Annotated in this window: 45 protein-coding genes; 36 read left to right on the top strand and 9 right to left on the bottom strand. The window is 69.7% G+C overall.

Annotation, left to right across the window (positions count from 1 at the left end; genetic code table 11):
- Positions 1-260: 260 nt before the first annotated feature.
- The 3 genes from ACFULQ_RS29485 to clpX all read left to right on the top strand — a co-directional run bounded on the left by ACFULQ_RS29485 (position 261) and on the right by clpX (position 3,085).
- Positions 261-866, top strand: a complete 606-nt coding sequence (locus ACFULQ_RS29485; RefSeq protein ID WP_020136159.1) for an ATP-dependent Clp protease proteolytic subunit — start codon at positions 261-263, stop codon at positions 864-866.
- 91 nt (positions 867-957) lie between these two features.
- A complete protein-coding gene (locus ACFULQ_RS29480) occupies positions 958-1,638 on the top strand; it encodes an ATP-dependent Clp protease proteolytic subunit (protein ID WP_383549569.1) in 681 nt (226 codons plus the stop codon).
- A 160-nt stretch (positions 1,639-1,798) separates the two neighbouring features.
- Entirely contained in the window at positions 1,799-3,085 is a 1,287-nt protein-coding gene (gene clpX / locus ACFULQ_RS29475; protein WP_062027566.1) for an ATP-dependent Clp protease ATP-binding subunit ClpX, read from the top strand.
- A gap of 77 nt (positions 3,086-3,162) precedes the next feature.
- Here the strand turns inward: clpX and ACFULQ_RS29470 are convergent, their stop codons facing one another.
- Positions 3,163-4,209: a hypothetical protein gene (locus tag ACFULQ_RS29470; RefSeq protein WP_383549566.1), complete on the bottom strand. Its 1,047-nt coding sequence runs from the start codon at positions 4,207-4,209 to the stop codon at positions 3,163-3,165.
- Between the two features lie 136 nt (positions 4,210-4,345).
- Here ACFULQ_RS29470 and ACFULQ_RS29465 point away from each other — a divergent pair, with 136 nt between their 5' ends.
- From ACFULQ_RS29465 to ACFULQ_RS29410, 12 genes are all read left to right on the top strand, one after another.
- Positions 4,346-6,970 carry a valine--tRNA ligase gene (locus ACFULQ_RS29465; RefSeq protein ID WP_383549564.1) on the top strand — a complete coding sequence of 875 codons (2,625 nt, stop codon included), beginning with the start codon at positions 4,346-4,348 and terminating at the stop codon, positions 6,968-6,970.
- A gap of 106 nt (positions 6,971-7,076) precedes the next feature.
- Positions 7,077-8,561: a bifunctional folylpolyglutamate synthase/dihydrofolate synthase gene (locus ACFULQ_RS29460; protein ID WP_383549563.1), complete on the top strand. Its 1,485-nt coding sequence runs from the start codon at positions 7,077-7,079 to the stop codon at positions 8,559-8,561.
- Positions 8,562-8,569: 8 nt separating this feature from the next.
- A complete protein-coding gene (locus ACFULQ_RS29455) occupies positions 8,570-8,935 on the top strand; it encodes a DUF4233 domain-containing protein (protein ID WP_383549560.1) in 366 nt (121 codons plus the stop codon).
- Between the two features lie 64 nt (positions 8,936-8,999).
- The gene (gene ndk, locus ACFULQ_RS29450) at positions 9,000-9,413 is read left to right on the top strand and encodes a nucleoside-diphosphate kinase (RefSeq protein ID WP_383549557.1); all 414 of its coding nucleotides are present in this window, start codon (positions 9,000-9,002) and stop codon (positions 9,411-9,413) included.
- Positions 9,414-9,780: 367 nt separating this feature from the next.
- Entirely contained in the window at positions 9,781-10,800 is a 1,020-nt protein-coding gene (locus ACFULQ_RS29445) for a rod shape-determining protein (RefSeq protein WP_004931372.1), read from the top strand.
- Between the two features lie 115 nt (positions 10,801-10,915).
- Positions 10,916-11,863: a rod shape-determining protein MreC gene (gene mreC, locus ACFULQ_RS29440; RefSeq protein WP_383549554.1), complete on the top strand. Its 948-nt coding sequence runs from the start codon at positions 10,916-10,918 to the stop codon at positions 11,861-11,863.
- A 12-nt stretch (positions 11,864-11,875) separates the two neighbouring features.
- Entirely contained in the window at positions 11,876-12,553 is a 678-nt protein-coding gene (gene mreD / locus ACFULQ_RS29435; protein WP_330266940.1) for a rod shape-determining protein MreD, read from the top strand.
- An 80-nt stretch (positions 12,554-12,633) separates the two neighbouring features.
- Entirely contained in the window at positions 12,634-14,889 is a 2,256-nt protein-coding gene (mrdA, locus tag ACFULQ_RS29430) for a penicillin-binding protein 2 (RefSeq protein WP_383549551.1), read from the top strand.
- Positions 14,886-16,085 (top strand): rod shape-determining protein RodA, encoded by a 1,200-nt coding sequence (gene rodA, locus ACFULQ_RS29425; protein ID WP_330266942.1) that lies wholly within the window; start codon positions 14,886-14,888, stop codon positions 16,083-16,085. The genes mrdA and rodA overlap by 4 nt, the downstream gene beginning before the upstream one ends.
- Positions 16,086-16,149: 64 nt before the next feature.
- The gene (locus tag ACFULQ_RS29420; RefSeq protein WP_383549548.1) at positions 16,150-17,649 is read left to right on the top strand and encodes a CHAD domain-containing protein; all 1,500 of its coding nucleotides are present in this window, start codon (positions 16,150-16,152) and stop codon (positions 17,647-17,649) included.
- A gap of 77 nt (positions 17,650-17,726) precedes the next feature.
- On the top strand, positions 17,727-19,697 hold the full coding sequence (locus ACFULQ_RS29415) for a TIGR03960 family B12-binding radical SAM protein (protein WP_383549545.1): 1,971 nt from the start codon (positions 17,727-17,729) through the stop codon (positions 19,695-19,697).
- Between the two features lie 537 nt (positions 19,698-20,234).
- A complete protein-coding gene (locus ACFULQ_RS29410) occupies positions 20,235-20,723 on the top strand; it encodes a S1 RNA-binding domain-containing protein (RefSeq protein WP_383549542.1) in 489 nt (162 codons plus the stop codon).
- Between the two features lie 591 nt (positions 20,724-21,314).
- Here ACFULQ_RS29410 and ACFULQ_RS29405 read toward each other — a convergent pair.
- Positions 21,315-21,923 carry a superoxide dismutase gene (locus ACFULQ_RS29405; RefSeq protein WP_383549539.1) on the bottom strand — a complete coding sequence of 203 codons (609 nt, stop codon included), beginning with the start codon at positions 21,921-21,923 and terminating at the stop codon, positions 21,315-21,317.
- Positions 21,924-22,288: 365 nt separating this feature from the next.
- Between ACFULQ_RS29405 and ACFULQ_RS29400 the strand changes: the two genes are divergently transcribed.
- From ACFULQ_RS29400 to ACFULQ_RS29380, 5 genes are all read left to right on the top strand, one after another.
- Positions 22,289-23,422, top strand: coding sequence for a HoxN/HupN/NixA family nickel/cobalt transporter (locus ACFULQ_RS29400; RefSeq protein WP_383549536.1), 1,134 nt, complete (start codon positions 22,289-22,291; stop codon positions 23,420-23,422).
- A gap of 210 nt (positions 23,423-23,632) precedes the next feature.
- Complete coding sequence (locus ACFULQ_RS29395) at positions 23,633-23,962, top strand: hypothetical protein (RefSeq protein WP_383549533.1); 330 nt, start codon at positions 23,633-23,635, stop codon at positions 23,960-23,962.
- Positions 23,959-24,405 (top strand): MerR family transcriptional regulator, encoded by a 447-nt coding sequence (locus tag ACFULQ_RS29390; RefSeq protein ID WP_383549530.1) that lies wholly within the window; start codon positions 23,959-23,961, stop codon positions 24,403-24,405. The genes ACFULQ_RS29395 and ACFULQ_RS29390 overlap by 4 nt, the downstream gene beginning before the upstream one ends.
- A 303-nt stretch (positions 24,406-24,708) precedes the next feature.
- The gene (locus tag ACFULQ_RS29385) at positions 24,709-25,044 is read left to right on the top strand and encodes a YnfA family protein (RefSeq protein ID WP_383549526.1); all 336 of its coding nucleotides are present in this window, start codon (positions 24,709-24,711) and stop codon (positions 25,042-25,044) included.
- 499 nt (positions 25,045-25,543) lie between these two features.
- A complete protein-coding gene (locus ACFULQ_RS29380) occupies positions 25,544-25,957 on the top strand; it encodes a hypothetical protein (RefSeq protein ID WP_383549523.1) in 414 nt (137 codons plus the stop codon).
- Between the two features lie 140 nt (positions 25,958-26,097).
- Here ACFULQ_RS29380 and ACFULQ_RS29375 read toward each other — a convergent pair whose 3' ends face one another.
- The 7 genes from ACFULQ_RS29375 to ACFULQ_RS29345 form a co-directional block, all read right to left on the bottom strand.
- Positions 26,098-26,499 carry a hypothetical protein gene (locus ACFULQ_RS29375; RefSeq protein ID WP_383549520.1) on the bottom strand — a complete coding sequence of 134 codons (402 nt, stop codon included), beginning with the start codon at positions 26,497-26,499 and terminating at the stop codon, positions 26,098-26,100.
- A gap of 322 nt (positions 26,500-26,821) precedes the next feature.
- The gene (locus ACFULQ_RS29370) at positions 26,822-27,997 is read right to left on the bottom strand and encodes a zinc-dependent alcohol dehydrogenase (RefSeq protein WP_383549517.1); all 1,176 of its coding nucleotides are present in this window, start codon (positions 27,995-27,997) and stop codon (positions 26,822-26,824) included.
- Positions 27,994-28,932: an SRPBCC family protein gene (locus ACFULQ_RS29365; protein ID WP_383549514.1), complete on the bottom strand. Its 939-nt coding sequence runs from the start codon at positions 28,930-28,932 to the stop codon at positions 27,994-27,996. Before ACFULQ_RS29365 ends, ACFULQ_RS29370 begins: the two co-directional genes overlap by 4 nt.
- A gap of 190 nt (positions 28,933-29,122) precedes the next feature.
- Entirely contained in the window at positions 29,123-30,298 is a 1,176-nt protein-coding gene (locus tag ACFULQ_RS29360; RefSeq protein WP_383549511.1) for a glutathione-independent formaldehyde dehydrogenase, read from the bottom strand.
- A 237-nt stretch (positions 30,299-30,535) separates the two neighbouring features.
- Positions 30,536-31,696: a hypothetical protein gene (locus ACFULQ_RS29355; protein WP_383549508.1), complete on the bottom strand. Its 1,161-nt coding sequence runs from the start codon at positions 31,694-31,696 to the stop codon at positions 30,536-30,538.
- A gap of 130 nt (positions 31,697-31,826) precedes the next feature.
- Positions 31,827-32,525 (bottom strand): DUF899 domain-containing protein, encoded by a 699-nt coding sequence (locus ACFULQ_RS29350; RefSeq protein ID WP_383549505.1) that lies wholly within the window; start codon positions 32,523-32,525, stop codon positions 31,827-31,829.
- Between the two features lie 137 nt (positions 32,526-32,662).
- On the bottom strand, positions 32,663-33,247 hold the full coding sequence (locus tag ACFULQ_RS29345) for a TerD family protein (RefSeq protein WP_280851527.1): 585 nt from the start codon (positions 33,245-33,247) through the stop codon (positions 32,663-32,665).
- A gap of 37 nt (positions 33,248-33,284) precedes the next feature.
- On the opposite strand from ACFULQ_RS29345, the gene ACFULQ_RS29340 reads away from it, so the two are divergent.
- From ACFULQ_RS29340 to ACFULQ_RS29265, 16 genes are all read left to right on the top strand, one after another.
- On the top strand, positions 33,285-33,812 hold the full coding sequence (locus ACFULQ_RS29340; RefSeq protein ID WP_383549502.1) for a GNAT family N-acetyltransferase: 528 nt from the start codon (positions 33,285-33,287) through the stop codon (positions 33,810-33,812).
- Between the two features lie 15 nt (positions 33,813-33,827).
- Positions 33,828-34,841 carry a hypothetical protein gene (locus tag ACFULQ_RS29335; protein ID WP_383549499.1) on the top strand — a complete coding sequence of 338 codons (1,014 nt, stop codon included), beginning with the start codon at positions 33,828-33,830 and terminating at the stop codon, positions 34,839-34,841.
- Between the two features lie 48 nt (positions 34,842-34,889).
- Positions 34,890-35,654 (top strand): TIGR03936 family radical SAM-associated protein, encoded by a 765-nt coding sequence (locus ACFULQ_RS29330; protein ID WP_383549496.1) that lies wholly within the window; start codon positions 34,890-34,892, stop codon positions 35,652-35,654.
- Between the two features lie 263 nt (positions 35,655-35,917).
- A complete protein-coding gene (locus ACFULQ_RS29325) occupies positions 35,918-39,913 on the top strand; it encodes an Rne/Rng family ribonuclease (RefSeq protein ID WP_383549493.1) in 3,996 nt (1,331 codons plus the stop codon).
- A gap of 222 nt (positions 39,914-40,135) precedes the next feature.
- Positions 40,136-41,203 carry a glucose-1-phosphate thymidylyltransferase gene (locus ACFULQ_RS29320; RefSeq protein ID WP_383549491.1) on the top strand — a complete coding sequence of 356 codons (1,068 nt, stop codon included), beginning with the start codon at positions 40,136-40,138 and terminating at the stop codon, positions 41,201-41,203.
- A complete protein-coding gene (gene rfbB / locus ACFULQ_RS29315; protein WP_383549488.1) occupies positions 41,200-42,186 on the top strand; it encodes a dTDP-glucose 4,6-dehydratase in 987 nt (328 codons plus the stop codon). The genes ACFULQ_RS29320 and rfbB overlap by 4 nt, the downstream gene beginning before the upstream one ends.
- Positions 42,183-43,079, top strand: coding sequence for a dTDP-4-dehydrorhamnose reductase (gene rfbD, locus ACFULQ_RS29310; protein ID WP_383549486.1), 897 nt, complete (start codon positions 42,183-42,185; stop codon positions 43,077-43,079). The genes rfbB and rfbD overlap by 4 nt, the downstream gene beginning before the upstream one ends.
- The gene (locus ACFULQ_RS29305) at positions 43,076-45,073 is read left to right on the top strand and encodes a glycosyltransferase family 2 protein (protein ID WP_383549484.1); all 1,998 of its coding nucleotides are present in this window, start codon (positions 43,076-43,078) and stop codon (positions 45,071-45,073) included. The genes rfbD and ACFULQ_RS29305 overlap by 4 nt, the downstream gene beginning before the upstream one ends.
- Positions 45,074-45,081: 8 nt before the next feature.
- The gene (gene rfbC / locus ACFULQ_RS29300) at positions 45,082-45,675 is read left to right on the top strand and encodes a dTDP-4-dehydrorhamnose 3,5-epimerase (RefSeq protein ID WP_383549482.1); all 594 of its coding nucleotides are present in this window, start codon (positions 45,082-45,084) and stop codon (positions 45,673-45,675) included.
- Positions 45,676-45,881: 206 nt separating this feature from the next.
- Positions 45,882-46,202 carry a 50S ribosomal protein L21 gene (rplU, locus tag ACFULQ_RS29295; RefSeq protein ID WP_007381993.1) on the top strand — a complete coding sequence of 107 codons (321 nt, stop codon included), beginning with the start codon at positions 45,882-45,884 and terminating at the stop codon, positions 46,200-46,202.
- Between the two features lie 14 nt (positions 46,203-46,216).
- On the top strand, positions 46,217-46,471 hold the full coding sequence (gene rpmA, locus ACFULQ_RS29290) for a 50S ribosomal protein L27 (protein WP_004950923.1): 255 nt from the start codon (positions 46,217-46,219) through the stop codon (positions 46,469-46,471).
- A gap of 118 nt (positions 46,472-46,589) precedes the next feature.
- The gene (obgE, locus tag ACFULQ_RS29285) at positions 46,590-48,026 is read left to right on the top strand and encodes a GTPase ObgE (RefSeq protein WP_383549479.1); all 1,437 of its coding nucleotides are present in this window, start codon (positions 46,590-46,592) and stop codon (positions 48,024-48,026) included.
- 131 nt (positions 48,027-48,157) lie between these two features.
- Entirely contained in the window at positions 48,158-49,669 is a 1,512-nt protein-coding gene (locus ACFULQ_RS29280; protein WP_383549477.1) for an FG-GAP and VCBS repeat-containing protein, read from the top strand.
- 202 nt (positions 49,670-49,871) lie between these two features.
- Entirely contained in the window at positions 49,872-51,422 is a 1,551-nt protein-coding gene (locus ACFULQ_RS29275) for an alkaline phosphatase D family protein (RefSeq protein WP_383549474.1), read from the top strand.
- A gap of 321 nt (positions 51,423-51,743) precedes the next feature.
- Positions 51,744-53,243 (top strand): D-ribitol-5-phosphate cytidylyltransferase, encoded by a 1,500-nt coding sequence (locus ACFULQ_RS29270; RefSeq protein ID WP_383549471.1) that lies wholly within the window; start codon positions 51,744-51,746, stop codon positions 53,241-53,243.
- 111 nt (positions 53,244-53,354) lie between these two features.
- Positions 53,355-55,403 (top strand): hypothetical protein, encoded by a 2,049-nt coding sequence (locus tag ACFULQ_RS29265; protein WP_383549469.1) that lies wholly within the window; start codon positions 53,355-53,357, stop codon positions 55,401-55,403.
- Positions 55,404-55,440 lie beyond the last annotated feature (37 nt).

Raw genomic sequence — 55,440 nt, 5'->3', positions numbered from 1 at the left:
CTCGCACCCAGGGCCCGTCGGCCTACCTGAAGGGGCGCGGGGAACTGCGCGACCAGCCACGTACGAGCCGCAGCCGCCCAAGCACGGTCACCGTTACGGCGAATGGGCACCCGGCCCCCGCCGGAGGCTCTACGCCCCCGGCGAACAGCCCTCTATCCGGGATTCCCCGAAGGGACCAGCGCGTTAGGGTCCCTTGATAGGGAAACGTAAGACGGCCCGGCGCCGTCGTAAGACGAGCAGGTGGATACGTGACGAATCTGATGCCCTCCGCCGCCGGCGAGCCTTCCATCGGCGGTGGCCTCGGCGACCATGTCTACAACCGGCTGCTCAACGAGCGGATCATCTTCCTCGGCCAGCCGGTCGACGACGACATCGCGAACAAGATCACCGCACAGCTGCTGCTCCTTGCCGCTGACCCGGAAAAGGACATCTACCTCTACATCAACAGCCCCGGCGGATCGATCACCGCGGGCATGGCGATCTACGACACCATGCAGTACATCAAGAACGACGTGGTGACCATCGCCATGGGCCTCGCGGCCTCCATGGGCCAGTTCCTGCTCAGCGCCGGCACCCCCGGCAAGCGCTTCGCGCTGCCGAACGCCGAGATCCTGATCCACCAGCCGTCCGCCGGCCTCGCCGGTTCGGCCTCGGACATCAAGATCCACGCCGAGCGGCTGCTGCACACCAAGAAGCGCATGGCCGAGCTCACCTCGCAGCACACCGGCCAGACGATCGAGCAGATCACCCGCGACTCGGACCGTGACCGCTGGTTCGACGCCTTCGAGGCCAAGGAGTACGGCCTCATCGACGACGTGATCGCCACGGCCGCCGGCATGCCGGGCGGCGGCGGTACAGGGGCCTGAGCCCCATGCGGGACCACCTGAGCCCCGGCGCGGGGCCCGGACGCCCCCGCACAGCCCCCAGCCGACCGTCACAGCCCCTAGGAGACAGACAGTGAACGACTTCCCCGGCAGCGGCCTGTACGACCGCGCACGCGCCGAGAGCACGGTGCCCGTCGCCGAGTCCCGGTACGTCATCCCCCGCTTCGTCGAGCGCACCTCGCAGGGCATCCGCGAGTACGACCCGTACGCGAAGCTCTTCGAGGAGCGCGTGATCTTCCTCGGCGTGCAGATCGACGACGCCTCCGCCAACGACGTCATGGCACAGCTGCTGTGCCTGGAGTCGATGGACCCCGACCGGGACATCTCCGTCTACATCAACAGCCCCGGTGGCTCCTTCACCGCGCTGACCGCGATCTACGACACGATGCAGTTCGTGAAGCCGGACATCCAGACGGTCTGCATGGGTCAGGCGGCCTCCGCCGCCGCGATCCTGCTGGCCGCCGGTACGCCCGGCAAGCGCATGGCGCTGCCCAACGCGCGCGTGCTGATCCACCAGCCGTACAGCGAGACCGGCCGGGGTCAGGTCTCCGACCTGGAGATCGCCGCCAACGAGATCCTCCGGATGCGCGCGCAGCTGGAGGACCTGCTGGCCAAGCACTCCACGACGCCGATCGAGAAGATCCGTGAGGACATCGAGCGCGACAAGATCCTCACGGCCGAGGACGCCCTGGCGTACGGCCTGATCGACCAGATCATCTCCACCCGGAAGATGAACAACGCCGCTGTCCGCTAGGCGGACCCCGTAGGATATGCCGCCCCTTGGCACCGTGCACGTCAAAGTGAACCCTGCCAAGGGGGGCCCGAACGGGGGGCCCGGCAAGGTACCGTCGGACATAAGGCAGCACCAGGAGCCGCTGGACCTAGGCGTCTCCCAGGCGAAGGGGAAGCACACCGTGGCACGCATCGGTGACGGCGGCGATCTGCTCAAGTGCTCGTTCTGCGGCAAGAGCCAGAAGCAGGTCAAGAAGCTCATCGCAGGGCCTGGTGTGTACATCTGCGACGAGTGCATCGATCTCTGCAACGAGATCATCGAGGAGGAGCTCGCCGAGACGAGCGAGGTGCGCTGGGAGGAACTCCCCAAGCCCCGCGAGATCTACGAGTTCCTCGAGGGCTATGTGGTGGGCCAGGAGGCGGCCAAGAAGGCTCTCTCCGTGGCGGTGTACAACCACTACAAGCGCGTCCAGGCCGGCGAGAACGGCGGCGCGAGCGGCCGTGACGACGCGATCGAGCTCGCCAAGTCCAACATCCTCCTGCTGGGCCCCACGGGCTCCGGCAAGACCCTCCTCGCCCAGACCCTGGCCCGCATGCTGAACGTCCCGTTCGCGATCGCGGACGCCACCGCGCTCACCGAGGCGGGCTACGTCGGCGAGGACGTCGAGAACATCCTGCTCAAGCTGATCCAGGCGGCCGACTACGACGTCAAGAAGGCCGAGACCGGGATCATCTACATCGACGAGATCGACAAGGTCGCGCGGAAGAGTGAAAACCCCTCGATCACGCGTGACGTGAGTGGCGAGGGCGTGCAGCAGGCCCTGCTGAAGATCCTGGAGGGCACCACGGCCTCCGTACCGCCGCAGGGCGGACGCAAGCACCCGCACCAGGAGTTCATCCAGATCGACACGACGAACGTCCTGTTCATCGTGGGCGGTGCCTTCGCCGGCCTGGAGAAGCTCATCGAGTCCCGCGCGGGCGCCAAGGGCATCGGCTTCGGCGCCACGATCCGCTCCAAGCGCGAGCTGGAGGCCAAGGACCAGTTCGAGGACGTCATGCCCGAGGACCTGGTGAAGTTCGGCATGATCCCCGAGTTCATCGGCCGGCTCCCCGTCATCACGAGCGTCCACAACCTCGACCGCGAGGCCCTCCTCCAGATCCTCGTCGAGCCGCGCAACGCGCTGGTGAAGCAGTACCAGCGCCTCTTCGAACTCGACGGCGTGGAGCTGGACTTCGAGCGCGAGGCGCTGGAGGCCATCGCCGACCAGGCCATCCTGCGCCAGACCGGCGCGCGCGGCCTGCGCGCCATCATGGAGGAAGTCCTCCAGGGCGTCATGTACGAGATCCCGTCCCGCAAGGACGTGGCCCGCGTCGTCATCACCGCGGACGTCGTCCACTCCAACGTCAACCCGACCCTCATCCCGCGGGACGCCCGCGGCCGGGGTTCGGGCGAGCAGAAGACCGCCTAGTCGGCACGGACTTGCGAAGGGGCCTCGGTCAACCGACCGGGGCCCCTTCGGTGTTGCGTCCGTGTGCGTCCTTGGCGTCAGGCCTTGACGCGAACTTCCTTGCGGAGCTTGGCGGTCATGTCCGCCGCCTCGGCGAGGTCCGCCGACTTGCCGGCCATGGCGTCCGCCATGTCGACCGGGATGACCACGCCCAGGGTGCTGTGGTCGCCCCAGATGCACACCGGCATGCTGATCGAGCTCGGGCCGGAGCCGGAGTCGTCGCTGACCTTCGTCTCCTGGCACTTGAGGACCGCGCCGTCGAGACCGGCCGGCGTGTACGCCTTCGGGCTGCCGACGGCCTCGCCCTCGGAGCCTTCGTCGGCGCTCTTCTTCATCTCGGTGAACATCGCGTCGACCACCTTCTCGGGGTCGTCGATGTCGCCGTAGACGCCCATGAAGTTGACCATCTTCATATTGAGGTAGTCGGTCGCGCCGCCGGACTGGTAGGTGGCGCTGACGTCCTTGGCGTTCTTCACGCCGTGCTTCTCGGCGTCCTTGACGTCGTCCGCGCTGAAGCCGTCCCCGCCGGAGCTCGCGGCCTTCTTGTAGTCGGTGAGGACCGTGGCCGGCGTGGTGAGGGTGTGCGCCCCGTCGTCCGCGACGTCGGAGCCGCCGCTGCCGCTGCCCCCGATCACCAGGTACGCGCCGACCGCGATCGCGGCCACGACCGCCACCGCGCCGAGGATGATGCCGATCTTCTTGCCGTTGCCGCCGCCCGGCGCAGGGGGCTGCGGGACGCCGTAGGGGGCCTGGCCGTACGGCTGCTGCCCGTAGGGGGCCTGCTGTCCGTACGGGGCCTGCTGGCCGTAGGGAGCCTGGGGCTGGCCGTACGGCGGGGTCTGCGGCGGGACCCCGCCCTGCTGCGGGTAGCCGTAGCCCTGCTGGGGCGGCTGGCCGGGCTGCTGCGGGGGCTGTCCCGGCTGCTGCGGCGGCGGGGTCTGCTGGGGGTAGCCGTAGCCGGGCTGGGGCGCCTGCGGGGTCTGCGGCGGCTGGCCGTAGGGGCCCGGCTGGCCGTACGGCCCGGGCTGCTGCGGCTGCCCGGGCTGCTGGGGCTGCCCGTACGGGCCCGGCTGGTTGTGACTCATCTCTGGGTTCCCCTCCAGATGCTTATGTGTTCCTGACATCCTGGCCCAGGCCAAGGCGGCGCACGGCGTCGGGGGCCCCACCGTTACAGAACAAACGCGTTTCGGGACACGCCCGCGACACCCCTAAACTGACCCCGTGACCGAGAACGCTCAGCAGCAGCCCACAGCGCCCAGCACCGAACTGCCGACCCAGTACGCGCCGGCCGAGGTAGAGGGGGCGCTGTACGAGCGCTGGGTAGAGCGTGGTTACTTCGCCGCCGACGCGAAGAGCGACAAGCCGCCGTACACCATCGTCATCCCGCCGCCGAACGTCACCGGCTCGCTCCACCTGGGCCACGCCTTCCAGCACACCCTCATGGACGCCCTCACCCGCCGCAAGCGCATGCAGGGGTACGAGGCGCTGTGGCTGCCGGGCATGGACCACGCCGGTATCGCCACCCAGAACAAGGTCGAGCAGCAGCTCGCCGAGGAGGGCAAGTCCCGACACGACCTGGGGCGCGAGGAGTTCGTCTCGCGCGTCTGGCAGTGGAAGGAGGAGTACGGCGGCAAGATCCTCGGCCAGATGCGGCGGCTCGGCGACGGCGTCGACTGGGACCGCGAGCGGTTCACCATGGACGAGGGTCTGTCCAAGGCCGTCCAGACCATCTTCAAGCGCCTCTTCGACGACGAGCTGATCTACCGCGCCGAGCGGATCATCAACTGGTGTCCGCGCTGTCTGACCGCGATCTCCGACATCGAGGTCGAGTACCAGGAGGACGACGGCGAGCTCGTCTCCATCAAGTACGGCGAGGGCGACGAGACGTTGGTCGTCGCCACCACGCGCGCGGAGACCATGCTCGGCGACACCGCGGTCGCCGTCCACCCCGACGACGAGCGCTACCGGCACCTGGTCGGCAAGCGCATCAAGCTGCCCCTCACGGACCGCACGATCCCGGTCGTCGCCGACACCCACGTCGACCCCGAGTTCGGCACCGGTGCCGTCAAGGTCACCCCGGCCCACGACCCGAACGACTTCGCGATCGGCCAGCGCCACGGCCTGGAGTCGATCACCGTCATGGACGAGCGGGCCGTCATCACGGTCCACGGTCCCTTCGAGGGCCTCGACCGCTTCGAGGCGCGTTCGGCGATCGTCGCCGCGCTGCGCTCGCAGGGCCGGATCGTCGCCGAGAAGCGGCCCTACGTCCACTCCGTCGGCCACTGCTCGCGCTGCAAGACCACGATCGAGCCCCGCCTGTCCATGCAGTGGTGGGTCAAGGTCGGCCCGCTGGCCCAGGCCGCCGGTGACGCGGTCCGCGACGGCCGGGTCAGGATCCACCCCGAGGACATGTCGAAGCGCTACTTCGACTGGGTCGACAACATGCACGACTGGTGCATCTCACGGCAGTTGTGGTGGGGTCACCGCATCCCCGTCTGGTACGGCCCCGACGGCGAGGTCGTCTGCGTCGGCCCCGACGAGGAGCCGCCCGCGGGCGAGGGCTGGAAGCAGGACACCGACGTCCTCGACACCTGGTTCTCCTCCGGCCTGTGGCCCTTCTCCACGCTCGGCTGGCCCGAACAGACCGCGGACCTGCGGAAGTTCTACCCGACCGACGTCCTGCTGACCGGCCACGACATCATCTTCTTCTGGGTCGCCAGGATGATGATGTTCGGCCTCTACGCCATGGACGGCGAGGTCCCCTTCAAGACCATCGCGCTGACCGGCCTGGTCCGCGACGAGCGCGGCAAGAAGATGTCGAAGTCCTTCGGCAACGTGGTCGACCCGCTGGACTGGATGGACAAGTACGGCTCCGACGCCGTCCGTTTCACCCTGGCCCGCGGCGCCAACCCCGGCACCGACGTCCCGATCGGCGAGGACTGGGTCCAGGCGTCCCGGAACTTCGCCAACAAGATCTGGAACGCGACCCGCTTCGCCCTGATGAACGGCGCGACGGTCGAGGGCCCGCTGCCCGCGCCCGAGCAGATGTCGGCGACGGACCGCTGGATCCTGTCCCGTCTCAACAAGACGGTCGCCCAAGTGGACGCGTTCTACGAGGACTTCCAGTTCGCGAAGCTCTCCGACGCGCTCTTCCACTTCGCCTGGGACGAGGTCTTCGACTGGTACGTCGAGCTGTCGAAGACCACCTTCCAGGCGGGCGGCGAGGGCGCCGAAGTCTCCCAGCGCGTCCTGGGCGAGGTCTTCGACGTCACCCTGAAGCTGCTCCACCCGGTCGTCCCGTTCGTCACGGACACCCTGTGGACCACGCTCACGGGCGGCGAGTCGGTCGTCGTCGCCGACTGGCCGAAGGACAGTGGCTTCCGCGACGACGCGGCCGAGCGGGAGATCGAGACCCTCCAGTCCGTCATCACGGAGGTCCGCCGCTTCCGCGCCGACCAGGGCCTCCAGCCGGGCCAGCGCGTCCCGGCCCGCCTGACCCTGGACGGCACGGCCCTCGCCCCGCACGAGGCCGCCATCCGCCAGCTGCTCCGCCTCCAGCCCGAGGGCGACACCTTCGCGGCCACGGCCACCCTCCCGGTCGCCGGCGCCACGGTCGCGCTCGACCTCTCCGGCACGATCGACGTGGCCGCGGAGAGGAAGAGGCTGGCCAAGGATCTCGCCACGGCGGAGAAGGAGAAGGCCCAGGCGACGGCCAAGCTCGGCAACGAGGCGTTCCTCGCGAAGGCCCCGGACAACGTGGTGGACAAGATCCGCGGCCGCCTGGCCAAGGCGGAGGAGGACATCAAGAGGATCCAGGAGCAACTGGACAGGCTTCCGCAAGCCTGACCCACCCAGGGGCGCGGGGAACTGCGCGACCAGCCACAAACCTCCCCGCGCCCGCCAACCGGGACCAGCCACCCCCTTCCTCGCGCGCAGCCCTAAACTGGGCCCCGTGAGCGACACCGACCCCTTCGACGAGATCATCGCCAACGAGACCGACCGCGACCCCGACCTCGCGGTCATCGAGGCCGGCAGCCGCACCCTGCGCACCCAGGGCGCCCCGCCGGAGGCCGACGTGCCGGCCCGCCCCGAGGACCCCGAGGTCGACAAGGCCCTGCGCGAGGTCGAGGCGGATCTGGCCACCCGTTGGGGCGAGACCAAGCTGGAGCCGAGCGTCAGCCGCATCTCCGCCCTGATGGACGTCCTGGGCGAGCCGCAGCGGTCGTACCCCTCGATCCACATCACGGGGACGAACGGCAAGACCTCCACCGCCCGCATGATCGAGGCCCTCCTCGGCGCCTTCGAACTGCGCACGGGCCGCTACACCAGCCCCCACGTCCAGTCGATCACCGAGCGCATCAGCCTCGACGGCGCCCCGATCTCCGCCGAGCGGTTCATCGAGACGTACGCCGACATCAAGCCGTACGTCGAGATGGTCGACGCCCAGCAGGAGTACCGGCTGTCCTTCTTCGAGGTGCTGACCGGCATGGCGTACGCCGCCTTCGCGGACGCCCCCGTCGACGTGGCCGTCGTCGAGGTCGGCATGGGCGGCTCCTGGGACGCGACCAACGTCATCGACGGCGATGTCGCGGTCGTCACCCCCATCGACCTGGACCACACCGACCGACTGGGCGAGACGCCCGGCGAGATCGCGCTCGAGAAGGCCGGGATCGTCAAGCAGGGCGCGACCGTCATCCTGGCCCAGCAGCCGGTGGACGCGGCGCAGGTGCTGCTGAAGAAGGCCGTGGAGGTCGACGCGACCGTCGCGCGCGAGGGCCTGGAGTTCGGGGTCGTCTCCCGCCAGGTCGCCGTCGGCGGCCAGCTGCTGACCCTGCGCGGACTCGGCGGCGAGTACGAAGAGGTCTACCTCCCGCTGCACGGCCCCTACCAGGCGCACAACGCAGCCGTGGCGCTCGCCGCCGTGGAGGCGTTCTTCGGCGTCGGCGCCCAGCGCCCGGACCGGCTCGACATCGACACCGTCCGCAAGGCCTTCGCGGCCGTGTCCTCCCCGGGCCGCCTCGAAGTCGTACGGCGGTCCCCGACCGTCGTCCTGGACGCCGCCCACAACCCGGCGGGCGCCCGCGCCACCGCGGAGGCGGTCGGTGAGGCCTTCGACTTCAGCCGGCTGATCGGGGTGGTGGGCGCGAGCGGCGAGAAGGACGTGCGGGGGCTCCTGGAGGCCTTCGAGCCGATCTTCGCCGAGGTCGTGATCACCCAGAACACCAGCCACCGCGCGATGGACGCCGACGAGCTCGCCGCGATCGCCGTCGAGGTGTTCGGCGAGGAGCGGGTCCAGGTCGAGCCGCGACTGCCGGACGCCCTGGAGGAGGCGATCACGCTGGCCGAGGAGGACGGCGAGTTCGCGGGCGGGGGAGTGCTGGTCACCGGGTCGGTCATCACGGTCGGCGAGGCCCGGCTGCTGCTGGGAAGGGGCTGAGCCGCGCCATGCGTACGCTCTGTGCATCGACCCTGATCGGCGAGTTCTTCGTCGTCGGCTTCGCCGCGCTGGTCGCGATGAAGGACCCCGACCTGGCCGGCTCCACTCTGTGGACGGTCAGCGGGATCGCCATGTTCCTGTGCCTCGCGCTGTGCGGGATGGTGACCCGGCCCGGCGGCGTCGCCCTCGGCTGGGCACTCCAGATCGCCCTGATCGCCTCCGGCTTCGTCGTGCCGGCCATGTTCTTCATGGGCGCGATCTTCGCGGCCCTGTGGTGGGCCTCCGTGCACTACGGCCGGAAGATCGACGAGGCGAAGGCGAGATTCGCCGCGCAGGCCGCCCCGGCGGACCCCTCTACACCTGACGCTGTGTGACCAGTGCGGCGACACGCCCTGTAATCTCGTCCCACCGCACATGTCAGCAGTCAAGGAGCCCCTCGTGAGCCAGCGCACCCTCGTCCTCCTCAAGCCCGACGCCGTCCGTCGTGGCCTGACCGGCGAGATCATCAGCCGTATCGAGCGCAAGGCCGGCTGGGCGATCACCGCGCTGGAGCTGCGCAGCCTCGACCTGGACACGCTGGAGCAGCACTACGGCGAGCACAAGGGCAAGCCCTTCTACGAGCCGCTGGTGGAGTTCATGGCCTCCGGTCCGGTCGTCGCGCTGATCGTCGAGGGCGAGCGGGTCATCGAGGGCGTACGGCAGCTGGCGGGCCCGACCGACCCGATCGCCGCCGCGCCCGGCTCCATCCGGGGCGACTTCGGTGTGATCGTCCGCGAGAACCTGATCCACGCGAGTGACTCCGTCGAGTCGGCGGAGCGTGAGGTGAAGGTGTTCTTCCCGGATCGCGCGTAGCCGCCTGGGCGCCGTTGCGGGGTGCGGGTCCGTCGTGGTTGCTCGCGCAGTTCCCCGCGCCCCTTACGGAGTTTTCGTGGACGTTTCTGACGAGGCGTCAGCCTGCCCCCCTTCCTGACCTGGGACGGCCGAACCTTTTCGGTCGTCCCTCGGCATATGCGTGCCGATCGGGGGAACGTGTGGCCCTTATGGACCGTCTCCACAAGCGAGGCGGCTTTACATCTGCTGACAATGGCGAAGACCCTCGCGCAGTGTTCGTGCAGGCGCGTCTACGATGGAAGCCTTCACGTCACAGCACCCACTTCGCCGACCTGAAAAGCCCTCAAAAGCTCCCGGGAAGGCCAGACGAATCCTGATGGGGAACTCAATGTCGTTCATCGGCCGTGACATGGCTGTCGACCTCGGGACCGCCAACACGCTGGTGTACGTCAGGGGTCGCGGGATCGTACTCAACGAGCCGTCCGTCGTCGCGATCAACACGAACACCGGTGGAATCCTCGCAGTCGGTGCCGAGGCCAAGAAGATGATCGGGCGGACCCCCGGCAACATCGTTGCCGTGCGTCCGCTGAAGGACGGCGTGATCGCCGACTTCGAGATCACCGAGCGGATGCTCCGCTACTTCATCCTGAAGATCCACAAGCGGCGGTATCTCGCGAGGCCGCGCGTCGTCGTGTGTGTCCCCTCGGGCATCACCGGCGTCGAGCGCCGCGCCGTCATCGAGGCGTCGTCCCAGGCCGGCGCCCGCCAGGTGCACATCATCGAGGAGCCCATGGCGGCCGCCATCGGCTCCGGCCTGCCGGTCCACGAGGCCACGGGCAACATGGTGGTGGACATCGGCGGCGGCACCACGGAGGTCGCGGTCATCTCCCTCGGCGGCATCGTCACCGCCCAGTCCATCCGCGTCGCGGGCGACGAACTGGACAACGCGATCATCCAGCACATCAAGAAGGAGTACTCCCTCCTGCTGGGTGAGCGGACCGCCGAGCAGATCAAGATCACGATCGGTTCCGCGTACGACCTCGACGCCGACGAACACACCGAAATCCGTGGCCGGGACCTCGTCTCCGGGCTGCCCAAGACCGTCGTCATCTCGGCCGCCGAAGTCCGCAAGGCGATCGAGGAACCCGTCAACGCCATCGTGGACGCCGTCAAGACCACCCTCGACAAGTGCCCGCCGGAGCTCTCCGGCGACATCATGGACCGAGGAATCGTTCTGACCGGCGGCGGCGCCCTGCTCCGCGGCCTGGACGAGCGGCTGCGCCGGGAGACCGGCATGCCGATCCACATCGCCGAGGACCCGCTGGACAGCGTCGCGCTCGGCTCCGGCAAGTGCGTCGAGGAGTTCGAGGCACTCCAGCAGGTGCTGGACGCCCAGCCGCGCAGATGACGTAACTCTTCGATTCCGCCGTACGAGATGATCTCCTCTCGTGCGGCGGATCGTTGATATCGAGGCATAAGCTCCCACAAACGCAACTTCAATGAGAAGGGCACGGCCGCCGCACGTGAGGGACACACGAGAGAGCCGGCTGCTCCTGGTGCTGCTGATCGCCGTCGCGTTCGCGCTGATCACGGTCGACATCCGCGGCGGGGAGGACTCACCGGTCGACGGTGCCCGCCAGGCCGCGGCCGCCGTGTTCGGCCCGATCGAGGACGGCGTGTCGTCCGCGGTGAACCCGGTCGGCAACGCGGTGTCGGCCATCCGCGACTCCGGCGAGCGGCACGACCGGCTCGCGGAGCTGGAGAAGGAGAACGCCGCCCTCAAGGCGAAGCTCGGCAGCGACGACCGCAACACCAGCCGCCTCAAGCAGCTCGACAAGATGCTGAAGATCGCCGGCGAGGGCCAGTACGGCATCAAGGGGGCCCAGGTCATCGCCATAGGGGCGGCCCAGGGCTTCTCCTGGACCATCACCGTCGACGTCGGCGCGAATGACGGCATCCAGCGCGACATGACCGTCCTCAACGGCGACGGTCTGGTCGGCCGCGTCACCACGGTCGGCCCCAACACCGCCACCGTGCTGCTCGCCAACGACCCCGACTTCACCGTCGGCACCCGCATGGAGGCCAGCGACGAGCTCGGCTTCGCCTCCGGCCAGGGCGACCGCCCGCTGCGCGTCGAACTGCTCAACGGCAAGGCCGAGGTGAAGAAGGGCGACCGTCTGGTCACCTTCGGCTCGCAGGCCGACAAGCCCTTCGTGCCCGGCGTGCCGGTCGGCGTGGTCTCCCGCGTCGACCCCTCCGGCGGCGACCTCACCCGCACCCTCTACGTCACGCCGTACGTCAGCTTCACCAAGCTCGACATCGTCGGCATCGTCGTCGAGGCCCCGAAGAAGGACCCGCGCGACACGGTGCTGCCCGCCAAGCCGAAACCGACGCCCACGCCGACCGTGACGGTCACCGTCACCCCGTCCGCCAACGCGCCGCTCGACGGCGAGATCCAGCAAGAGCAGTAGGAGCTGTCCCTGATGCGCGTCAACCGGATCCTGCTCTCGTCGGCCCTGATCGTCGTCGCCCTGGTCCTCCAGGTGAGCGTCCTCGCCCGCCTCCACCTCCCGGGCGCCGTCCCCGACCTGCTGCTCCTGACCGTCCTCGGCCTCGCCCTCGTCTACGGCCATGTCGGCGGCGCCCTCGTCGGCTTCGGCGCAGGTCTCCTCGCCGACCTCGCCCCGCCCGCCGACCACGCGGCCGGCCGGTACGCCCTGGTCCTGTGCGTCATCGGCTACCTCGCCGGACTCGCCAAGCCGGAGAACGGCCGCCTCAAGTCGGCCACCGGCCCCATGGTCGTCGTGGTCGCCGCCGCCCTCGGCACCACCCTGCTGTACGCCGGGGTCGGCGCCCTCGTCGGCGACACCACCGCCCGCCATGTCGGCCTGCCCAGCCTGCTGTTCACCGCCGCCCTGTACGACCTGCTGCTCGCCCCGTTCGTCGTCCCCGGCATCATGGCCCTCGCCCGCCGCGCCGAGAACGACCCGCTGGCCGAGACCAGCTCCGCGGCCAAGTCGGCGGACATCTCCTCCGGCTGGCTCTCCTCCGGCACCGGCCTGAAGATCGGCGGCCAGCGCGGCGGCCTCGGCAGCCTCAAGACCAAGGCACGGACGCGGACGGCCCGGGTGGGCCGTATCAAGGGGGTCAAGCGGCTGTGACCCCACGGCGGTCGGCGGACCCCGTTCACAGGTTCGCCGTATATGACACATACACGCACTGAGAGGGGGCGGCAGCCGCAGTGACCAACATCCCCGAGACCGGACGGACCCCACGGGTCCAGATCCGCCTCGTCGTCATCCAGATCCTCGTGCTGTCCCTCCTCGGGACGCTCGGCGGGCGCCTGTGGTACCTCCAGATCCGCGAGGGCGACGAGTACGCCAAGGAGGCCTCCGGGAACCACGTCCAGCAGGTCGTCGAGCCCGCCGTGCGCGGCTCGATCCTGGACGCCCGCGGAGTGCCCCTCGCGGACAACGAGACCCGGCTCGTGGTCTCCGCCTCCCGCACCGACCTGCTGAAGATGAAGGACGACGGCAAGGCCGTCCTCACCAAGCTGGCCGGTGTCCTCGGGATGAAGCCCGCGGAGGTCATGCAGAAGGTCCGGCTGTGCGACGCGAAGACCCCCCAGCCCTGCTGGAACGGCTCGCCCTACCAGCCGATCCCCATCACCGACGAGGCCACCGCCAAGCAGGCCCTCCAGATCCGCGAGCGCGCCGAGGACTTCCCCGGCATCACCGCCGAGCCCGAGGCCGTCCGCCGCTACGGCGCCCCCGCCAAGTCCAACGCCGCCCAGGTCCTCGGCTACCTCTCCCCGGTCACCGACGAGGAGATCACCAAGGCCCAGGACACCGACTCGCCCTACCTGCGCTCCGACCAGGTCGGTCGCTCGGGTCTGGAGCGCGAGTACGACAAGGAACTGCGCGGCAAGGCCGGCGTCACCCGCTACGAGGTCGACAACCTCGGCCGCGTCATCGGCCAGGCCGAGGCCGACGAGGCCCAGCCCGGCGCCAACCTCGTCACCAGCATCGACGCCCGCGTGCAGCGGGTCGCCGAGTACGAGCTCAACGACGCGATGAAGGTCGCCCGCACGCAGTGGGACCGCAACACCAACGAGAAGTACAAGGCCGACTCCGGCGCGGTCGTGGTGATGGAGGCCAAGACCGGCCGGATCGTCGCCATGGCGTCCAACCCGACCTACGACCCCAACGCCTGGGTCGGCGGCATCTCCGCCAAGGACTACGCCAAGCTCACCGGCAAGAGCTCCAACTACCCGCTGCTCAACCGGGCCATCCAGGGCCTGTCCGCACCCGGCTCCACCTTCAAGGTGATCTCCACGGCCGCCGCGGTGGAGGCCGGCTACGACTTCGACGGCCGCTACCCCTGCACCAGCTCCTACTCGGTCGGCGGCCAGGTCTTCAAGAACTTCGAGTCGGAGAACTTCGGCCCCATCTCGCTCGGCCGGGCCCTGGAGGTCTCCTGCGACACCGTCTTCTACGGCCTCGCTCACCAGCAGTGGCAGAAGGACGGCGGCATCAACCCGAAGAAGGGCCAGCCCAAGGACTACTTCTTCAAGGCCGCCCACCAGTTCGGCCTCGGCAAGACCACCGGCATCGACCTGCCCAACGAGGTCTCCGGGCGCATCCCCGACCGCCAGTGGAAGCAGGACTACTGGGAGGCCAACAAGGACGCCTGGTGCAAGACCGGCAAGAAGGACGGCGACTACGTCCAGAAGATCGCCTACGAGAACTGCCTCGAGGGCAACAAGATGCGCGCCGGTGACGAGATCAACTACTCCATCGGCCAGGGCGACACCATGGTCACCCCGATCCAGATGGCCACGATCTACGCGGCGATCGCCAACGGCGGCACCCTGCACGACCCCACGGTCGGCAAGGCCATCGTCAGCGCCGACGGCAAGAGCGTGCAGGAGATCAAGCCCAAGTCGCACGGCAGGCTGCCGATAAGCCGGGCCACGCTCAAGAAGATGGACACCGCCCTCGCGGGCGTCGCCACCGAGGGCACCGCCGCCTGGCGCTTCGCCCAGGTCGGCTGGCCGCAGGACAAGATCCCGATGCACGCCAAGACCGGTACCGCGGAGGTCTACGGCAAGCAGACGACCTCCTGGTTCGCCACGTACACCAAGGACTACACGGTCGTCATGACGATCTCCCAGGGTGGTACGGGTTCCGGCGCCTCGGGTCCCGCCGTCCGCAACATCTACGACGCGCTGTACGGCGTCGCCGACGACGGCACCATCAACAAGAAGAACGCGCTGCTGCCGACCCCCGAGAAGGGCCTGCCGAAGATCCAGGCGGACGGGACCATCAAGTCCCCGAAGCTCGCCAAGGACCCGGCCAAGGACCAGCGGGCGAGCCAGGAGGGCGCGCCCGAGCCGGACGAGACACAGCAGGCGGCGACCGTGAACACGCCGACGCCCGGGAACCGTGACACCCGTCGTCGGCGCCGCAGCAGGGGGAGCCGGAGGATGCTCACATGACCGGCGCGAACAGCTTCCAGGTCTCCGGATACGGCCCCGAGCGCGCGGGCTGGACCCGGCTGCTGGCCCGTGACTCGCTGGCCCGCCGGCTCGACTGGCCGATACTGTTCTCGGCCCTCGCGCTGTCCATGATCGGCTCGCTCCTGGTCTTCTCGGCGACCCGCAACCGCACCGAGATCAACCAGGGCGACCCGTACTACTTCCTGATCCGGCACCTCATGAACACCGGCATCGGGTTCGCCCTGATGATCGGCACCGTGTGGGTCGGCCACCGCACCCTGCGCACCGCCGTCCCGCTGCTCTACGGCGCCTCGGTCTTCCTGATCCTGCTGGTGCTCACCCCGCTGGGCTCCACGGTCAACGGCGCCCACTCCTGGATCGTGCTCGGCGGCGGCTTCTCGCTCCAGCCCTCGGAGTTCGTGAAGATCACGATCATCCTGGGCATGGCGATGCTGCTCGCGGCCCGGGTCGACGCGGGTGACAAGCCCTACCCCGACCACCGCACGGTCCTCCAGGCGCTCGGCCTGGCCGCCGTACCGATGCTGATCGTGATGCTCATGCCCGACCTCGGGTCGGTCATGGTCATGGTCATCATCGTGCTCGGGGTGCTGCTCGCCTCCGGCGCCTCCAACCGCTGGGTCTTCGGGCTCCTCGGCGCGGGCACCCTCGGCGCGGTCGCGGTCTGGCAGCTCGGGATCCTCGACGAGTACCAGATCGCCCGCTTCGCCGCCTTCGCCAACCCGAGCCTGGACCCGGCCGGCGTCGGCTACAACACCAACCAGGCCCGGATCGCCATCGGCTCGGGCGGACTGACCGGCGCCGGCCTGTTCCACGGCTCGCAGACCACCGGCCAGTTCGTCCCCGAACAGCAGACCGACTTCGTCTTCACCGTCGCCGGCGAGGAACTGGGCTTCGTCGGCGCGGGCCTGATCATCGTCCTGCTCGGCATCGTGCTGTGGCGCGCCTGCCGGATCGCCCGCGAGACGACCGAGCTGTACGGCACCATCGTGGCCGCGGGGATCGTCGCCTGGTTCGCCTTCCAGTCCTTCGAGAACATCGGCATGACCCTCGGGATCATGCCGGTCACCGGACTGCCGCTGCCGTTCGTGTCGTACGGCGGATCGTCGATGTTCGCGGTGTGGGTGGCGGTCGGGCTGCTCCAGTCGATCAGGGTGCAGCGGCCGATGTCGGCGTAGTGCGGGTGCGCCGGGTGGCCGTGGCCCTCTGCCCTAACCGGCGGATGACCACTAGATTCGAATCATGGCGGACACAAAGCGGGAGATCGAACGCAAGTATGAGTCCGACGACAGCGGCCTGCCGGACCTGACCGGAGTCGCCGGGGTCGAGGCCGTCGTCGACAAGGGTGTCGCCCATCTGGACGCCACCTATTACGACACCGCCGACGAACGCCTCATCGCGTCCTCGATCACCCTGCGCCGCCGCACCGGTGGCTCGGACGCGGGCTGGCACCTGAAGCTCCCCGTCTCCGAGGACGTCCGCGACGAGATCCGGGCCCCGCTCTCCGACGACCTGCCCGACGAGCTCGCCGCACTGGTCCGCTCACGGGCCCGGGGCGTGGAGCTGCTGCCCGTGGTCCGGCTGCGCTCGGACCGCGATGTGCGCCATCTCCTCGACGCGGACGGACAGTTGCTCGCCGAGGTCAGCGTGGACGCCGTGCACGCCGAGCGGCTCAGCGGCGGCGTCGGCGACGCCCAGTGGACCGAGATCGAGGTGGAGCTCGCCGACGACGGCGACCCCGCCTTCCTCGACAAGGTGGAGAAACGGCTGCGCAAGGCGGGCGTACGGCCGTCCGGGTCCTCCTCGAAGCTGGCCAGGGCCCTCGCGGAGACGGCCCCGCGGAGGCAGGCCCCCGACGTGGGCGACCCCGTGACGGCAGGCGACCACGTCCTCGCCTACGTCCGCGCCCAACGGGACGCGGTCGTCGCGCTCGACCCCGCCGTCCGCCAGGACGCCGAGGACTCCGTGCACAGCATGCGGGTCGCCACCCGTCGGCTGCGCAGCACCTTCAAGTCGTACGGCAAGGTCCTGGACCGGGCCGTCACCGACCCGATCGGCGACGAGCTGAAGTGGCTCGCCGGGGAGCTGGGCGTGGACCGGGATCGCGAGGTGCTGGCCGAGCGGCTGTCCACGGCCCTCGGCGAGGTGCCCGGGGCGCTGGTCTCGGGGCCCGTGGCCGAGCGGCTGCGCGTCTGGGCGGGGGACAGTCCCGGCGGCGCGAGCGCGCGGCTGATCGGCGTCCTGGACTCGCACCGCTATCTCGCGCTGCTCGACGCCCTGGACGCGCTGATCGCGGACCCGCCGCTGCTGAAGGCGGCCGGGAAGAAGCCGCACAAGGTGATCGCCAAGGCCGTGACCAAGGACTTCAAGAAGGTCTCCGCGCTGGTCGGGCAGGCGCTGGAGCTGGAGCCCGGCACCGACCGCGATGTCGCGATCCACGAGGCCCGCAAGAAGACCAAGCGCACCCGCTACGCGGCCGAGGCGGCCCGCCCGGCTCTCGGGGATCCGGCCAAGTCCCTGGTCAAGTCCATGAAGTCGCTCCAGAACCTGCTCGGGGAGCACCAGGACAGCGTGATGGCCCGGGGGACCCTGCGCGAGCTGTCCGCGGTCGCCCACGCGGCGGGGGAGAGCGCCTTCACGTACGGGCTGCTGTACGGCCGTGAGGAGCAGCGCGCGGCGGCCGTGGAGGCGGAGCTGCCCGGGTTCTGGGACGGCGTGAAGGGCGCGGCGGACGGGCTCTGAGCCCTCGGGGCGTACGGGGGGTGGTCATCGCCGCGTTAGGCTGGGTGGTCACCCCTGTCAGTCCATGGAAGTGCGAGATGTCAGCCGAAACCGCCGCGTCGGTGTTCCCGCAGCTCGAAGCTCTGCTCCCGCATGTGCAGAAGCCGATCCAGTATGTCGGCGGAGAGCTCAACTCCACCGTCAAGCCGTGGGAGTCCTGCGACGTCCGCTGGGCGCTCATGTACCCGGACGCCTACGAGGTCGGGCTGCCCAATCAGGGCGTCATGATCCTCTACGAGGTCCTGAACGAGCAGGAGGGCGTCCTCGCCGAGCGCACGTACAGCGTGTGGCCGGACCTGGAGGCCCTGATGCGGGAGCACCGGGTCCCGCAGTTCACGGTGGACAGCCACCGCCCGGTGGGCGCCTTCGACGTGTTCGGTCTGTCCTTCTCCACGGAGCTGGGCTACACCAACATGCTCACCGCCCTGGACCTGGCGGGCATCCCGCTGGAGTCGAAGGACCGGGGCCTGGACGACCCGATCGTGCTGGCCGGCGGCCACGCGGCGTTCAACCCCGAGCCGATCGCGGACTTCATCGACGCGGCGATCATCGGCGACGGCGAGCAGGCCGTGCTCGACATGACGAAGATCATCCGTGACTGGAAGGCGGAGGGCCGGCCGGGCGGCCGCGAGGAGGTCCTGTTCCGGCTCGCCCGCACCGGTTCGGTGTACATCCCGGCGTTCTACGACGTGGAGTACCTGCCGGACGGCCGTATCGCCCGTGTGGTCCCCAATCGCAGCGGGGTGCCGTGGCGGGTGTCGAAGCACACCGTCATGGACCTGGACGAGTGGCCCTACCCGAAGCAGCCCCTGGTCCCGCTGGCCGAGACCGTCCATGAGCGCATGTCGGTGGAGATCTTCCGCGGCTGCACTCGCGGCTGCCGCTTCTGCCAGGCGGGCATGATCACCCGCCCGGTCCGTGAGCGTTCCATCACGGGCATCGGCGACATGGTGGAGAAGGGCCTGAAGGCGACGGGCTTCGAGGAGGTGGGCCTGCTCTCCCTGTCCTCGGCGGACCACTCGGAGATCGGCGACATCGCCAAGGGCCTGGCGGACCGGTACGAGGAGGACAAGATCGGTCTGTCCCTCCCGTCGACCCGCGTGGACGCCTTCAACGTGGACCTGGCGAACGAACTGACGAGGAACGGCCGCCGCTCGGGCCTGACCTTCGCCCCCGAGGGCGGCTCGGAGCGCATGCGCAAGGTCATCAACAAGATGGTCTCGGAGGACGACCTCATCCGCACGGTCTCCACGGCGTACGGCAACGGCTGGCGCCAGGTGAAGCTGTACTTCATGTGCGGCCTGCCGACGGAGACCGACGAGGACGTCCTCCAGATCGCCGACATGGCCACCAAGGTGATCGCCGAGGGCCGCAAGGTCTCCGGCCAGAACGACATCCGCTGCACGGTGTCGATCGGCGGCTTCGTCCCCAAGCCGCACACGCCGTTCCAGTGGGCCCCGCAGCTCTCCGCCGAGGAGACGGACGCGCGCCTGGAGAAGCTCCGCGACAAGATCCGCGGCGACAAGAAGTACGGCCGCTCGATCGGCTTCCGCTACCACGACGGCAAGCCGGGCATCGTGGAAGGCCTCCTCTCCCGGGGCGACCGCCGGGTCGGCGCGGTCATCCGGGCCGTCTACGAGGACGGCGGCCGCTTCGACGGCTGGCGCGAGCACTTCTCCTACGACCGCTGGATGGCCTGCGCCGACAAGACGCTGCCGGCCTTCGGCGTGGACGTCGACTGGTACACCACCCGCGAGAAGACCTACGAGGAGGTCCTCCCCTGGGACCACCTGGACTCCGGCCTCGACAAGGACTGGCTCTGGGAGGACTGGCAGGACGCCCTCGACGAGACGGAGGTCGAGGACTGCCGGTGGACGCCTTGCTTTGACTGTGGGGTGTGTCCGCAGATGGACACGGCTATACAAATCGGCCCGACCGGGAAGAAGCTGCTTCCTCTTACGGTCAAGAACGGTGGTCCGGCGCCGGCTTCGAGTGGTCACTCTCACTGAGGTGAGCGAGGCACTCGATCGGGTGATCGAGGCGCTGGCGGGCGCGCGCGAGGAGGACGTGGCTGGGCTGATGGCCGCTTTGAGTACTTCGCTCCCGCGTCCATTGGCGCCGTCGATCTCTTCCTGTACGCCTCTGCCCGTGTTGGGGAGCAGCGCAGTCATTGAGTCCGAGGTGGAGTGGGTTTAGCGGTCCCTCCGTGAGAGCCTTCGCGATATGGGGAATGCGTCGGCTGGAGGGGACGTGCGCAAGTTTCTGGCGGCGATCGGTGTCGGGGAAGTTTGCCGCGGGACGGTCGCTGCGGTTTCCCGGTCTGGGATATCGGTGCTTCTGGACGGCTTCGCCGACCGGCCGCTCGGGACGGTGGGGCCGTTGGACGGTTCCTGGCGCCGGCGCTTCGCCGACGTCGCTGTGGTCGGACAGAGGGTCGCCGGCGAGGTGATGGCGGTGGATGCGGACGAGGGCGGGGTTGGTCGATGGCGGCCGTTGAGAACCCGGAGCTCTGGACGTTCCTCAAAAGACTTCGTCCTGGTGAGTGCTTGACGGGCACGGTGGCGGCGATCGAGTCGTTCGGGGTTTTCGTGGCGCTGGATGAGGGCCCTGAGCACCCGGTATATCCGGGCGTCGGCTTCATCACGTATCCCGAGCTGTCCTGGCGTCATTTCGATGCGGCTTCCGACGTCGTCGAGGTCGGGCAGCGGGTGTCGTGCGAGTTCTTGCAGTTCGACATGTGGAACGGGGAAGCCCGGCTGTCCCTGCGAGCGATGGAGCCGGACCCCTTCCTGGTGTTCGTCGACGGCATTGTGGTGGGACAGAGGCTGAGTGGGCGGGTGACGAAACTGGTCCCATTCGGTGTCTTCGTGGAACTCGCCGACGGTATCGAGGGTCTGGTGCATCTGTCCGAGCTGAGCCCGGTGCCCGTGTCCGCGCCGGAGGATGTCGTGCAGGTCGGCGATGAGCTGACGGTCGTCGTCGTGGACATTGACCGAGAGCGGCGCCGGCTGTCGCTCTCCCGGCGGCAAGCTTGAGCGGTTGTGGTTCGTACGGTGCCCGCAGATGGACACGGCCGTACAAATCGGCCCGACGGGCAAGAAGTTGCTGCCGCTGACTGTCAAGAACGCGGGGCCTTCGCCGGCTTCGAGCGGTCACTCTCACTGAGGTGAGCGAGGCACTCGATCGGGTGGTTGAGGCGCTGGCGGGGGCGAGCGAGGACGAGGTGGCGGCTGCGCTGGCAGCGGTCGGCGCGTCGCATACTCGCCCCGCGGTCCCGGCGACGGCCCGCCGAACGCCATTGCCGAGCCTTGGAGGCGCCTCGCAGATCGTCTGCGAGGTGGTGTGGTCGGGACCCGAGCAGCGCTGCTGAGTTACCGCCTTCTCCGTTGATTCCAGCCCCGGCTGCGCCGCCGCGCGCCCACAGGTGGATGGGGCTGGGTGGCCATGAATCAATCACCACGCAGAGCGGGTCACGGGCAGGGCAATGCCTCCGGCGGGGGGTCGGCCGGCACGCTGATGAGGGCTGGGGCAGTCGATGGGTTGAGGGCGTCGGTGATCTTCGTCTTCCAACGCCCTCACCCCCGGCTCGGACTCTCTGGAACCTGATCAGGGCCCGATGGCGCCGGTCAGGCGCCGGTGGCCGCGGCGTAGCGGGCGGCGACGTCCTCCCAGTTGACCAGGTCCCAGAGCTTGGTGACGTAGTCGGGGCGGACGTTCTTGTACTGCAGGTAGTAGGCGTGCTCCCAGGCATCGAAGACGAGCAGGGGGGTGCTGCCCTGGCCGACGTTGCCGTGGTGGTCGTAGACCTGTTCCACGATCAGGCGCTTGCCCAGGGGCTCCCAGGCCAACACGCCCCAGCCTGAGCCCTGTACAGCAGTGGTGGCCACGGTGAGCTGCTTCTTGAACACCTCGAAGCCGCCCAGGTGCTCGTCGATCGCGGTGGCGAGTGCTCCGTCGGGGCGGTCGCCGCCGTTCGGGGAGAGGTTCTGCCAGAAGATCGAGTGCAGGACGTGCCCGGAGAGGTTGAAGGCGAAGGTCTTCTCCAGGCCCACGAGGCCGGTGGGCGTGATCTGGTCCTTGTCGCGGATCTCCGCGATCTGCTCCAGCGTGTCGTTGGCTGCCTTGACGTAAGCAGCGTGGTGCTTGGCGTGGTGCAGTTCCAGGATTTCCGGCGTGATGGCCGGGGCGAGCGCTGAGTAGTCGTAGGGCAGGTCGGGAAGCGCGTAGGTGCCCATCAGGCGCGTCTCCTTAGGTGGGTTGATCGTCCCGAGACAGCCTACGACGTTATTGCGAGATACTTGCAACAACGTAGCAATTGCATCAGCATGGGTCGCAGCGGGGTCGGTCCGACAGCTTGCGGTGGTGCGGCACCTGACGTGGTGCGGTCCTTTCCGAAGGTGATCGTCTTCTCAACCGGCGTCCGCCGGACTTGGCCGGCCCCGCGCACCTTCGTGTCGCCAATGCGCGAAATCCCCAGGGACAACCCCTGCGAGCAGCGAATCTGGGCCTCTCAAGCATTACTGCACCTTTGTTGCAGTTACGACCGAGGCGCGCCTAGGTTGGCTGGCGCCCGCGTGCCGCGCACGGAGAAAGAAGGACCATGACCACCGCGCCCCCGACCACGGACACCTCCCGGCCCCGCCGGCTGCGCATAGCCGCATCCATGAGCCGCGCTGAGTGGGGTCGTGCCGCGGGCATGGCGGCCTTCGTCATCGCGCTGCACGTCATCGGCTGGTTCACGCTGGTGGCGATCGTCGCCCCGGAGCACTACAGCCTGGGCACCAAGAGCTTCGGCATCGGTATCGGCGTGACCGCGTACACCCTGGGCATGCGGCACGCCTTCGACGCCGACCACATCGCCGCGATCGACAACACGACACGCAAGCTCATGGAGGACGGCCAGCGCCCGCTGTCGGTCGGCTTCTGGTTCTCCCTGGGCCACTCCAGCATCGTCTTCGGCCTGGCCCTCCTGCTCTCGCTGGGCATCAAGACCCTCGCCTCGCCGGTGAAGAACGACAACTCGGAACTGCACGACGTCACCGGCCTCATCGGCACCACCGTCTCCGGCACGTTCCTCTACGTCATCGCCATCATCAACATCGTCATCCTGGCCGGGATCTGGAAGGTCTTCCGGCAGATGCGCTCCGGCCACTTCGACGAGGCCGCCCTGGAGGAGCAGCTGAACAAGCGCGGCTTCATGAACCGCCTCCTCGGCCGCGTGATGAAGTCGATCACCAAGCCCTGGCAGATGTACCCGCTCGGACTCCTCTTCGGCCTCGGCTTCGACACCGCCACCGAGATCGCCCTGCTGGTACTCGCCGGATCCGGTGCCGCATCCGGCCTCCCCTGGTACGCGATCCTGTGCCTGCCGGTCCTCTTCGCCGCCGGAATGTCCCTGCTGGACACCATCGACGGCTCGTTCATGAACTTCGCGTACGGCTGGGCCTTCTCCAAGCCCGTCCGCAAGGTCTACTACAACCTCACCATCACCGGCCTGTCCGTCGCCGTCGCCCTCATCATCGGCACCGTCGAACTGCTCGGCCTGCTCGCCGACAAGCTCGACCTGCACGGCTTCTTCTGGGACTGGGTCTCCGGCCTCGACCTCAACGTGATCGGCTTCGTCATCGTCGGGCTGTTCTTCGCCACCTGGATCATCGCGTTGGCGGTCTGGAAATTCGGCCGCATCGAGGAAAAGTGGAGCGCGGACCTGCGTCCGGCCGAACAGGCGGACTGACACCGACACCGAACAGCCGACGGCAATGGCGGCACGCGGAGACCGACGACTTCAGATGCGGTCGCGGTGACGTTCGCGCTCGCCGCGGGCAAGGCAAGCACCGGCACCGCGCTGGACTGACCGTGCCGGCCGCTTGCAAACGGTACCCAGGTACAGGTTTACCGTCGGAGCTGTTCCCGCCACGGGGACGTGTCGACGGGAGTGATGGCGATGAGCGATCTGGCGTGGGTGCCGCAGTCCTGCACGCTGCCCACCGAGGAGCGGCCCCTGCGGGTCACGGAGTGGGACGCGTTGCTCTCGGAGCGACTGACCTCGTCATCGAGGCCCGAGCCGCTGCGGCTGCACCTGGAGCTGACCGGCGGGCCGGGCGTCGAGGAGCGGACGCGGGACCTGGTGGCGCGGGAGAGCGGCTGCTGCTCGTTCTTCACCTTCACCACCGTCCCCGGCGAGGAACGGATGGACCTGGATATCACCGTGGACGCGGCCCACGAGGCCGTCCTGGACGCGCTGGCCGCACGAATTGCGGAGATGCAGCCGTGAGCGCGGGTCTGCGCAGCGGGCAGGTCGCCGCTGCGGCGGGGGTGAACATCCAGACTCTGCGCTACTACGAGCGGCGCGGCCTGCTGGCCGACCCCGCGCGCAGCCCGGGCGGCCACCGACTGTACGGCGAGCACGCGGTGACCGCGCTGCGGGTGATCAAGGCAGCCCAGCGGCTCGGGTTCACCCTGGAGGAGGTCGCCGAGCTGCTGGAGACGGGCCGCCATCGTCACGGCCGCCCCGTGGCGGGGCTCCAGGAGCGCGCACAGGCGAAGCTCGCCGAGGTCGACGCGAAGATCGCCGACCTGACCACGATCCGCACCGCCCTGGTTTCGGCGGTCGAGGCGGGCTGCGACGACCTGACTCTCTGCGCGTCCAGCGCCTGCTGTCCCATCCCCTTCACCGACCTCGCCGAGGAGAACCGCCATGCCGGCCCCTGCTGCTAACCGCCGCCACCGCACCCCGAAGGTTCTCGGCGGGCTAGCGGCGCTGGCATGTGTGGCGTGCTGCGCGCTGCCCGTCCTGATCACGGCGGGCGTCCTGGGGGCAGGCGCCGGGGCGGTGGTGGGTCGACTGCCCTCCGTCGCCATCGTCCTCGCGGTGCTCGCCGCCGCAACCTGGTGGCTGGGCCGGCGCCGCCGAACCTGCTCCTGCACGCCGAAGGCCGCTGGTGAGGGCGGGTGCGGCTGCCAGGGCTCCGGGGATCTCCTGAAGATCACGAACAGGGGTCGTGGGTAGGGTCAGTCGGCATGAACATCGCTCGTTCCGTTGCCCTGTTCGTCGTCGCCGCCCTGTTCGAGATCGGCGGCGCCTGGCTGGTCTGGCAGGGCATCCGCGAGCACCGCGGCTGGCTATGGGTCGGAGCCGGTGTCGTGGCCCTGGGCGCCTACGGCTTCGTCGCCACCTTCCAGCCCGATGCCCACTTCGGGCGCATCCTCGCGGCCTACGGCGGGATCTTCGTGGCCGGGTCGATCGCCTGGGGCATGGTCGCCGACGGCTACCGGCCCGACCGGTGGGACGTCATCGGCGCCCTGGTGTGCCTCGCGGGCATGGCAGTGATCATGTACGCACCCCGCAGCCACTGACTGTCGTCCTTGGGCCGAGGAGGCGTCAGGCCACGCCAGATCGAGCGGGGAACCACGGTGAAACGTCCGCCCCCGGAAGGAATCGCACGAACGCCCGCCGCTTCTCAAGCCGATGGCTCATGGCATGTACCCTCAGATGGACACGGCCATACAAATCGGCCCGACCGGGAAGAAGTTGCTTCCGCTGACGGTCAAGAACGCTGGTCCGACGCCCGCTTCGAGTGGTCACTCTCACTGAGGTGAGCGAGGCACTCGATCGGGTGGTTGAGGCGCTGGCGGGGGCGAGCGAGGACGAGTTGCAGGCTGCGCTTGTTGCAGCTGGCGCTTCGACTCCTCGCCCCGCAGCGTTGTCGGCGTCCCGCCGGACGCCGCTGCCAGGTCCTGGAGGTCCGTCGCGGATCGCCTCCTCGGCGGAGTGGGTATGAGCCCCGGGGCCTCCTTTCGGTCATATCGTCTGCTGGGTGCATGATTCGCTAGGTCTGTAGCCACGATTACTGGCATGGCGACTTCGGGGGCGAGAAGCAGTCGGTTCGGTGGTTTGGGGCAGTGGTGGGGTGTCCTGGCCGGGGCGCTTCTCATCGCGGCATGGATCAACGCGGCAGCCGGCCCTGTGGTGATTATCGTCCTGTCGGTGCTGGTCCTGCTGTGGTCCTTCTTCCAAGCTCCGGTGACCTGCGGGGCGCCGGTTCGAGGACGGACCGACGGGTGCCGTAACAACGCGACCGGCATCCTCATGGGCTGCCACATTCATCAACACCGCTGGCAGAAGCTCAAGATGCTGATCTTTCGGCGCCGCGTGCGCGAGTTCTGCTCTGGGCTGTTCTCGGACGGCAAAGCTGCCCTCGTGACCCTGGCGGCGGTGGGCAGCTTTCTTCCCGGCCTGGTGGCGCTGATCCCGGGTGTTGCTGTCTGACGCGACTGCGGGCTTCCGGCATCAGGGGGCGGGTGCGGGCCCGGCAGCGTGGGTTAGAGCCCTGCCCCTCGTTGCGTTGGCGTTGAGACCACGCGCCCCGCCCTCGGCTCGGCGAAACGGTGCGCAACTTTCGGGCACCCTCAGAAGCCGCCGTTGGCCTGGAGGTCTTGCTTCACCTGTTTCCAGTACTGCGGACAGAAGACGTTCACGCCGGTTGTCAGTAGGTCGTTGGCGTCGGCCTCCAACATGCCCCAGTCCTGGCCTGCTGGGTACAGGTCGTCTCCGGTGAAACTGAACAGATACTCCACGTCGTGTCCCTGCGCCAGGCCGTGACACCACTTCGGTGGGAGGGCGGCGAGCTCTTGATCCGTCGGCCGACTCTCTGTGTAGGGCAGGCTACGAGCCACCCTGAGGTAGTCCTCCTTGCCGACGGTTGGCGTGCCCTTCGGATGTGCGGCTGGGTAGCGGGCTTCATCCCTGCTTCCACAGGCAGTGAGGCTGGCGAGTATGACGACAGCGAACAGTACGGTGATGCGCGGCACGGTCCCCCCTGTTGTTATCGGCGCTGAAGGAGATCATGTGCTCCGTGTAGCTCCGCCGTGTCACTGTGGCCGTGTTGTGATGTGTATTCGCCCGCAGATGGACACGCACATCCAGATCGGCCCGACGGGCAAGAAGCTGCTTCCGCTGACGGTGAAGAACGCCGGCCCGACGCCGGCGTCGAGTGGTCATTCGCACTGAGGAGGGGGCGAGCCCCTTTGGGCGGTGGGGGGAGTTCCAGCCCAGACTCGCCTTCTCCCGGGCAGCGGACGGCGCCCACTGGGCCACCGCAGAAGGAGCTGCGGTGGCCGTGGGTGGCGGGTTTCAGGGTTTGAGGACGACCTTTTCGCAGTGGTCCTGCTTGTTCTTGAAGAGGTCGTAGCCGGTGGGGGCCTCGGTCAGGGGGAGGCGGTGGGTGATGATCCTGGTGGGGTCCAGTTTGCCCTGCTCTATCAGGGTCAGTAGCGGCTTCATGTACTTCTGTACGTGGCACTGGCCCGTGCGCAGGGTCAGGGACCTGTTCATCCAGGCGCCCGCCGGGAACTTGTCGATCATGCCGCCGTAGACGCCGATGACCGAGACCACGCCGCCGCTGCGGCAGGACATGATGGCCTGGCGCAGGGCGTGCGGGCGGTCGGTCTCGGAGCGGACCGCCTGCTTGGCGCGGTCGTAGAGGTGGACGTGGGAGGCACCGTGGGTGGCCTCCATGCCGACCGCGTCGATGCACTTGTCGGGGCCCCGGCCGCCGGTGAGTTCGAGGAGGGCCGACCGTACGTCGGTGTCCTCGAAGTTGATGGTGGTGTAGCCCTGGGCCGCCGCCATGTCGAGCCGGTAGGGCTCCTTGTCGATCGCGATGACCTTCTCCGCGCCCAGGACCCGGGCGCTGTCCATGGCGAACTGGCCGACCGGACCGGCGCCCCAGACGGCGACGACGTCACCCTGCTCGATGTCGCACATGTCGGCGCCCATGAACCCGGTCGGCAGGATGTCGGACAGGAACAGCACCTGTTCGTCGGTGAGGTCCGACTCGATCTTGAGGGCGTTGGTGTCGGCGAGCACCACGCGGGCGTACTCGGCCTGGCCGCCGGCGAAGCCGCCGGTGAGGTGGGAGTAGCCGTAGATGCCGGCGGTGGGGTGGCCGAACATCTTCTCCGAGATGCCGGCGTTGGGGTTGGTGTTCTCGCAGCAGGAGTACAGCTCCGCGCGGCAGGACGCGCAGGCGCCGCACGCGATGGGGAAGGGGACGACGACCCGGTCGCCGACGCGCAGTGTGCCGTCGGTGACGCCGGGGCCGACCTCGATGACCTCTCCCATGAACTCGTGGCCCATGATGTCGCCCTTTTGCATGGTGGGGACGTAGCCGTCGAGCAGGTGGAGGTCGGAGCCGCAGATCGCCGTGGAGGTGATCTTGACGATGGCGTCGCGGTTGTTCAGGATCGACGGGTCCGGGACCTCCTGCACCTCGACCGAGTTGCGTCCCGTCCAGCAGTTCGCCTTCATGCCAGGGCCTCCTTCAGTTCGTCCTCGGTCAGCGGTCGGGCCGGGTGCTGCGGGAACTCGCCGCGGGCCCGCTTGCCGCCGGGTGCGCCCTCGGAGCGGATGACCTCGCCGGTCTCCGCGATCTGCTTGAACCGGCGCAGGTCGTCGTCGAGTTGCTGGTGCGGCTCCTCGCCGAAGTAGCGCGCCGCGGCCTTGCCGAGTGCTCCGCCGGGCAGGTCGTAGCGCAGGGTCACCCGGATCTCCGTGCCCCGGTCGCCGGGGGCGGGCGTGAAACGGACCTCGCCAGAGTTGTCGACGTCGGCGCCGTCCACCGACCGCCAGGCGATCAGCTGGCCGGGGATGTCCTGGGTGGTCTCGGCGTCCCACTCGACCGTCTTGCCGAACGGCGCACTGGCCCGCCAGTGACTGGTGCGCGGGCCGGTGACGCGCACCTCGTCCAGGTGCGCCATGAAGTCCGGCAGCCGCTCCAGGTCCTTCCAGAGGGCATGGACCTCCTCTGGAGTCCGGGTGACGGTGGTGGCCGCGGTCAGTTCCATGGGGGCGCTCCTACGGGTACGGGTCACGGCCGCGTAGACGTCCGTGGCGGTGATGGCGGTGACCGCGGCGGTCGCGGCCACGGTGCGGCCCAGGCCGCGACCGTCGTGGTTCTTCAGGGCCCGGGTCAGCAGCGTCAGGTCCATGAGGTCGCCACCGACGCGGGCCCAGAGCCAGGCGGGGTGCGGCCGTCCCAACAGCCCGGCCGCCGCCGTCAGTTCACGTACACCGACGGCTGTCGTGGCCGAGCGGTGCCGGAGGGCGTCGTCCACGCCCAGGGCCCGCGCGAAGCCGCCCGGGGCGGCGACCTGGGGCACGCCCAGGAGTGCGCTGGCCCAGCCGAGGCCGCGTACGAGCGGATCGTGCCGTAGGTGGGATGCGGAGCGGGTGTCCGTCGTCATGGGGCTCCCCACGGGGGTTGGAAGGAAGGGAAGTCGGGTTGTTCGGGTCAGAAGGGGACCGGAGTACGGCTGTGACGGGGCGTCAGGCGACGCCGGCCCGTCCAGCCCCGGCCGAAGCCGGAGCTGGACGTCGTGGTCCGTCGGCCGGTCCCGTCCGGGGGAAGCGGACCGGCCAACGGCTCCGGCCGCCCTACTTCTTGTGGCCGTTGCCCTGTCCGTCGGGGTGCAGGACCACCTTGGTCCAGCCCTCGTCGCGGGCGTCGAAGTGCTCGTAGGCGGTGGGGGCCTCGTCCAGGCTGAGTTCGTGGGAGACGATGAAGCTCGGCTTCGCCTTGCCGCCCGCGATCAGGTCCCGCAGTGCCCGGTTGTACCTCTTCACGGGCGCCTGCCCGGTGCCCATGCGCTGGCCCTTGAACCACATCAGTCCGAAGTCGATCGGGACCTTGCCCTGGGCCTCCAGCTCCCCCTGGGCCTCCTCGCCGCCGGGGTCCTGCGGCAGGAACACGCCGACCACGCCGATGTCGCCGGTGAACCTGACCGAGTCGATGAGGCCGTTGAGGGTGAGGCTGGCGTCCTCGTGTCCTTGGGCGTCGTGTGCCTGGTAGCCGACGCATTCACAGCCGTTGTCGGCGCCCAGACCGAGGGTGGCCTCCTTGACGACCTCCGCCGGGTCCTGCTCGGCGGTGTTGATGGGGATGGCCCCGATCTCCTCCGCCTTGCGCAGCCGGTCGGGCTGGTGGTCGGCCACCCAGACGCGGCCGGCGCCCTTGAGCAGGGCGGAGTAGGCCGCCATCTGTCCGACGGGACCGGCCCCGAAGATGATCGTCTGGTCGCCCGGCTTGACGTTGGCCATCTCGGTGGCGTGATAGCCGGTGGGGAAGATGTCGGCGAGCATCACGTAGTCGGTCTGCCGCTCGGCGGCGTCCTCGCCCAGGCGCAGCGCGTTGAAGTCGCCGTAGGGCACCCGCAGCAGTTCCGCCTGGCCGCCCTGGTAGGGGCCCATGTCGGCGAAGCCGTAGGCGGCTCCGGCGAGAGCCGGTTCCGGCTGCATGGTCAGACAGTAGTTCGTCAGACCCCGCTCGCACTGCTTGCAGAAGCCGCAGGCGATGTTGAAGGGCAGGACCACGTACTGACCGACCTGGACCTTGCGGACGGCCGAGCCGACCTCCACGACCTGGCCGAGGTTCTCGTGTCCGAAGGTGCGGCCGGTCTCGAACGAGGTGCGGCCCTCGTACATGTGCAGGTCCGAACCGCAGATGTTGGTGGTGGTGATCTTGACGATGATGTCGCAGGGATGCTCGATCTTCGGGTCCGGTACGTCCTTCACCGTGACCGTTCGCGGTCCTTCGTATACGGCTGCTTTCATGATGACTTCCCTCGGTGCCGCGGCATTTCGGCGGCACGGCGATAATGGGACGCACGAAAACGCCTGACTCTCGGAAGTGCTACGAGGGGGAGGTGGCTCCGGCACGTCTCTGCGAGCCGTTCACGCGGGTCAGGCGGAACGGTGGGGTTCGGGCCGCCGACCCGCTGGGCCGAGCTTCAGCGCTCCGACGACGTCTGGTGCGGGTCCCCGTCATCCCTCGACACGAAACAGCCTTTTTCACGATCGATCGGCTGATTTCTCCGGCTGCTCGTCCTCGGCCTGGAGCATGCGGCGACGTTCCTGTTCGCGCTTGGAGTAGGCGGCTGCCCGGATGGCCTCGTCGCTCTCCAGGCCTGATCCCAGCGCGCCGCCCACCGTGGCGACCGAGGCGGCGAACCAGGCCAGCGTCCAGTAGTCCGAGGCGTGCAGCGGACTCTGTGTCGTGGAGGCGAACACCCGGTCGGTGAGGACGAAAAGAGCCCAGACCAGGTTGATGACCATCAAGCCCGCGTAGCAGACGAGCACTCCGATGCCGACGGTCACGACGGTGGACGCGTTGTAGAGGGCCGCTCTCTTCCTCGCCTCCGGCGAGGCATCCGATGATCGGTGCCACAGGTGCGCGTCGACGATCAGCCATCCGATCATGAGGGCGATGGAGCCGACCGTCGCGATCACGAGGCGCGGTGTGCTCAGTGCCGTGGAAAGGCTCCACATGGTGGAGTTCACGATGGCGATCGCCGCGGTGGCGAGTGCGGCGGCCAGGGCCTTGGAGAGCCCCGGGACCAGGAGCCAAGGCCGGTTCGCGCGGACCATGCCGCCGAGCACCGTCAGATAACCCCGCAGGCCGCTGACGACGTAGCGGAGATCAGCGGTCTCCTCCTCGCCGATCGGGCCCCGGTGAACGGCGGCGAGGCGACCGGTGAAGCGTCCCAACGGCGTACTCCGGGGAGGCTGTTCGGACCCGGTGTCCCGTGCGCCCGTATCCGTGTCCCTACCCGTGATGCTGAGCACGACCTCTTCCACCGCCCGCAGGGCCCTCTGCCGAAAGCGCAGGCCGCCCAGTGAGGGAAGGGACAGCAGCGCCAAGCCGTGCTCCTGGCTCACGTCCATGACGAGCTTGCGCCCATGGGTGTGCAGGGGAAGATCGGTGAGGGCCACGACGATGTCCCAGTTCTCCGCACGCCCGCGGTCCAGGATCCGGCGCGTCAGCGTGGGCAGGTCCTCGGTCTTCGCGGTGAACGGCTCACTGAGCACCTCGACGTCGAACCGCTTCCCCTGGCCCGACTTCTCGGCGAGCCGATCGGGGAGCACTCGGGCCAGGCGCTGCGCGATCTCCGTCGGCGCGTCCGGATCCGCGAGGAGGGTCACGACCGTGACGTCCTGCGACGACTCCCGCATGACCGGACCCCTCTCGTCGGCTGTCCCGGGACCCCAGTGCCCAGGATGCCCACGAGGTAACGCAGCGCCGCCTGATGTGTTCGGAAGGAGGTGATCGCCGAGCCGACCGTGGTCCGCGGGGGCGGGCAGGTCAGACGGTGTCGTCGGCGGGTGGGCCGTACAGGGACGCGATGTGCTGGGAGGTCGGCCAGCGGCTGTAGGTGGGGGACTGCGGCCAGTTCTCGGGGCTGTCCTGCCATTCCTCCTGGCGGCCGTAGGGCAGGAGGTCGATCAGGCCGAAGGTGTGGCTGAGCTGTTCGGTGCCGCGGCCGTCGGTGTGCCAGGTGCGGTGGACGGTGTCGCCGTCGCGGAGGAAGACGTTGACCGCGAAGCCGCCGTCGGGCGGGGCACCGACGTCGCTGCCGAAGGAGCTGTTCGCGGTCGAGTACCAGGGCATCCGGTTGCCGACCCGGTGCCGGTAGGCGAGGGCCTCCTTGATCGGGCCCTGGGTGACGACGACGAACCGGGCGTCGTAGTGGTCGAGGAACTCCAGACGGGTGAACTGCGAGGTGAACCCCGTGCAGCCCGGGCACTGCCATTCCTTGCCGGCGAACCACATGTGGTGGTAGACGATCAGCTGCCGCTTGCCGTCGAAGACGTCCGCCAGCCGGACCGGGCCGTCCTCGCCCTCCAGGGTGTACTCCGGCATCTCCACCATCGGCAGGCGCCGGCGCTCGGCGGCGATGGCGTCCAGCTCGCGCGTCGCGGCCTTCTCCCGGGCCCGCAGGGCCTCAAGTCGGTTCTGCCACGTGGCGGTGTCGACGACGGGAGGCAGTGCGTATGCGGTCATGGGTCCCCTCACAGAGCCGTGCGCGGATGTGCCTTGTGCCAGGGCAGACCCCGTCCGGCCGCGGAACTCATCGGTGGACCGGTGCGGGTTGCCGAGGGCCACGGTCGGTCTGCCGTGGCCCTCCGGCTCATGACCTGCTACTTGCTCGCCGCGAAGCGCATCAGGGCCAGTTCGTCGCCCTGCTTGATCTTGCCTGTCACGTTGATCACTTCGAGCTTCCAGGTGGTGCCCACCCGGACCGCCTTGGCCACGGCGCAGCCGTTGTCCGTGGTGAGCATGCTGGGCCAGATGTCGGCGACCTGCTGGGAGCTGCCGCCGGTGGCGTCGTAGACCTTGAAACTGATGTTGCGGGCCTTCTGGAAGGAGCTGCCCTTCTTGTAGGCCGCGGCGACGAAGACGATCGATGTGATGTGCGGTGGGATCTTCGCGAACTCGACGGTGACGGTCTCGTCGTCGCCGTCCCCGTGGCCGGTCTGGTTGTCGCCGCTGTGCAGCAGGGAGCCGTTGCCGATCGGGTCGAGGGAGTCGAGGCCCGCGAGGCGTACCGGGTCGCCGTCGTGCATGGCGATGGCGATCAGGTCCAGGTCCGTGCCGGTCTTGCGGCGCAGCTTGCCTATCACTCCGCCGCTGGCGCCGGCCGTGGGGTCCCAGGAGACCCCTATGGACAGATGGGTCACGCCGTCCAGGTCGGCGGGGCCGTCTTCCTTCGTGAGCGTAATCATGGGGACATACTGCACGGGCCTTCTCCATCCTGAGGAGATGCCCCGACTCACCTCACCCGACGTTCGCTTCCACGCCTCCTTCCTGGCCGCGGTACGGGAGTTCACGGAGACCGACCTCGACGCGGCCGCGCTGCTGGGCGAGGACGTCGGCGTGTATGCGAGGACGTGGGAGGAGCCGGAGGGATTCGCGGCCCTCGTGGACATGCTGCTCGCCGAGACCGAACGGCCGCGCCGCCCGGACTGGGTGGAGATGACGAACCTCTGGTGGGCCGAGGACGACACCTTCCTCGGCAGACTCTCCATCCGGCACCGGCTCAGCCCGTACCTGCTGGAGTTCGGCGGCCACATCGGCTACGCGGTCCGCCCCGGCGCCCGACGCCGGGGACAGGCCACCGCCATGCTCGGCGCCGCCCTGCCCCTCTGCCGTCACCTGGGGATCGACCGTGCCCTGGTCACCTGTGACACCGACAACATCGCTTCTCGTAAGGTGATCGAGGCCAATGGCGGAGAATTCGAGGACCAGCGGGGCGGAAAGCTTCGGTACTGGATCCGTACGGGGAACTGAGGCGTCTACGTCGTTATGGACCTGGAGAAGCAGCCCGCGCCGCAGCGCCCCGCGCCCGAGGGATGTCTGACCGTCGCGATCCGCGTTCCGGTGCGGATCGTCGTGCTCGTGCTGGTAGTGCCCGTGCGCATGGTGTGGGACGCGCTCGTCGTGGTGGGGCGGTTCCTGCGGGACAGTGTGCTGCGGCCGCTGTGGCGGGCGCTGGTCGTGTGGCCGCTGACGGCCCTGTGGCGGTACGTCGTCGTCCCCCTCGCCAAGGCCGTCGGCTGGCTCGGCAAAGTACTGCTCGTCATCCCCCTGGTGTGGCTGTACCGCCATGTGCTGACACCGGTCGGGCACGGCATCGCCTGGGTCGCCCGCGTCGTCGTGGCCGGACTGGAGTGGGTGTACGCGCGTGTGCTCACCCCGGTCGGGCACGGGATCTTGTGGCTCCTCAAGGGCGTCGGAGCCGTGCTCGCCTGGATCTTCACGCCGATCGGGCGCGCCATCGCCTGGTGCGTCGGCGGGCTCGTGTGGCTCGCGGGCACGATCGCCAACGGCGTCGGCGTCGCCCTCTACTGGATCGCGCGGGTCCTGCTCGTCCTGCCCGCGATCGCCCTGTGGCGCTGGGTCCTCACGCCCGTCGGACGCGTCCTCGCCGTGATCGGGCGCGAGGTGTGGGACGCGCTCGGGCACGCCTGGCGGATCGCCGGGCACATCTCGCTCGCCGTCGGACGCTTCCTCGGCACCCTCTTCCGGTGGATCTTCGTCGAGCCGGTGCGCTGGGTGTACCGCACCGTGCTGACGCCGGTCGGGCACGTCGTCCGGGACGTGGTGCTGCGCCCGGTCGCCGAGGCCGCCCGCAGTGTGGGCCGTATCACCCGGGCCGCGCTCGCCTCCGCCCGCGAGAGCGTCCGGGAGGCCCGTGCCGACTTCCGGCGCATGCTCTTCGGCGAACCCCGTGCGAGGGAAGCGGTGGCCCGGCGGGAACCGACGGGCGCCGACACACGTACTCTTGGTAGCAGTACGACCGCACTCACGAAGGACTGAGCGACACTGGGCAAGCGACAGCCCGAAGGCCCGCCGCCCGCACCGGCGGTGCAGCGCATCCGACTGCGCTACACCAAGCGCGGCCGCCTCCGGTTCACCAGCCACCGTGACTTCCAGCGCGCCTTCGAGCGTGCGTTGCGCCGCGCCGAGGTGCCCATGGCGTACTCGGCGGGGTTCACGCCGCATCCGAAGGTGTCGTACGCCAATGCCGCACCCACCGGCACGGGCAGTGAGGCGGAGTACCTGGAGATCGCGCTCACCCAGGCGCGCGACCCGGAGAAGCTCCGGCTCCTCCTCGACGAGTCGCTGCCCACCGGGCTCGACGTCGTCGACGCGGTCGAGGCCAGGACCTCGGGGCTCGCCGACCGGCTCACGGCTTCCGTGTGGGAGCTCAGGCTGGACGGAGTGGAGCCGGCCGAGGCCGAGCGCGCGGTCGCCGCGTTCAATGCCGCCGAGGCGGTCGAGGTCCAGCGCACCACCAAGAACGGCCTTCGGACCTTCGACGCCCGCCCCGCGGTCGTACGACTGGAAACGCACAGTGAACCTGCTGATAGGCCGACGGACCAGCCCTGTGCGATACTGCGGCTGGTTGTTCGGCACGTGACGCCTGCCGTACGACCCGACGACGTCCTGTCCGGTCTCCGCGCCGTGGCCGACCTGGCGCCGCCGGTCCCCGCAGCGGTGACCAGGCTGGCGCAGGGGCTGCTCGATGAAGAGACCGGCACGGTGACCGACCCGCTCGCGCCCGACCGCGAGGCAGTCGAGGCCCACTCAACGGCCGAAGCGACCGCCATCGCGAAGGCGTCGGCGTAAGGAAGGTCCCGCGAAGGACCGACGTCGTAGCGCCGCCCTCGTACTCGGGAGCCACCTGGGTCGGGCAGCGCACCCACACAGAAGACTTTCGCCAGGCCGTAGCCAAGAGGGCGTACGGAACCGGCGAGACAGGACACAGAGAGCTCCCGTGCGGCGCCCGCGCCCCGGACGGCGGCACCGCGCATCGCGCGAGCCGCGGACGTCACCGGCATCCCCGCCGGACCAGGCGCGGCGCCCGGGAGCCTGACGGGAGACAAGCCCGCATGCTCGAGCCGACCGAACCCACAGAGTCCTCAACGGGCTCCGAATCGAACACCCCCAGCGACACCCTGCCGCCGCGTCGTCGGCGCCGTGCCGCGTCCCGGCCGGCGGGTCCGCCGACCGATGCCGCCTCGTCGGGCGAGGAGGTCGTCGCTCCGGCCATACCGGCCGCGGAGGCCGAGGACCTCGTCACGGACGAGGAGGAGAAGCTCGACGAGAACGTAGAGAACGTCGAGAGCGCGGAGACTGCCGCGAGCGCCGAGACCGAGGCGCCTGCCGCGCGTCCGCGTCGGCGTGCCACGCGTCGGGCCTCCGCGCCCGCCGGGGCGCCCGCGGCGGCCGAGGCCGCCGAGACCGTGGTGCCGGTGGCCGAGGCGCCCGCCGCGGCCGAGGCCGCTGATGAGACGCCCGCCGCGGAGACCGCTGCGCCCGCCGCCCGTACCCGGCGCCGGGCCACTCGGCGTGCCGCCGCGCCGGCCGGTGCCCCTGAGGCGGCCGAGGGTGCCGCGTGCGCCGAGCCGGTGACCGCCGAGCCGGCGCATGCCGAGACCGCCGCGCCTGCCGAGACCGCCGCGCCCGTCGAGGTTGTCGAGGCCGCCGCCGCCGACTCCGAGGACGCCGCCCCGCGCCGCCGTCGCCGTGCCACCCGCCGCGTGTCCGCACCGGCCGCCGAGGCCGCGGAGACCGCCGCGCCCGCCGACACTGCCGAAGCCGAGAGCGCTGCCACGGAGGCGCCCGTCACCGAGGCCCCCGTAGAGGACCCCGCCCCCCGCCGTGGGCGTCGTCGTACCGTTCGCCAGGCCGCCACCGGGTTCTCCGAGCCCGCGCGGCAGGCCGTCGGTGTCGAGGACGAGGAGAACGGTTCGCGCCGCCCCGCGCGGCCCGCGGTCGCCGTGTTCCAGGCGCCCGTCTTCACCGAGCCGCAGTTCCAGACCCCGCAGCGGGCCGCCGCCGAGGCTGCCGCCGTGGCGGAGGCCGGGCAGAGCGAGCAGGCCGAGACCGCCCCGTCGGCCGCGTCGGTCCCGTCCGCCGAGCCCGTCGAGGAGATCGCCGAGGAGCAGACCGGGTCGCGGCGCCGCCGCCGGCGCCGGGGTGCCGCCGACGAGCCCGAGGTGCGGGAGACCGCCGCCGAGGTCGTCGTAGAGGAAGAAGAGACGGACGACGGCGCCGAGGACTCGCTCGACGAGGACGAGGCCGAGGAGACCGGGTCGCGGCGTCGCCGGCGGCGCGGTGGCCGTCGCCGTCGCCGGGGCGAGTCGGCCGACGCGTCCGGGGACGAGGAGTCGGACGACTCCGACGAAGCCGCCGCCGAGCAGTCCGGCCAGGACGACGACGCCGACCAAGACGACGAGGACGACGAGGACGCCCGTTCCGAGGAGTCGGGTGGCTCCAGCTCCAGCAGCCGTCGCCGCCGTCGCCGTCGGCGTCGGGCCGGGGACTCCGCCACCGACACCGAGCCCGGTGACGGCGACCCCGAGCGGACCGTCGTCAAGGTGCGCGAGCCCCGCCCCAAGTCCGAGCCGTCCGACGAGGTGCAGTCCATCAAGGGCTCGACCCGTCTGGAGGCCAAGAAGCAGCGTCGCCGGGAAGGCCGTGAGCAGGGCCGCCGGCGGGTGCCGATCATCACCGAGGCCGAGTTCCTCGCCCGCCGTGAGGCCGTCGAGCGCGTGATGGTCGTCCGCCAGCACGGCGAGCGCACCCAGATCGGCGTGCTGGAGGACGGCGTGCTCGTCGAGCACTACGTCAACAAGGAGCAGGCCACCTCCTACGTCGGCAACGTCTACCTGGGCAAGGTCCAGAACGTCCTGCCGTCCATGGAGGCCGCCTTCATCGACATCGGCAAGGGCCGCAACGCGGTGCTCTACGCCGGTGAGGTCAACTTCGAGGCGCTCGGCATGGCCAACGGGCCGCGCCGCATCGAGTCCGCGCTGAAGTCCGGCCAGTCCGTGCTCGTCCAGGTGACGAAGGACCCGATCGGGCACAAGGGCGCGCGTCTGACCAGCCAGGTCTCCCTGCCGGGCCGCTACCTCGTGTACGTCCCCGAGGGCTCCATGACCGGCATCAGCCGCAAGCTGCCCGACACCGAGCGGGCACGGCTGAAGACCATCCTCAAGAAGATCGTCCCCGAGGACGCGGGCGTCATCGTCCGTACGGCCGCGGAAGGCGCCTCCGAGGACGAGCTGCGCCGCGATGTCGAGCGCCTCCAGGCGCAGTGGGAGGACATCCAGAAGAAGGCCAGGAGCGGCAACGCCCCGACGCTGCTCTACGGCGAGCCGGACATGACCGTCCGGGTCGTCCGCGACATCTTCAACGAGGACTTCTCCAAGGTCGTCGTCAGCGGCCAGGAGGCCTGGGAGACCGTCCACGGATACGTCTCCCACGTGGCCCCCGACCTCGCCGAGCGGCTCCAGAAGTGGACCTCCGAGGTCGACGTCTTCGCCACGTACCGGATCGACGAGCAGCTCGCCAAGGCGCTGGACCGCAAGGTCTGGCTGCCCAGCGGCGGTTCGCTGGTGATCGACCGGACCGAGGCGATGGTCGTCGTCGACGTCAACACCGGCAAGTTCACCGGCCAGGGCGGCAACCTGGAGGAGACGGTCACCAGGAACAACCTGGAGGCGGCCGAGGAGATCGTGCGCCAGCTCAGGCTGCGCGACCTCGGCGGCATCATCGTGATCGACTTCATCGACATGGTCCTGGAGTCCAACCGGGACCTGGTGCTGCGCCGCCTGCTGGAGTGCCTGGGCCGGGACCGGACCAAGCACCAGGTCGCCGAGGTCACCTCGCTGGGCCTGGTCCAGATGACCCGCAAGCGGGTCGGCCAGGGCCTGCTGGAGTCCTTCTCCGAGACCTGCGTGCACTGCAACGGCCGCGGTGTCATCGTGCACATGGAGCAGCCGAGCTCCGCCGGTGGCGGCGGCAAGCGCAAGAAGCGCGGGCGCGGCGGCGACGGGCACGAGCACATCCACGAGGCCGCGGTCGCCGTGGAGGCTCCCGAGGCGCCGGAGGAGGTCGAGACCGAGGCCGAGCTCGCCGCCGAGGTGGCCGAGCCGGTCTCCCTGGCCCCGACGCCCGCGGCGAAGCCGCTATGGGACACAGTCGCGCCCGACGAGGAGCTGTACAGCAGCGTCGCCGAGGCGGAGGCGGCCGCCACGCGCGGGCGTGGCCGTCGCCGGGCGAGCCGCAGGGCGTCGGCTCCGGCCGGTGCGCCGCGGGGCGGCGGGACGCGGAGGTCGGGCGGCTACGAGGAGCCGGCCGCCGAGGAGACCCCGGTTGCCGAGAGCGCCGAGGTGCCGACCGCTCAGAGCGTGTCCGCGGAGGTCGAGGCCGAGCGTCCCGTGCAGCCGGAGACGGCCGCCGAGGCGCAGGCCGAGCCGGTCGCGGCGGAGGACCCGGTGGTCGAGGCCGCGTCGGCCGCGTCCGCCCCCGCCTCCACCGACGAGGCCGCTCCCAAGGGCCGTACGCGTCGCCGTGCCACCCGCAGGGCGTCGGCTCCGGCCGGTTCCCCGACGGGTGCCGAGGCGGCCGTGGTGACGGTCGCCGAGACCGCGCCGGTGGCCGAGCCGCAGGCGGATCAGGCCCCGGTGGTGTCGGCCGAGGCCGATGCCGAGACCGAGGCCGAGACCGCGCCGGTGGCCGAGAGTGCCGCCCCGGCCCGTCCGCGGCGCCGGGCCGTCCGCAAGGCCACCGCGCCCACCGCGTCCGAGGAGGCGGCCGTCGTGGTCGTGCCGTCCGCGGAGGCCCCGGCCGAGCCGGCGGAGCCCGTCGTGGCGGAGGAGGCCGCCGAGGAGGCCGCTCCGGCCAAGAAGACGGCTCGCAAGACGGCCAAGAAGGCCACGGCGAAGAAGGCCGCGACCAAGAAGACGGCTGCCAAGAAGACGGCCGCGAAGAAGACCGCCGCCAAGAAGACGACCGCGAAGAAGGCGGCGTCGAAGAAGACGGTGGCGGCCGAGCAGCCCTCGCAGCCGTCCGTCTCCTCCCAGACCGACGAGGCCTGACGGACGGTCACCGTATGATTTCGGCCAACTGAAGATCGTCTGGAGATCGAATTCCGCCCCCGGTTCGCCGGGGGCGGATTTCGTGATTCTGTGGCTATTGCGTCCGACAGACAGTTGTCAACCGGTGATCGCTCATGTGAATGGCCGGTGAATCCCCGGCCTGTCCCCAGGGTTATGATGTGAGCCGAGATTGACGCTTAATTTAGACAAATAGGGATTTTCGTGAAGGCTCTCGTGCTCTCCGGGGGAGCGGGCACCCGCCTCCGCCCGATCACCCACACCTCGGCCAAGCAGTTGGTGCCGGTCGCCAACAAGCCAGTCCTGTTCTACGGCCTGGAGGCCATCGCCGAGGCCGGGATCAGCGAGGTCGGGATCGTCGTCGGCGACACCGCGGACGAGATCCGCGAGGCGGTGGGCGACGGCTCCCAGTTCGGGATCAAGGTCACCTACATTCCGCAGGACGCGCCGCTGGGCCTCGCCCACGCCGTGCTCATCGCGCAGGAGTTCCTCGGTGACGAGGACTTCGTCATGTACCTCGGCGACAACTTCATCGTCGGTGGCATCACCGGTCTGGTGGACGAGTTCCGCGCCGAGCGCCCCGAGGCGCAGATCCTGCTGACCCGCGTCCCCAACCCCACCTCCTTCGGTGTCGCCGAGCTCGACGCCGGCGGCCGGGTGGTGGGCCTGGAGGAGAAGCCCAAGCAGCCCAAGAGCGACCTCGCCCTCGTCGGTGTCTATCTCTTCACGCCGGCCATACACGAGGCCGTGCGCTCCATCGAGCCGTCCTGGCGCGGGGAGCTGGAGATCACCCATGCGATCCAGTGGCTGATCGACCAGAAGCGTGACGTCCGTTCCACGACCATCTCGGGCTACTGGAAGGACACCGGCAACGTCACCGACATGCTGGAGGTCAACCGGTCGGTCCTGGAGACGGTCGACCCGGTGAACGAGGGCACGGTCGACGAGTCCAGCGAGATCATCGGCCGGGTCCGGATCGAGGCGGGTGCCAGCGTCAGTGGCAGCCGGATCGTCGGTCCTGCCATCATCGGTGCCGGCACGGTGGTCAACGACGCCTACATCGGCCCGTTCACGTCCGTCTCCGAGGACTGCCGGATCGAGGACAGCGAAATCGAGTACTCCATCGTGCTGCGCGGCTCGTCCGTGACCGGCGTGCGCCGCGTGGAGGCCTCGCTCATCGGACGTGACGTGGAGGTCACGCCCGCGCCCCGTAACCCCAAGGCACACCGGCTCGTGCTCGGTGATCACAGCAAGGTGCAGATCTCTTCATGACCACTCGGATTCTGGTGACCGGCGGTGCCGGCTTCATCGGCTCGCACTACGTCCGTACCGTGCTCGGCCCCGAGGGCCCCGGTGACGTCGCGGTCACCGTCCTCGACAAGCTGACCTACGCGGGCAACCCGGCCAACCTCGACGAGGTGCGCGAGCACCCGGGCTTCGCCTTCGTGCAGGGCGACATCTGCGACCCCGAGCTGGTCGGCAAGCTGATGGCCGAGCACGACCAGGTGGTGCACTTCGCCGCCGAGTCGCACGTCGACCGTTCCATCGACGGCGGCGCCGAGTTCGTGCGCACCAACGTGGTCGGCACCCACACCCTCATCGACGCGGCCCACCGCGCGGGCATCAAGACCTTCGTGCACATCTCCACCGACGAGGTCTACGGCTCGATCGACGAGGGCTCCTGGCCCGAGACGCACCCGCTGGAGCCCAACTCGCCGTACTCCTCGGCGAAGGCGTCCAGCGACCTGATCGCGCTGTCGTACCACCGCACCCACGGCCTCGACGTGCGGGTGACCCGCTGCTCCAACAACTACGGGCACCACCACTTCCCCGAGAAGGTCATCCCGCTCTTCGTGACCAACCTCCTCGACGGCAAGAAGGTCCCGCTGTACGGCGACGGCGGCAACGTCCGCGACTGGCTGCACATCGACGACCACGTCCAGGGCATCGAGCTGGTGCGCACCAAGGGCCGGGCCGGCGAGGTCTACAACATCGGCGGCGGCACCGAGCTCTCCAACAAGGAGCTCACCGGTCTGCTGCTGAAGGCCTGCGGCGCCGACTGGGACACCAGCGTCGAGTACGTCGAGGACCGCAAGGGCCACGACCGCCGCTACTCCGTCGACTGCACGAAGATCCGCGAGGAGCTCGGCTACGAGCCCCGCAAGTCCTTCGAGCAGGGCCTCGCCGAGACCGTGCAGTGGTACCGCGACAACCGCGCCTGGTGGGAGCCGCTGAAGGAGCGGGCCGCGCTGTGACCGACAACCGCACCTGGCTGGTCACGGGCGCGGGCGGCATGCTGGGCCAGGACGTCCTGGCCCGGCTGGCGCAGTCGGGGGAGCGGTACGTCGCCCTCGACCGCAAGGCGCTGGACCTCACCGACGCCGACGCCGTCAGCGCGGCACTCGAAGAGCACCGGCCCGCCGTCGTCGTCAACTGCGCCGCCTGGACGGCCGTCGACGACGCCGAGACCCGTGAGGACGAGGCGCTCGCCATCAACGGCGACGGGCCGCGCCACCTCGCCGAGGCCTGCGCCCGCACCGGCGCCGTCCTGCTGCACGTCTCCACGGACTACGTCTTCGCCGGGGACGCCACCACGCCCTACGCCGAGGACGCCCCCACCGCGCCCCGCAGCGCCTACGGCCGCACCAAGCTGGCCGGGGAGAAGGCGGTCCTGGCGACCGAGCGCGGGTACGTCGTGCGCACCGCCTGGCTTTACGGCACCGGCGGCCCCAACTTCGTCAAGACGATGATCAAGCTCGAGGGCATCAAGGACACCCTGGACGTCGTCGACGACCAGCGCGGCCAGCCCACCTGGAGCGCCGACCTCGCGGGCCTGCTGGTCGAGCTGGGCCTCGGCGCCCTGGCCGGCACCGCCCCGGCCGGCGTCTACCACGGCACCAACTCCGGCGAGACCACCTGGCACGGCTTCACCCAGGAGATCTTCCGGCTGCTCGGCACCGACCCGGACCGGGTCCGTCCCACCACCAGCGAGGCCTTCGTGCGCCCCGCGCCCCGCCCCGCCTACAGCGTCCTCGGTCACGGCCGGTTCGCCGAGGCCGGCATCGAGCCGCTGCGCGACTGGCGTACGGCCCTCACCGAGGCCTTCCCGGAGATCCACCGGGTCCATCTGAAGGAGAACACGGCGTGACGGTCAAGGTCAGCGTCGTCATCGCGGTCTACAACCCCGGCAAATACGTCGAGGACTGCATCACGGGCCTGCTCCGGCAGAGCCTGACCCCGGACGAGTTCGAGGTCTTCTTCGTCGACGACGGCTCCACCGACGAGACCCCGGCCCGCCTGGACCAGCTCGCCGCCGAGCACCCGCACTTCCACGTCATCCACCAGGAGTCCTCCGGCTGGTCGGGCAAGCCCCGCAACACCGGCATCGAGGCCGCCCAGGGCGAGTACGTCATGTTCGTCGACCACGACGACTGGCTGGGCGACGAGGCCCTGGAGCGGATGTACGACTACGGCAAGGCCAACGAGGCCGACGTGGTCGTGGGCAAGATGGCGGGCATCGGCCGCCCGGTCCCGCAGGAGCTGTTCCGGGTCAACCGGCCGCGCGCGACCGTGTCCAACGCGCCGCTGATCGACAGCCTCACCCCGCACAAGATGTTCCGGCGGGAGTTCCTCAACGAGCACAACATGCGCTTCAAGGAAGGCCGTCGCCGCCTTGAGGACCACGTCTTCGTCGTCGAGGCCTACCTGCGCGCCAAGAGCGTCGCCGTGCTCGGCGACTACCTGTGCTACTACCACATCACCCGGGACGACGGCTCCAACGCCGGCTTCCAGCGCTTCGACCCGGTCGGCTACTTCGGCAACCTGCGCGAGGCCCTGGACGTCGTCGAGGAGCTGACCGAGCCGGGCGCCCTGCGCGACAAGCTGTTCAGCCGCTGGCTGCGCAACGAGATGGTCGAGCGGCTGCGCGGCCAGCGCCTCCTCAAGCTCCCCGAGGACTACGCCGAGGAGCTGTACACCGAGATCCACAAGGTGGTCACCGAGCGCTTCGGCCCCGGTGTCGTCGCCCGCCTGGGCCTCACCCAGAAGGTGGTCGCGGGGCTGATCTTCGCCGACCGCTACCAGGACATCCGCACGCTCGCCGAGTGGGAGGCCGGGATCAAGCCCACCGGCGCACTCACCTCGCTGGAGTGGCAGGACGGCACCCTGAAGGTCGGCTTCGACTCCGAACTCCAGATCGACGGCGAGCCGATGACGTTCCGCCGGGAGGGCGAGCGGCAGCTGCTCGGGCTGCCGCTGCCGGAGGAGGCGCTGAAGGCCCTCGACGACCAGGGCATCAAGCTGGACGCCCCGCTCGCCAAGAGCGACGTCGACCTCGTGGTCCGGCACCGCGAGGACGCCCGGCAGTTCTACCTGCCCGTCACCAGCGAGCTGCACGAGATCGCGGCCGGGGACGGGGTCTTCCGGCAGCGGATCTCCGCCCGCGCCGAGCTCGACCCCGAGACCGCGGCCTCCGGCGCCCCGCTCGACAGGGGCCTGTGGGACCTGCACCTGAGGATCAAGTCCTGCGGCTGGAGCAAGGAGACCCGGCTCGGCGCGGTGCGCGGCGAGGACGTCGAGGCCGGCCGCCTGGCCGCCCTCACCGGGGAGCCCCAGCGGCTCGTGCTGCCGTACTGGACCGAGGGTCCCGGCAACCTCTCGCTCGACGTGGACCAGCACACCAACAAGCTGGAGGGCGAGGCGGTCGCCTTCATGCCGCCCGCCGAGGGCACCGTCGAGGGTTCGACCGTACGGCTGCCCCTGCCGCTGCACATCGCCGCGACCGGCGGGGACACCGTCCAGCTGCGCTTCGAGCGCAAGAACGTCGGCAAGTACCCGGCCGACGCCACCCTGGACGGCCGTATCGCCACCGCCACGCTGCCGCTGGAGAAGCTCACCGGCATGCGCTGGGCGGTCCGGATCGGTGTGCCGTCAGCGGCCCGCGGTGAGCGCAAGTGGACGCGGCTGCCCGTGGACGTCGTGGTGGACGCCGACGGTGCCGCCAAGGTGATCGACCGGCACACCCCGTCCGCGAAGCCCGCCGCGAAGAAGGCCGCCGCCCCCGTGAAGAAGGCACCGCGCCCCTTGTGGCGCCGGGCCGCCGGGCGCATCAAGCGCGCCCTGACCAACCAGAAGAAGGGCTGAGACCCGCGATGCGACCCCTTTCCATCTCCGGTGCCTGGGTGTTCGAGCCGAAGGTCTTCCCCGACGGCCGGGGCAGCTTCCACGAGTGGTTCAAGGCCCCCGTCTTCGCGGAGGCCGCGGGCCACCCGCTGAGCCTGGCCCAGGCCAACATGTCCGTCTCCAGCCGGGGCACCCTGCGCGGTATCCACTTCGCCGACGTGCCGCCCGGGCAGGCCAAGTACGTCAAGTGCGTGCGCGGTGCGGTCCTCGACGTGATCGTGGACATCCGGGTGGGCTCGCCGACCTACGGCCAGTGGGAGATCGTCCGCCTGGACGACCAGGACCACCACGCCGTCTACCTCTCCGAGGGGCTCGGCCACGGGTTCATGGCGCTCACCGACGACGCCACCGTGGTCTACCTGTGCTCCGAGGGGTACGCGCCCGAGCGCGAGCACGGCGTGCACCCGCTCGACCCGGAGATCGGCATCGAGTGGCCGGAGGGCATCGCCCCGCTGCTGTCCCCCAAGGACGAGCAGGCGCCGACCCTGGCCGAGGCCCGCGAGCAGGGGCTGCTGCCCTCCTACGAGGAGTGCGTGGCGTACCGGGAGAGCCTCGGCTCCTGACGCGTGGGTTTGAACGCGACGGGGCCCGGTTTGACCCGTTCGGCCGCGGCCCCGTAACCTAGACCGTCGGCGTGTCCACTGGTGACACGCCACATCCCCGTAAACCTCTTCCTCTCGGGTCGCTGTTCTGGCCGGGAGAGGCCGTTCGCTCTGCCGGGCGGCTGGACTGCGGGGGTGCCGTTCCCGAGCGAGAGAGTGAGATCCGCGTGTACGCCATCGTGCGCAGCGGTGGTCGCCAGCACAAGGTTGCTGTCGGCGACATCGTTGAGGTTGACAAGATTTCCACCGCCAAGGTTGGCGACACGGTCGAGCTCTCGACCCTGCTCGTTGTCGACGGCGACGCTGTGACCAGCGACCCGTGGGTCCTGGCCGGCATCAAGGTCCAGGCCGAGGTCGTGGACCACCACAAGGGCGTCAAGATCGACATCCTTCGCTACAAGAACAAGACCGGCTACCGCCGTCGTCAGGGCCACCGCCAGCAGTACACGGCGATCAAGGTCACTGAGATCCCCGCGGCTGCGAAGTAAGGGACTGAGGAGAGATGGCACACAAGAAGGGCGCATCGTCCACCCGTAACGGTCGTGACTCCAACGCTCAGCGCCTCGGCGTGAAGCGCTTCGGTGGTCAGGTCGTCAGCGCGGGCGAGATCCTGGTCCGCCAGCGCGGTACCCACTTCCACCCGGGTGCGGGCGTCGGCCGTGGCGGCGACGACACGCTGTTCGCGCTGAACGCCGGTGCGGTGCAGTTCGGCACCCACCGTGGCCGCAAGGTCGTGAACATCGTTCCGGTCGCCTGAGCTCAGGCTTAGACCGAACTTTTCGCGAGGCGGACCTCACTTCCCTGGTGGGAAGGCGGGTCCGCCTTTCGCGTGTTACAGCAATAGGTATTCCGTACGTCTTCTGGAGGCACTGACCATGACCACCTTCGTGGACCGCGTCGAACTGCATGTCGCCGCGGGTAACGGAGGTCACGGCTGTGCCTCCGTCCACCGTGAGAAGTTCAAGCCGCTCGGCGGCCCCGACGGGGGCAACGGCGGCCGGGGCGGGGACGTGATCCTCACCGTCGACCAGTCCGTCACCACGCTGCTGGAGTACCACCACTCCCCGCACCGCAAGGCCACCAACGGCAAGCCCGGTGAGGGCGGCAACCGCTCCGGCAAGGACGGCCAGGACCTGGTCCTGCCCGTGCCGGACGGCACCGTCGTCCTCGACAAGGCGGGCAACGTCCTCGCCGACCTCGTCGGCCACGGGACGTCCTACGTCGCCGCCCAGGGCGGCCGCGGCGGCCTCGGCAACGCGGCGCTGGCCTCGGCCCGCCGCAAGGCCCCCGGCTTCGCGCTGCTCGGCGTCCCGGGAGACCTCCAGGACATCGTGCTGGAGCTCAAGACCGTCGCCGACGTGGCGCTGGTCGGCTACCCGAGCGCCGGCAAGTCCTCGCTGATCTCGGTGCTCAGCGCGGCCAAGCCGAAGATCGCCGACTACCCGTTCACCACGCTCGTCCCGAACCTCGGCGTGGTCACGGCGGGCGAGACCGTCTACACCATCGCCGACGTGCCGGGTCTGATCCCGGGCGCCAGCCAGGGCAAGGGCCTCGGCCTCGAGTTCCTGCGGCACGTGGAGCGGTGCAGTGTCCTCGTGCACGTCCTGGACACCGCCACGCTGGAGTCCGACCGCGACCCCGTCTCCGACCTCGACATCATCGAGGCCGAGCTCAGGGAGTACGGCGGCCTCGGCGACCGGCCCCGCATCGTCGTCCTGAACAAGATCGACGTACCGGACGGCAAGGACCTCGCCGAGATGGTGCGGCCGGACCTGGAGGCGCGCGGCTACCGCGTCTTCGAGGTGTCCGCGGTCGCCCACATGGGGCTGAAGGAGCTGTCCTTCGCGCTCGCCGACCTGGTCGGCCGGGCGCGGGCCGCGAAGCCCAAGGAGGAGGCGACCCGGATCGTCATCCGGCCCAAGGCCGTGGACGACGCCGGTTTCACCGTGGTCCGTGAGGAGGACGGCCTCTTCCGGGTGCGCGGCGAGAAGCCGGAGCGCTGGGTGCGGCAGACCGACTTCAACAACGACGAGGCCGTCGGCTACCTCGCCGACCGCCTCAACCGCCTCGGTGTCGAGGAGGAGTTGATGAAGGCGGGCGCCCGTTCGGGTGACGGCGTCGCCATCGGCCCCGAGGACAACGCGGTCGTCTTCGACTGGGAGCCGACCGTCATGGCCGGCGCCGAGATGCTCGGCCGCCGAGGCGAGGACCACCGCTTCGAGGCACCCCGCCCGGCCGCCCAGCGCCGCCGCGACAAGCAGGCCGAACGGGACGAGGCGGCCGAGGAGTTCGACGACTTCGAGCCGTTCTGAGCCGACCCACGGGCGTCCCGGGTCTCCAAGTGAACCCGGGACGCCGTCCAGGCATACCGCAGGACAACCAACCGCCCTTCCTGTGAGTCGTACCGGGCACATCTGTACGACCGTCACAGAAGGGATGCGGCATGCGCGTTCAACGAAGAGGGTGGCGTACGGCGCTTGCCGTGGCCCTGGCGCTCGGCGGCGTCGTCGCCCTGCCCGCCGCCGCGGGAGCCGCGCCTCACCAGGTGCGGGACGACTTCAACGGGGACGGGTACGCCGACCTCGCGGTGGGGGCGCCCGACGGGACCGTGGCCGGCAGGGCGAAAGCCGGGTTCGTCGGCGTCCTGTACGGCTCGGCGAGCGGCTTGAAGACCTCGACGAAGCGGGTGTTCAGCCAGAACAGCGCCGGTGTCCCGGGCACCTCCGAGGCGGGCGACCGCTTCGGCAGCGCCCTCACCACCGGCGACCTGGACCAGGACGGGTACACCGACCTGGTCGTGGGAGTGGGCGGCGAGAACGGCGGGGCCGGCCTGGTGCAGGTCCTGTGGGGCGGCCCCCGTGGCCTGTCCGGTGCCGCCACCCTCGCCTCCGGAGCGGCCCACAACGCGCTCGGCGCCAAGGGCCACGTCGCGGTGGGGGACGTCGACGGGGACGGCGCGACCGATCTGCTGACCGCGGTGGACCAGTACGGCCTGGTGGCGACCGGCGGCCCCTTCACCCGCTCCGGTGCGGCCAAGGGGGAGCGTCAGGTGGTGAAGGACCGGTACGCCAGCCGCGTCCTCGACCTCGACGTCGGCGACCTCAACGGCGACGGCATCACCGACGTCGTGGCCGCCCAGACCGGCACCGACACCTTCGACTCCCGGCGGGTCGCGTACTGGTGGGGCACCAAGGACGGCCTCACGGACTGGACCCTGGTCTGGGACATCGACGGCGCCTCGCTCCAGGGCGGCGAGAACCTCGCGGTCGGGGACGTGAACCGGGACGGGTACGCCGACATCGTGGTGGGCCGGGCCATCGACGGCTACGAGAGCGACCACGACGCCTACCGCGCCAAGGGCGGCCGGGTCACCTGGATACCCGGCACCTCGGGCGCTCCTGACGGAGTGGCGGAGCAGGCCGTCAACCAGGACAGCCCCGGGGTGCCCGGCACCGCCGAGAAGGGTGACCGCTTCGGCACCGACGTGCAGCTCGCGGACGTCGACGGCGACGGGTACCTCGACGTGGTCACCGGTGTCCCCGGCGAGGACCTGGGCACCCCCACCGACCCGGACCGCTGGCCCGACGCGGGGTCCGTGGTGGTGGTCAGCGGCGGTGCCGACGGGCTGACCGGGGCCGGCTCGCACCAGGTGGTCACGCAGAACAGCACGGGAGTGCCTGGGGCCGCTGAGAAGGGCGACGCCTTCGGCGGGGCCGTCCATGTGGGTGACGCGAACGGTGACGGACTGGCCGACCTCGTGGTCGGCGCGCCCGGCGAGAACGCGAACGCCGGCGCGGTGTGGTCCTTCCGCTCCCGCGGGGAGTACGTGGCCTCACCGGGCGGTGTGCCGCTTCCGGCCACGGTCCTCGGGCCGAACGGAACGTTCACCTTCGGCCACACGCTCCTCGGCACGACCGCGGCGAAGGCCCGTCTGGGCTCGGGCTTCGCCAACTAGAAACCAAAAGATCGTCAGTCGGCGGTGTCCTGAAGGCCGTTGCGCCGGAGTCATGTTCATCATGTGATTTCCGAGTCGCAACGGCTCTTCTGTTGTCTACCTATTTGTCATGCACGCGAACACCCTGGTTCAACGCACGGATCACCCCGAAGCGTGAGCTTTCAGGGTGTCCAAGAGGTAAGCGACGCAAGGGAGTTCGCCCATGTACGGAGCAGCATCGCCCGGCCGACGCCGCTTTCTGACCGCCTCCGCCGCTCTGCTCGGCGCAGCCGCCTCCGCGCAGCTGTGGCTGCCGGGCACCGCGCGAGCAGCGGACACTCCGCTGCCGGACGGGGTGTTCAGCCTCGGCGTGGCCTCCGGCGACCCGCTGCCGGACGGCATCGTGCTCTGGACGCGGCTCGCCCCGGACCCCCTCAACGGCGGGGGCATGCCCGACAGAGCGGTTACGGTCGAGTGGGAGCTCGCCGAGGACGAGAACTTCACCAAGGCCGTCGTCCGGGGCACCGCCGAGGCCCTGCCCGCATATGGGCACAGCGTTCACGTGGATGTACGGGGTCTGCGCGCGGGCCGCACCTACTGGTACCGCTTCCGCGCCGACGGCCAGCTCTCCCGCACCGGCCGCACCCGCACCGCCCCCGCCGAGACCACCTCCCAGGGCACCCTGCGGGTGGCGCTCGCCTCCTGCCAGAACTGGCAGAACGGCTACTTCACGCCGTACGCCGACATGCTGGACCAGGACCCCGACGTCGTGCTGTTCGTCGGCGACTACATCTACGAGTCGGCGCCGTCCTCGGCGGGCCCGCGCCGGCACGAGGGCGCGGGGGAGCCGTACACCCTGGTGCAGTACCGCAACCGGTACGCCCAGTACCGCACCGACCCGGACCTCGCCGAGGTGCACGCGAACGTGCCCTGGGTGGTCACCTTCGACGACCACGAGGTCGACAACGACTGGGCGGGCGAGATCCCGCAGGACCCCGACAAGCAGCCGCACGACGCGTTCGTGGCCCGGATGACGGCCGCTTTCCAGGCGTACTACGAGCACATGCCGGTGCGCGCGACGGCCGTCCCGGACGGGCCGCACATCCAGATGTACCGGCGCCTGGAGTTCGGCCGCCTGGTCCGGCTGAACGTGCTCGACACCCGGCAGTACCGCAGCGACCAGGTGACCAGCCAGGCAGCCGCCCAGGACCCGGCGCTCACCATGCTCGGCGCCGAGCAGAGGCAGTGGCTGGTGGACGGGCTGACGGACTCACCGGCCCGCTGGAACCTCATCGCCTCGCAGATCATGATGGCCGAGACCGACATCCTGCCCGGCGAGGGCAAGCTCTGGTACTACGACGCCTGGGACGGCTACCAGGTCGAGCGCAACGCCCTCCTGGAGGAGTTCCGGAACGTGCGCAACCCGGTCGTGCTCTCCGGGGACCGCCACCTGACGATGATCAGCGACCTGAGGACCGACTACGCCGACCCGTCCTCCCAGCTCGTCGGCGCCGAGTTCGTCGGCACGTCCATCTCCAGCAACGGCGACCAGGACCAGGCCGCCTTCCACGCCCAGTGGGACCCGCTGAAGGCCGACAATCCGCACTGGAAGTTCATCGACGCCCACCGCGGCTACCACCTCTTCGACATCGACCGGTTCGGCATCGACGCGCAGGTCAGGGTCGTGGACACGGTGGTGCGCCCGCAGGCGACGGCGAGCACGATCGCCCAGCTGCGGGTGGAGGACGGCAAGCCCGGAGTCCGTCTGGTGTGACGGCTCCTTTCGAGGGGAGCGTGGGCCTCGTCGCAGGCCCACGCTCCCCTTTCGTTCTCTTGCCCTCGTCGAGACCGAAAAGCTGCGGAATCTTCACAAGGAATTCCTGGTAATGGGACAGAGGGACACGGGCCGTAAGTGATCCCGGTCTCCTCTGTGCCGTACCGAGGGCGCCCACCCTGGACGACATCGCCGTTACCGGCAGTGCAAGATGAATGACAGGTAGCGCGTACATATGCAGTGAACGGCGGTCACCTTGCACAGCGGTAACCGCAAGTGGGACCATTTCACCGTTCCCTGTCGCCCCGAGGTAGGTCATCTGTGTCCCAGCACATCGCCAAGCCCCGTACCACCGCAGTGATCCTGGCCGGTGGTACCGGTCAGCGCGTGGGTCTCTCGATCCCCAAGCAGCTGCTGAAGATCGCCGGCAAGGCAGTCATCGAGCACACCCTGACCACCTTCGAGAAGGCCGACTCCATCGACGACATCATCGTGCTGATGGCGCCGGGCTATGTGCCCGACATAGAGAAGATCGTCGCCAAGGCCGGGTTCACGAAGGTAAAGAAGATCATCGAGGGTGGCTCCACCCGGAACGAGACCACCGAGCGCGCCATCGCGGCCCTCGGCGAGGGCCTGGCCGAGGGCGAGGACCTCAACGTCCTGTTCCACGACGCCGTCCGCCCGCTGCTCGGACGGCGTGTGATCGACGACTGCGTGGCCGCCCTGGAGCGCTACCAGGCCGTCGACGTGGCCATCCCGTCCGCGGACACCATCATCGTCACGCGCACCCACGGCCAGGACGGCGAGTTCATCACCGAGATCCCGGACCGCTCCCGCCTGCGCCGCGGCCAGACCCCGCAGGCCTTCAAGCTGTCCACCATCAAGCGGGCCTACGAGGTCGCCGCCGGTGACCCCAACTTCCAGGCCACCGACGACTGTTCGGTGGTGCTCAAGTACCTGCCCGACGTGCCGATCCACGTCGTCGCGGGTGACGAGTACAACATGAAGGTCACCCAGCCCGTCGACGTCTTCATCGCCGACAAGCTCTTCCAGCTCGCCTCCACCGCCGCCCCCGAGCAGAACGGCGACGAGGCCTACCGCGAGCTGCTCACCGGCAAGACCTTCGTCGTCTTCGGCGGCTCCTACGGCATCGGCAAGGACATCGCCGAGCTCGCCGAGTCCTACGGCGCCAAGGTGTACGCGCTCGGCCGCTCCACCACCGGCACCCACGTGGAGAACCCGGAGGAGGTCGACGACGCGCTGTCCAAGGCCTACGGCGAGACCGGGCGCATCGACTACGTCGTCAACACCGCGGGCGTGCTGCGCATCGGCAAGCTCGCCGAGACCGACAACGCCACCATCGAGGAGGCGCTGAAGGTCAACTACCTGGCCCCGGTGCAGATCGCGCGGTCGAGCTACAAGTACCTGGCGGAGACCAACGGCCAGCTGCTGCTGTACACCTCCAGCAGCTACACCCGCGGCCGCGCCGAGTACAGCCTGTACTCCTCGACCAAGGCCGCGATGGTCAACCTCACGCAGGCCCTGTCCGACGAATGGGCGGGTGACGGCATCCGGGTGAACTGCATCAACCCCGAGCGCACCGCCACGCCCATGCGCACCAAGGCCTTCGGCCAGGAGCCCGCGGGCAGCCTGCTGTCCTCCGAGGCGGTCGCCCGCACCTCGCTCGACGTGCTGCTCTCCGAGCTGACCGGCCATGTCATCGACGTCCGCCAGCAGGACCCGACGGCCTCCGCGGGCCAGGCCTCCGGTTTCGAGGCGGCGCTCGCCAGTGTCCTCGACCGTCAGGACGGCGTGGCATAATCAAGGCAAATAGCCTCTCGTAATTCAGGCCTCTGTGGCTGCCCGTTCATGGTGCATTCGCAGGGGCCTGAATCCGTAAACAACCGGCATCCCTCCCAGAGCAGGTTTTCAGTGATAAGCACCGCTATTCGCGTCGCCCGGGTGGGCAGCGCGGCCGAGCTGGCCGCGGCGGTCCTCATGCTGGCGGGATTCCCCGCCATAATGGTGGCCGCGCTCATCCCGAGCGTCCCCGCCTTCGCGGCCGCGACGGCCGTCACGTACCTTGCGGACCACTATCTGCACCGCCAGGGCAGTTACCTGATCAACCGCCTCAGCAAGGTGCGCGCCGGCCTCTCGATCCGCTTCCTGATCAGACAGCTCCTGCTGATCCTGCTCCTGGCCCGGCTCGACCTCGCGAACAACCTGATCTTCTACGGGGCCACCGCCTGCTTCATCGCGTTCTACGGCCTCCAGGCCCCGCACGGCGCGCTGGTCACCCTCATCCGCAACCGCCGCAGGCTCCCGGTCGCCACCCGCAACGTCGACCTGGCCTCCCGCATCCGCATCCCGGACGCCCCGCCGTTCGGCCTGCTGAACCGCTCGGCCGAGAAGATGCTGCACCTCGACCTCGCGGCCGTGGTCGGCATACTCGTCGCCGCCTCGATGGACTCCGCGACGCCCGGCTTCATCGGCATCGGCGTGACCATAGGGCTCGGCTCCCTCTACGTCCTCGCCCTGATGCCGTACGTCCGCGGCAAGAAGATCCCGCCGAACGCCGACAAGGTGCTCGCCAAGGTCGACGACTGGCTGCGCGACTACAAGCCGGAGACCGTGCTGTACTTCTCCGGATCCAAGGACTCCGTCTACCAGGTCAACATGTGGCTGGAGACCATGGAGCAGCTGGACTCCCGGCCGCTGATCATCCTGCGCGAGCGGGTCATCCTCCAGAGCCTCGCGCCCACCACGGTCCCCGTCATCTGCGTGCCCGGAGGGGTGCACCTGATGAACATGGACCTGTCCTCGGTGCGGGTCGCGCTGTACGCGGCCAACGTCGGCAAGAACATCCACCTGCTGCGCGTGCCCACCATGAAGCACGTCTTCATCGGCCACGGCGACAGCGACAAGCTGGCCAGCGTCAACCCGTTCAGCAAGGCCTACGACGAGGTGTGGACCGCCGGCCGGGCCGGCCGCGACCGCTACGCCATCGCCGACGTCGGCGTCCGCGACGAGGACATCGTCGAGGTGGGCCGCCCGCAGCTGGCCCCGATCCAGGACTGGCAGGGCGTGCCGGACGGCCGTATGGCCACCGTGCTGTACGCGCCCACCTGGGAGGGCTGGGACGGCGACCCGGGCAACACCTCGCTCATGCTGGCCGGCGAGAACATCGTGAAGAAGCTGCTCAAGGCCGACCCGCCGGTCCGGGTCCTCTACAAGCCGCACCCCTTCACCGGCACGGTCCTCGCCAAGGCGGGTGCCGCGCACGAGAAGGTCACCGCGCTGATCGAGAAGGCGGCGGCCGAGCGTGCCGCCGACCCCCGTTTCCAGGCCGACGCGGCCGCGGTGGCCGCGGCCAAGGCCGAGCTGGCCCGGATCGAGGCCCGGCTCACGGTCCTCGTCGGCAGCGGCGGCGGCGAGAAGGGCGACGAGGCCGAGGCCACCCGTGACGGTGTGGTCGACGTGGCCAGGTACGAGGAGATCGCCCGGCTGCGCGGCGAGTGGAACGACGCGTACTGGCGCTCCTTCCCGGTGTGGGAGCACCGCGTGATCACGGGTGCCGAGCCGCGGCTGTACGACTGCTTCAACGTCTCCGACGCGATGGTCTCCGACATCTCCAGCGTGGTCTCCGACTTCATCGCGAGCGGCAAGCCGTACGCGGTCACGGACTCCGCGGGGCTTGGCGTGGAGGAGTTCAAGCGGCAGAACACCGCGGTGCGGGCCGCCACGATCCTGTCCAACAAGGCCACCGAGCTGGGCGAGCTGCTGGACGCGGTGCGCGACCCGGCGGGCGACCCGCTGGCCGAGGACCGGGTGGAGCTCAGGCAGTACCTGCTCGGGCCCGACGAGCCCACCTCCATCGAGCAGTTCAACACCGCGGTGGCGAACCTCGCGATCAAGGCCGAGGCGCGCAATGTCGGCCAGGAGTCACGGGCGGCGGCCTCGGCCGCGGAGACCGTGGCCTGACCTCGGGTTGGTAAAGAAACGGCCCGGTTTTCGGTGG

The organism is Streptomyces sp. NPDC057253 (genome assembly GCF_042669125.1).
Lineage (GTDB): Bacteria > Actinomycetota > Actinomycetes > Streptomycetales > Streptomycetaceae > Streptomyces.
Note: the sequence above shows the minus strand (reverse complement) of the source record. Positions and strands in the feature narration are given on the sequence as shown.

Excerpts from the sequence above, each read along its gene's own strand:
- ACFULQ_RS29385 (WP_383549526.1), top strand. The coding sequence starts at position 24,709 with ATGAACATCGCTCGTTCCGTTGCCCTGTTCGTCGTCGCCGCCCTGTTC.
- ACFULQ_RS29485 (WP_020136159.1), top strand. The coding sequence starts at position 261 with ATGCCCTCCGCCGCCGGCGAGCCTTCCATCGGCGGTGGCCTCGGCGAC.
- ACFULQ_RS29445 (WP_004931372.1), top strand. The coding sequence starts at position 9,781 with ATGTCGTTCATCGGCCGTGACATGGCTGTCGACCTCGGGACCGCCAAC.
- ACFULQ_RS29470 (WP_383549566.1), bottom strand. The coding sequence starts at position 4,209 with ATGAGTCACAACCAGCCGGGCCCGTACGGGCAGCCCCAGCAGCCCGGG.
- ACFULQ_RS29355 (WP_383549508.1), bottom strand. The coding sequence starts at position 31,696 with ATGCGGGAGTCGTCGCAGGACGTCACGGTCGTGACCCTCCTCGCGGAT.
- rfbB (WP_383549488.1), top strand. The coding sequence starts at position 41,200 with ATGACCACTCGGATTCTGGTGACCGGCGGTGCCGGCTTCATCGGCTCG.
- ACFULQ_RS29360 (WP_383549511.1), bottom strand. The coding sequence starts at position 30,298 with ATGAAAGCAGCCGTATACGAAGGACCGCGAACGGTCACGGTGAAGGAC.
- ACFULQ_RS29280 (WP_383549477.1), top strand. The coding sequence starts at position 48,158 with ATGCGCGTTCAACGAAGAGGGTGGCGTACGGCGCTTGCCGTGGCCCTG.
- ACFULQ_RS29405 (WP_383549539.1), bottom strand. The coding sequence starts at position 21,923 with ATGGGCACCTACGCGCTTCCCGACCTGCCCTACGACTACTCAGCGCTC.
- ACFULQ_RS29365 (WP_383549514.1), bottom strand. The coding sequence starts at position 28,932 with ATGACGACGGACACCCGCTCCGCATCCCACCTACGGCACGATCCGCTC.
- obgE (WP_383549479.1), top strand. The coding sequence starts at position 46,590 with ATGACCACCTTCGTGGACCGCGTCGAACTGCATGTCGCCGCGGGTAAC.
- ACFULQ_RS29400 (WP_383549536.1), top strand. The coding sequence starts at position 22,289 with ATGACCACCGCGCCCCCGACCACGGACACCTCCCGGCCCCGCCGGCTG.
- ACFULQ_RS29340 (WP_383549502.1), top strand. The coding sequence starts at position 33,285 with ATGCCCCGACTCACCTCACCCGACGTTCGCTTCCACGCCTCCTTCCTG.
- ACFULQ_RS29345 (WP_280851527.1), bottom strand. The coding sequence starts at position 33,247 with ATGATTACGCTCACGAAGGAAGACGGCCCCGCCGACCTGGACGGCGTG.
- ACFULQ_RS29420 (WP_383549548.1), top strand. The coding sequence starts at position 16,150 with ATGGCGGACACAAAGCGGGAGATCGAACGCAAGTATGAGTCCGACGAC.
- ACFULQ_RS29395 (WP_383549533.1), top strand. The coding sequence starts at position 23,633 with ATGAGCGATCTGGCGTGGGTGCCGCAGTCCTGCACGCTGCCCACCGAG.
- ACFULQ_RS29350 (WP_383549505.1), bottom strand. The coding sequence starts at position 32,525 with ATGACCGCATACGCACTGCCTCCCGTCGTCGACACCGCCACGTGGCAG.
- ACFULQ_RS29335 (WP_383549499.1), top strand. The coding sequence starts at position 33,828 with ATGGACCTGGAGAAGCAGCCCGCGCCGCAGCGCCCCGCGCCCGAGGGA.
- ACFULQ_RS29415 (WP_383549545.1), top strand. The coding sequence starts at position 17,727 with ATGTCAGCCGAAACCGCCGCGTCGGTGTTCCCGCAGCTCGAAGCTCTG.
- ACFULQ_RS29275 (WP_383549474.1), top strand. The coding sequence starts at position 49,872 with ATGTACGGAGCAGCATCGCCCGGCCGACGCCGCTTTCTGACCGCCTCC.
- rpmA (WP_004950923.1), top strand. The coding sequence starts at position 46,217 with ATGGCACACAAGAAGGGCGCATCGTCCACCCGTAACGGTCGTGACTCC.
- rodA (WP_330266942.1), top strand. The coding sequence starts at position 14,886 with ATGACCGGCGCGAACAGCTTCCAGGTCTCCGGATACGGCCCCGAGCGC.
- ACFULQ_RS29325 (WP_383549493.1), top strand. The coding sequence starts at position 35,918 with ATGCTCGAGCCGACCGAACCCACAGAGTCCTCAACGGGCTCCGAATCG.
- ACFULQ_RS29455 (WP_383549560.1), top strand. The coding sequence starts at position 8,570 with ATGCGTACGCTCTGTGCATCGACCCTGATCGGCGAGTTCTTCGTCGTC.
- rfbC (WP_383549482.1), top strand. The coding sequence starts at position 45,082 with ATGCGACCCCTTTCCATCTCCGGTGCCTGGGTGTTCGAGCCGAAGGTC.
- ACFULQ_RS29370 (WP_383549517.1), bottom strand. The coding sequence starts at position 27,997 with ATGAAGGCGAACTGCTGGACGGGACGCAACTCGGTCGAGGTGCAGGAG.
- ACFULQ_RS29380 (WP_383549523.1), top strand. The coding sequence starts at position 25,544 with ATGGCGACTTCGGGGGCGAGAAGCAGTCGGTTCGGTGGTTTGGGGCAG.
- mreD (WP_330266940.1), top strand. The coding sequence starts at position 11,876 with ATGCGCGTCAACCGGATCCTGCTCTCGTCGGCCCTGATCGTCGTCGCC.